We start from the raw sequence: 57,671 nt of genomic DNA, 5'->3' as shown, positions 1-57,671 counted from the left end.
CAGCGTGGGCTGGTACCAGTCCAGCGATGGCCAGCGCTTGCTGGGGGTGATTGCTGACGGTATGGGCGGCTATCAGGGCGGCGAGATCGCCAGCAGGATCGCGGTGGATACGCTCTTAACGGTGTTAAAACCCGCGGTCGAGCGAGGGGTCGCGGATGACGCCATCGCAGACCGGGTGCAGGCCGCGTTGAATCTGGCCAACGAGCGTATTGAACAGGCTCGATGCGATCGCCCCGAGCTCGACAAAATGGGCACCACGGTCGTATTGGCCTGGCTTCAGCGAGACCGGGCCTGGGTTGCGCATATTGGCGATTCCAGGTGCTACCTGCTGCGGGGTGAACGCCTGAGCCAACAGACCCGTGATGACACCGTGGCCCAGAACATGGTGGACGACGGCTCGATCACCCGGGAGGAAGTACCACGGGTGCCGTTTCGCAATGTCCTCACGCGTGCCCTTGGGGTTTCCCGTGATGCCGGGGCCAGCTATAGCGAGCTGACGCTGGCGCCCGGGGACCGGCTGATCCTGTGTTCTGACGGTCTGAGCGGCGCGGTGGCGGACAGCAACTGGCCGGCGTTGCTGGCCGGTGAGGAGGCGTTGGAGGGGCAGGCCCAGCGCCTGATCGACGCCAGCTTGGAGAACCAGGCCGGTGACAATGTTTCAGTCATGATGATCCAGTTTCGTTAACCTGATTTTGTTAACCCAAGGAGTAGCTGATGGCGGTTCTCACGCAGTTGGTTGATAACGTGGTGGTGAACACCTACGAACTGAGCAAGCCCCTGATCCATATCGGGCGGCACCCGGATTGCGAGCTTCGCATTGATGAGATGTCGGTCAGTGGCCACCATGCCATTGTGGAGCGGGAGCAGAATGCCTATCTCGATGGCGCGGTCGATTACTACATCACCGACAGTGCCAGCACCAATGGCACGTTCGTGAACGATCTCCGGCTGAATGGCCGTCAGCGTCTGAACAGCAACGACATGATCCGTATTGGCTGGACCCTGTTCCGGTTTGTGGACGAGAACGAAAACACCCTGGAAAAAACCGCGTTTATTCTGGAAGAGTGACGGATTGTTTTACTTGCTTCTAATTGCCTAAACAAATCAATGATCTAATATACCAACCCATAAAGCGTAAAGGACGGATGGGTGGTATGGGACGGAAGCAAACAATTCTAATAAGCAGTGTCCTTGTGATATTGGCGATCGTGGCGGCCCTGGCAGCAGGGGTGGGGCAGTCCAAACCGCAACCGGCGCCGGATACGGATTTCATTGAACTGACCCAGGGTTGGGATGACACGGTGCGGGAACAGATGCACCATCTCAGCTTTGGCTCGCAGATGCTGCCGTATGACTGGCTGCTCCATCTTGAGCGGGCGGACGGGGCGGGCCTGCTGCGGGACAACGATAACCTCGCCGCGCTCGGGTTTATTCCCGCACAGGCCAGCGAGTTGAACCCGGATGGCCTTCCAGTGGGGTTCAGCCGCACGGCAGGCTCTGACGGCAAAGCCTGGGTCGGTTTTACCTGCTCAGCCTGCCACACCGGCCTGGTGAGCTATCAGGGCGACACCCTGATTGTTGACGGGGCGCCGGCCCTGATGGATTTTTCCACCTTTGAACAGCAACTGATTGATGCCCTGGCGCTGACCCTGGCCGATGCCGAGCGTTTTGACCAGTTTGCCGATGCCGTTGGGGCAAGTAGTCCCGCTGACCTGCGGGTGCGGGTTCAGCAGCGTTTGGGGCACTTACGCCAGCGCCAAAGCATCAACCACTCCGACGTGCCTTATGGCCACGGCCGTCTCGACGCCTTTGGTCAGATTTTCAACACCGTTGCTGCGGAATTGCTGGCCAACCCGGCGAATGCCCGCCCGGCGGATGCCCCGGTGAGCTACCCGTTCCTTTGGGATGCGCCTTACCTTGATCTGGTGCAGTGGAATGGCTCGGCGCCGAATCTCGGTCCCGGCCCGCTGATCCAGAACGTCACCACAGCACTGGCGGTGTATGGCAGTGCCGACCTGAGTGGCCACAGTGCCCTGACGGGGTACCCCAGTTCTGCACTGATCACCAACCTGGGCATCCTGCAGAAACACTATGACCAGCTTCGTTCACCGCAATGGCCGGTGGAGCTGCTGGGCCTGCTTGATCAAGCCAAGGTGGAGCAGGGGCGCCAGCTTTACCAGGATAATTGCCTGGCCTGCCATACCATTGCTGACCGAAGCCAGCCGCCCGCAGCCCTCAAGGTCACCGTGGTGCCGCGGACTGAAATTGGCACCGACCCGCGGATGGCCACCAATTTTATCGCGGCACAGGCACAGACCGGTATGCTGGATGGGCGCCGACGATTTGTTCTGGCTGGGCCGACATTCGGTGCTGAGGCCCGCACCATCGACATGGTGATCCACGCCGCCCTGGGGGTCACGCTGCACCACCCGGTGGAAGCGACCGGGGCGGCACTGGAAGACCTGCACAAAGTATTCTCCAGCACCCCCAACAAGGTGCCTGACCAGTACAAGGCGCGACCGTTAAACGGTATCTGGGCAACGGCGCCTTACCTGCATAACGGTTCGGTTCCCACTTTGTACGACCTGTTGTTGCCTCCGGCGGAGCGGCCACAGAGCTTCCACGTCGGCAGTCACCAGCTGGACCCCGACAAGGTCGGCTTCGACATCACCGCCGGGCCCGAAACCTCCCTGTTCGACACCCGTCTGCCCGGTAACCGTAACCATGGCCATATCTATGGAACCGACCTGACGGACGCCGAACGCTGGGCACTGATCGAGTATCTGAAAAGCCTCTGACAAGGCTAACCAATAACAAGGAATGATCATGACAATGTCGACCTCACTCCGGCTTTGGGGGTGGTGCGGGAAAATCCTGAAGTGGCTGTGTATCGCCGTCCTGGCGATGCTGATACTGGCGGTTGCCGGTTTCGTCTGGTACGTGCTGTGGCCGGAGAAGTCGTTGCCGCCACTGGAAGTGGTGGACGAAGTGGTCTACCTGGAGCAGGGCTGGGGGGTGCAGCGGGAGGCGGCCCCTCGTCAGCTTTACTACTACACGCCCCAGGGCACCACGATGCCCCAGGGAGAAAGCCGGGGGGCCATCCGGTACGACTGGTTTGTCCATTTGCGACTGCCGTTCTCGGACCAACGCTTCGCCGACCCCGAGCACATGCGCCGGTACCGCTTCCTGGTTGATCCGGCGGCCACCGCAGCGAACCCGGACCAGTTACCGGTTGGCTTCACCCGGCATTTCGATCCGGTGACGGGCGACCAGCTACTGGATATCACCTGTGCTGCCTGTCATACCGGAGAGCTGCACTACACTCGCGACAACCGCCGCTACGCCGTGCGCATCGACGGTGGCCAGGCAATGCATGCCATCAGTGACACCACCCGCGGGTCCTTTGCGCCGATGCTGGTGGTCTCGCTGTTCTACACCGCCATCAACCCGTTCAAGTTTGATGAGTTTGCCCGCAACGTTCTGGGAAGCCGCTATCCCGAGGGTCGGGACGCCCTCAAGGACCGCCTGTGGGATTCCCTGAAGCGGTTTGCCAGCAGTCCCCAGAATAACCCGTTTGGCCACCTGTACCCCCTTGAAGAAGGGTTTGGTCGTACCGATGCCCTGGGGCGTATTGGCAACACCGTGTTTGGTGACCATCTGGTAGACGCCAACTACCAGACCTCGGCCGCACCGGTGAGCTATCCCTACCTGTGGGAGATCTGGAAATTCGACTGGGTACAGTACAACGGTTCGGTGTCCCAGCCCCTGGCCCGCAATATTGGCGAGGCCATGGGGGTGGGGGCGCGGATCCCCCTACTCAACGACACCGGGGGGCCGTTGCCGCCAGCAGAACGCTTCCGCAGTTCCGTCCGTATCGAAGACTTGCACGCCATTGAGCAGACCCTGCACTCCCTTCAGCCACCGACCTGGCCTGAGCCGATCTTCGGCGCGGTGGACAACGGCCTGGCGGACAAAGGCAAGGCGCTGTTTGCCCAGCACTGCCAGGGCTGCCATGGCCCCCACATCGCCAGTGAGGCACGTCAACAAGCCCAGGCGCCGCAGAAGCCTGGACCAGAGGATGAATGGCGGATTGAAGTCATTCCGGTCAGGCACATTGGGACCGACCCTGCCACCGCCCAGGGCTTTCTGGACCGTCGCTATGACCTGTCGCGGACCGGGCTAACCGACCATGACCTGGAACAGACCCTTACGCCCCTGTTCAATCGTCAGCTGACACGACAGGTGCGTTACCGTCTGCGTGAGGTGATTGATCTGCGCCGGTCTCAGGGGCTGCCATTGGGCAACCTGCCGCAATTGCTGGCCGAGTACCCGCACGCTTCGCCCGAGGCGATGGTGCCGGTGGATGCCTTTGCGGCCATTCGCCAGGAAATGGAAGCCGTTGCCAGCCCATTACCCACGGTACCGGACGTGCGCACCCCGGCGCCTGACCCGTTAACCTGCGACCTGAATTGCCAGACGGTTGCGCTGTTGTGGAATCTGGATCATGGCCAGGACTACGCCGCCATTGCGATGGATGCCCTGGACGTGACCCGCCTGACCGAAGGCGAGGCGCTGAACGTGGTGGGTTTGCTGGTGAAGAACCGTTATTTTCAGGACCACCAACTGACCTTCGAGCAGCAGCAATGCCTGGAAGGTTTCGGCACCCTCGACCTGCCACAACAGATTCTGGGGTACAAACCGCGGCCTTTGGCGGGGGTCTGGGCCACACCACCGTTCCTGCACAATGGTTCGGTGCCCTCGATTTACCAGCTGCTGTCGCCGCCGGAAACTCGCAGCGAGCGCTTCCTGGTCGGTTCCCGCGAATATGACCCGACACACCTCGGCTACCGTCTGGTCACAGAAGAAGACAGCGACACCAAGGGGTTCTGGCTTGATACCTCTCTGTCCGGCAACCATAACAGCGGTCACGCCTTTGCTGCAGACCCGGAGCTGTGGGCACGGCATCGGGCCGACCCGGCCTCGGAACCGCTCCCCGAGGGAGTGATTGGCCCGGTGCTGACCCATAACGAACGCATGGCGGTGCTGGAGTACCTGAAGGTTCACCGTGATACGCCGGATGAGAACTATGGTGGTCAGGCGGCACCCGCGTCCTGTACCGCAAGCGGGACCGCATCGTGAACGCCCGCACATCGCCTCCTCCTTGCAGCGGGCACCCGTTCACCGATGACTTCAGTGAAGTGCTGGAGGCTGAGAAGGGCTGGTTGAGGGCGCGTCGCCGGGCAACCGGAGAGATGCCAGATGACGCCCCGGTGGTGGGGCTGGCGCTGTCGGGTGGAGGAATCCGATCTGCCACCTTCAACCTCGGGGTGTTGCAGGCCTTGGCCCGCGGCAAGCTGCTGCACCAGGTGGATTATCTGTCCTCAGTTTCGGGCGGTGGTTACATCGCTTCGTGCCTGAGCTGGTTACGGGCCCATTTCCCGGTGCGGGAGCACCGCGATGTGGGTGGCGCTCCCCTGGCCAATGGCGAAGGCACCGTACTGGATTGGCTGCGAGCCCATGGCAACTACCTGATCAACGGCAAGGGCATATCGGGCTGGACCCTGGGGGCGTCGATCCTGAGCGGAACCCTGCTTAACCTGTTGGTGCTGTTGCCGATACTGCTCGGGGTGGTGGCGGTGGCCAGTACCGACTGGTGGGCCGTTGACTGGCCGGCCTGGCTGCACCTGCCAGGGGCCGGCGGGATTGTTGGTCACGATGGCTTCATGCTGCTGCTGATTCTGGGGGCGGCAGCGTTGGCCCTGTACCTGGCAAGCATGCTGCTGTTTGTGCTGGTGACATCCTCCAGCCGCGTGCTGGAGTGGATTCCTGAGCGCCGTATCCGCTCACTGATGGGGCAGTTTCTGGCGGTCGCCATTATGGCGTTGGGCGTGGGCCTGCTTCCGGTCTTCACCGAGCTTGAAGAGACGGTGCTGCACTACTTTGACCACCAGGGGCTGGCCGGGTTGACCCGCCATTTCACCTACCTCGTACCCATTGTCAGCGGGCTGCTGTCGTTGCGGGCCGCGAACAAGACCGGGGGTGCCCTCGCGGTCACAGGGCTGTCGTTGCTGGTGTTCGGTTTCCTGACCCTGCTTTACCACATCTGTGCCCACACCCAACTGGTGGGGTCGAGCCTGTTTTTTGGCTGGCTGGGCTTGTCGCTGACGCTGGCCCTGATCGGCAACGTCAATACCCTGTCCCTGCACAGCTTCTACCGGGGCCGGCTGGCCGACGCGTACCTGCCTGTTGTTGCCGAACCAGAGTCAGCGGAGCCCAGGTCCGACTGGCCGGTGGACCCGCTGCATTTCCGCCTGACTGAAATGCAGGCGGGCTCCGGCGGCCCTCTGCACCTGATCAACACCACCCTGAACACCACCAACTCCCACCGTGAGAAGTTACGCAGCCGGGAAGGGGAGTCGATGGTGCTGAGCCCGGTCTACTGCGGCTCAACGGCAACCGGCTATCGTCGCACGTCGGATTACCTGGACGGGGAGCTGACCCTTTCCACCGCCTTTTCAGTATCCGGGGCGGCGGTTGATCCCAATACCTACGTCACCCGTTCACGGGCACTCAGCTTCCTGATGACCCTGATCAATGCGCGGCTGGGTTTCTGGACCCGTAACCCCAGGATGGAGCGGCAGCGGCCCTGGCTCCCGGGTTGGTACCGGTACATGTTCCGGGAAATGTTCGGACTGGGGTTGTCGGAAACTCGGTCCGAAGTTCACCTGTCGGATGGCGGTCACTTCGAGAATCTGGGGCTGTATGAGCTGGTCCGGCGGCAGTGCCGTTACCTGGTGGTATGCGACGCCGGTGCTGACCCCAGTGACACCCTGTTTGATCTGGGCCGGGCGATCCAGCGGGTAAGGGCAGACTTTGGGGCAGAGGTGGAATTGTGTGCCGATGACCTGACCCGCAAGAACGGCGACGGCATGATGTCCCGGGCCTGGGCGACCGGCAAGGTGCGTTATGCCGATGGCTCGGAGGGCGACATCCTGTACCTGCGGGCCGCCCTGTGTACTGGCTTGAGTGCGGACATCTACGCCTACTGGCGCGCCAACCCCAGTTTCCCTGACCAGACTACGACCGATCAGTTCTTTGACGAGATGCAGTTTGACAGTTATCGCCAGCTGGGTCTGGAACTCATGTCCAAGTTGCTGGCTGCCCAGCCACGGGATTTTTCCGGGCTGTTCCAGTGGTTGTCCAGCAGCCGCGATGATGAGGCTGCGGTTGCTCCTGGCCGGGCTTAACGCCCTGCGGGGCAGGTTAACTCACCAGGAATGCCCAGACGTACAGCAGGGCCAGTGCGGTGAAGACCGTGGCAAGGTTGGCAAGGCCGTGGTTCTTGCGAAAGGCCTGGGGGTTCCAGTGCCAAAGTTGCTGGCGGCTGAGTTTGCCAAGACGGGGCAGGAAGCGGGGCACCCGGTTGCAATAGTCCCGGTAATCGTCCCCCAGGGCTTCGGGGAGTAGCGCTTCCTCCCGCTCGACGCGGGTGACCGCATAGAAGTAATAGAGCACGGCGGTTCCGGCCACCAGCCAGGGGTTGCCGGTCATCAGCACGATCCCGAGTATGAGGAAAAAGCGCGTGATGTACTGGGGATTGCGAACCAGGCTATAGGGGCCCCGGTCGGCTAGGGTGGTCTGGGTGTCGATGCAGGCAAAGCACCAGGCCTGGAGGAGAGCTCCAACGGTGGCGATCGCTGCGCCGGGCCAATACCACGCGGCCTTGATCTGGCTCATGACCAGAACCAGCAGCAGAATGCCAAGCAGAACCCTGGATTTCCGGAACCAGCGGCGAAACGACGGATTGTGAAAGCTCTGGCGAACGGCGGTCAGCATTTGGCTACCCCAGTGTTTCGGTTTGAAGTGGTGTTTATGGTAATGGTCGGCCAGGTAACGGGCTCGCACCGACCCCAGTGTCGTTGGTGAAAGCTGGGCCCAGCACTTGTAGAGCCGGGAGCGGTCGACCTGGCAGGCTCGCCGGCTCAGGGGGGCTGGCAGGTTGTCCAGAAACAGGCACGAGCCGAAGTCGATGAGGTGGGGCTGGCCCTGGACGCTCAGAATATTGCGCAGGTTACCCAGGTCCAGATGGGCGATGCCGGCTTGGTGCATCTGTTCAACGGTGGTTTCCAATTGTGGGAAAAAGTTGTCAGGCACCTTGGCTCGCCGAGTCCGCAGTGCCCGCAAGGTTTCTCCGGCGACATAGCGGTAGGCAATGGCATCACGGTCCAGCCGGAAGGCGTCCCGGGGCACACCAGGGACGGTTTCCAGCCGTTGCAGGGCCCTCAGTTCCCGAGCCAGTAACCAGCGTCCCCAGAGAAAACGGGCCACCGTGCTTTCGGCAAAATCCTTGACTACCCAATCCTGGCCGTTGATCTGGCAGCGCCGTACCCGGGCCTGCCCCCAGCGTTTGCGGTGAAGTTCCTGCAGGGCCTCGCCGTTGAGATGGGCCCGCTGGAAAGGTGGTGGTGCCAACGCGGAATCGACCCACTGGGTATGTTTGGCCATGTGACCCGCAATCTCCCTTACCCTGACGTGTATTGGAATGCATGCCAACTGAACACCAGCGTAGTCGATTTTCGCGAAAATGCCTGTTCATTCAGTGCAGGGGCGAGGGGCTGTCTGGCATCAGGGCGCTGAGGTGGAGCAATTTGGCGGGGTTGCGGGTGAGGTAAATGTGCCGGACCTGGCCGTTTCGAATGTCCACGGCAACGGTTTGCGGAAGTCCGTCCTGTTCAAGTGTCAGCAGGCCGGGTAGGCCGTTGATCATCAGGAAGCGTGCCCACAGTGGCTCGGGTGCGCCGGTTTTTCGCGACAGGGCTGCAAACAGGCGAGTCAGTTTGTCGGCTCCGGTAATGACCCGCAGAGCGGCATAGCGCACACCTCCGCCGTCGCTGTGTAGCATGGCGTGATCGGCCAGCAAGTCGCGCAGGACCGACTCATCCCCCTGTCGGGACGCCGTGAAGAAAGCCTCTGCGATCCGGCGATTGTCCGTCGAGGTTACCTCAAATCGGGGGCGTCCACGGCGTATATGGCTGCGAGCCCGTTTCGCCAGCTGGCGGCAGGCGGGCTCGCTTCGGGCCAGGGTTTCGGCGACTTCGGCAAATCCCACGCCGAACACGTCGTGCAGCAGAAAGGCCGCTCTTTCCAGGGGCGACAGGCGTTCCAGGGCGAGCATCAGGGCGTAGGAGACATCCCAGTCCAGGCTGTCTTCAGGGGAGGGTGTTTCGGCGGCAACGGCCAGCGGCTCCGGCAGCCAGGGGCCGACGTAGGTTTCCCGGCGTCGGCTGGCTTCGTTCCATCGGTCCAGGCACAGGCGGCTGACCACTTGCGCAAGGTAGGCCCGGGGGTTGCGCACGCCAGCGCAGTCGCTGTGATGCCAGCGCAACCAGGCGTCCTGCAGGATATCTTCCGCCTCGCTAACCGAGCCCAGCATGCGGTAGGCCAGTGCCATCAGGTAGTTCCGGTGGCTCTCGAACGCGCTCAGTGAGGTTTCTGTCATAACACCCGCTCCCTGGTTACCTGTCCGTCCCGGTTAAGTATACCGCGGCAACGGGCGCCTGCCTTCTGGTGTGATTGCATGGGGCTCCTCTCCTGTTTGATTGGTTTCAAAGACTAGACGGAGCAGGAGTGGCGGTTGTGACATGGTGGCGGGATTCCCGAAAGCAAAATCGGGTCTATGCTCTATCTATGGCGCCAATGTCTGGCGGGCAATCAATGGGGGAGGGCACCATGCTGCTGGCTGAACAATCTACTGGTCATATGATCGAGGTCCTGGACCTTGGCGCACTGTTCAATCCGTTTGAGAGTCGGGTGACCGGCTGCCTGCATTTCGGTGAAGAAGCCCAGGATCCGGAGCCTTACGACAAGAATACGTTGGTGTTTCCGTCCGGGGAGCCGCTGCCCCGCTGCTGGGTTGACGCCGATTACCGCAAGTCCTGACAGGCTGACCCCCTCGCTTTCGGTGAGGGGGCTGGGCGGATATCATCTTCTGCTGGTGACAGGTTCTTAACGGCTACTTACATGCCGACGGCCGCACCACTGGCATCGGTACTCTCAAAGATCTTGTCGGCGGAGGCGGCAACAAAACCGCTGTAAAGTTCACCGTCGGCTTTCGGATAGCGCTTGGCAAATTCATAGAAGCAGCTGGGAATGGCCACGGTACGGTCGCTGAATCGCACCTCGGCCTTGTCCGCCATGGTGGACGACTGCTCAAGCAGATCCTGCGGGGAGCCCTTGATCTCGCCGCCAGAGCTGTTCACCGCAAAGCCGTTGGCTTTCAAAACCTCATTGACCTCTGCCACGGAGTCGAACTTGGCCAGCAGGTTGATGTTCACCGTAAAGTGATTGGCGCGGTAGCCCCAGGCTGCGAGCCACGCGGCGTACTCGCTTTCTTCCAACAGACGCTGGTAGGTGGCGTAGTCCACGTTCCAGTGGGTACCCGAGTACAGGAAGTTGTCGGCGGTGACGGCGTCTTCCGGTACCTGGGCGACCAGTTCCCTGACGATGGCCTGCAACTCCGGTGAGAATGCCTCGACCAGCAGCTCTGAAATGAACACTTTCGGAGCCGTGGGATCCGGGTGTTCGTAATGTTTGGCGTAGAGCTTCTTGGCTTCAAAGTGGTACTCGCCACCCTCCCGGTAGCCCAGTGCCAGGAAGTGGGCCGCGAGTTTTTCGAGGCCGACCTTGCCCAGGTTGAAGGTGCGCAAGGCAATGTGGTCGTTAACGATATCGTCGCCCTGGGTATCCCCGAGCAGTTGGTGGATCCTGTCGGCCGAAGGGGTCACCGCCTTGTAGTTGTCCCACAGGTCGCGAAACAGGGTGTTGCGGTCAGAGTGCATAGCGGAACTCCTTCTGGGGCGGCAGTGCCAGCCCTTGTTGGTCGTGGGAAACGGGTTGGCTGGCGGTGTTGGCCGCCGCAAGCCGGATAAACCGGGCACTGGCGCCCTCGTCCAGCTCCAGGGTTTTGGCCAGTTCGGCGGGCACCTGCAGCACGTTATGTTCAGGCAGGTACACGGCCTGGTCGGTCACGGTGGCACGGAAGCCGGTGGTGCGGGTGTTGGCGATGGCCAGCACATCGCCCCGGCCACTGACCGGGCCCCGGTTGAGCACGGCGGTATCGTGGGCAATGGCCTGAATCCGACAGCTGACGGAACTGGCAACACTGAGGATCTGGTCTCGCTCCGCCTCTACGGTGGGGCCGCCATCGAACAAATCCACATAGCCTTTGTGGCGAAAACCTTCCTTCTCAAGCATAGCCAGGGCGGGCTTGGTGTGCTGGTGAACCTCGCCAATCACCGCACGGGCGTCGTGGCTCAGCAGGTTGGTATACAGTGGGTATTTGGGCATCAGTTCGGCGATGAAGCCTTTGTTGCCGGCGCCGGAGAGCTGGGTCACCGTGGCAAAATCGAGGTTGACGAAGTGCTCACGCAGCCAGTCCCAGAAGGGCGATTCATCGGCGTCGTTGGAGACGCCACGCATTTCCGCGATCACGGTGTCGGCGAAACGTTGCGGGTGCAGGGCCATGAACAGGAATCGTACCTTCGACAGCAGTTTGCCAGCGTAGGCGCGACGGAACTTGGGGCGCAGGTACAGGGTGCAGATTTCTGTGCAGCCGGTGTAGTGGTTGCACATGTTCAGCACCTCAACGCTGCTGAACAGGTTTAATTCGCGGGAATGATGCACCACCCGGCTCAGGTGATAGTGGTAGAGCGGGCTGCTGAGCCCAACCGATGCCTCAATGCCGGTTGTGCCCATGAAGTCCCCGGTGGCCTCGTCTTCCAGAACGAACAGGTAGCTTTCCTGGCCTGGGGTCGCCACGTCTCGGGCAAAGCTGTCGATGGAATGCTGGATCTTGTTGACGAGAAAATCGTGATCGTCGATCAACGAGGTAAACCCCGGACCGGATTCGACCGCAATCTGCTGCAAAGCAGGAAGGTCTCGATGGGCAATCGGGCGGATGATCATGGGCTTGGCTCCGTGTCTGGGACCGCTGGTCAGGCGATGGGACGACCGAAGTGTCGGCCTTGGCAATCACATAAGGTTATTATGAAGGGCGGGTTGCTCAGATTGCAGTTGCGAATTGATCGATATGTGGTATTGATAAGTCAAATTGACGACCTGGTTTATCAAAATGATCAACAAGCAGGATCAGCAGCTGATTGCCCTGCTGCGCCAGAATGCCCGGGCCAGTGTCTCCGACCTGGCCAGGGCGCTGCATCTTTCCCGCTCGACGGTGCAAAACCGTATTGCTCGGCTGGAAAGCGGCGGCATCATCAAGGGGTATTCCGTGGAAGTGGGCGGCGAGTACACCGCCAACCAGGTGGAAGCCCACGTCTCGATCAAGGTTCACCAGAAGCTCACCGCCCGTACCAACAGTGCGCTGGAACAGATTCCCAATGTGGCCCAGCTCTATGCGGTGAGTGGCGAATACGATCTGCTGGCCATAGTTCAGGCTCAGTCCTTGGAAGCGTTGAGTGCGGTGCTGGATGACATCGGCAACCTGGAGGGGGTGGAACGCACCAACTCGGCGGTAGTGCTGGAGACGAAGTTTCGGCGTTGAGTCTCCCGGAATGGGTGTAACATATTGTAAAATTTTGAAAGATTGTGATTTTTTGCTGGGCAGGTTTCTTGCCGATTTGTTAGTTTCGCGAAACGTTTGCAGTAGTGCATGAGTTTTGCACATATGAGTTGTGCATAGGTAGTGCACATAACCGACAGGGAAGTTGTGATTATGAAGTTCGCTTTAGGGCTGGCTTTTGCGTGGTTCGTTGTGTCTGCTGGGTCCGTTTCTGCGGGAACATTCCGGGAGACAGAAGACATCGTTATCAGCCCGGATTTCTGCTCTCTCTACCCTCTGACGGTTTCCAGCTCACTGCTGGATTCGGCGATTCCCGGACAAACCTTTCAGAATATCCCCCTCGGTACAGGCCCAGGCCAATACAATTGGCTGACGTGGCAGGGTGATAATGATGCGCCTTTGCTGGCGGCCGCCTTGGTTCCGCCTGGAACCAGTCGTACCTACATCAACCCGGGCCGTGCGTCCGATCACCAATTGAATATTGGTGACTTGGTCGAAGGTGCGCCAGGCGTAATGAATAGCCGCGGCATTCGATCCAATCTCGATGCCCTGCTGGGCGACAACATTATTATTCCGGTTTGGGGTGAATATTCCGGCCAGGGAGCCAACCTGGATTACGGAGTAGCCCAGTTTGCGGTAGTTCGGCTGACGGACTACAAGCTTAGTGGTCAGGGTTATATCAGCTTCACGTTTGAAAGGTTTACCCGCTGCTACAACGTAAGACCCGAAGCCTTGGACAGCCAGGTTACAACACCTGAAGATACCCCTCTCGACTTCTTGTTGCAGGCACAGGATGCTGATGGCGACGAGCTCAACTTTGAGGTCCTGAGTGCACCCCAGCATGGTGTCATTGAGCACAACAATGGCCAGGTGATCTACAGCCCCCACGCCAATTATTACGGCCCGGATAGCCTGACCTTCCAGGTGCACGATGATGAACAGCTGTCCGGAATGGCAACGGTGACCATCGATGTCACACCGGTCAACGATGCGCCTGTCGCCACCCCTGCTCATGCCAGTGGCCCTGAAGACACGCTAATCCCTCTGCAGTTTTCGGGGTCTGATATTGAGGAATCACCGCTCACCTTTACCGTAGTCGTTGCGCCAACCCATGGATCGGTCGTGGAAACTGCTACAGGTTATGCCTATCTGCCTGATGAGAACTACTTTGGCCCAGATCAACTGACCTACGTTGCCAACGATGGTGAGCTTGATTCAGCACCAGCAGTGCATGGTTTGACGATTATTCCTGTGAATGACCCTCCCGTGGCGGAAGATGTTTACGCTGAAACTGAGGGCGGTGATCCGGTGGCAATCATGCTGGTGGGCAGCGATATTGATAGCGATGAGCTGGTCTACAGTCTGCTGGATAGCCCTTCCCACGGGACGATGACCGGCGATGCCCCGGATCTGTTCTATACCCCGGCCCCGGATTTCGAAGGTGTGGAGACGCTCACTTATCAGGTGTCGGACGGTGAATTATCTGCAACGGCAACCATTACCATCAATGTGATTCAGCCGAATTTGCCTCCGGTTATAACCAGCCCCCCAATGGTGACAACACCAGAGCAGTCGCCTTATCAGTACCCGGTGCTGGCTGAGGACCCCAACAAGAATGATGTTCTGACGTATTCTCTACTGCGTGGACCGGCGGAGATGGGCATTGGCGCTGAGAGCGGCGTGATCCAATGGTTACCTTCACCAGAGTTCACGCAAACCGTGCCAACCTTTAACGACCAATGCTACGTGGTGCCCACCGGGTCGGTAAAAGAATACGAAGAGGGTGACGACGCCGCGGGTGTGGCCTATATCGCTCCGCTGTTTTTCAGGGTTCGGGAAGCCATTGCTGATGCCAGCGATTATGTGGCGCCGCAATCGGTGGCTTGGCACCGTCAGCACCAATGTTTGGGGTGTCACGTCCAGACCCAGAGCGTACTTGGACTGCAGGCATCCAGAGAAAAGGCAGATGTGGATGAAACCGCGGCGGAGTACCTGCTTTCAGAGATTCTCGCCAGTCAGCTTTCAGACGGCTCTATCCGTCGTTCACACCCAGGTTATGCCAAGAACCAGACTGCATTTGCCCTGTGGGCGCTCAATGCCGTGCCGGATCGGGCACGAACACTATCGGTCCGGCAACAGGGACTGAAATTCTTTACGAACCGGGTGAGCCTCAGTGGTCAGCGGGCCTACTGGACCAATGATCACGCCAGTGGTTGGCTGAGGAACCCGGTTGCAATTACGGCACTGGTGTCACAGGCCTCATCTGATTTGTTGCAGGATTTTGAGGAGCTGGACGTCCTGACTGCCGAGCAACAGGAGCTGGCCGATTTTTACCGTCAGCTGGCCCCAAACCTGGCCGACTATTTACTGGCAGGTGTTGAGGCCAATGAGTCGGATAACCTGAAGCAGGTGTTCCGGCTGATCGGATTGGCAGAGTTGGTGACGATGATCACCGATGAAAGCCTTTTAGCGCGTATCGATGAAGCTGTTGAGCTGATTGATGGTCGTTTGCGTGATCGCCAGTTGGAGGTGGGTGGCTGGGCGCCGAATGTCTCCGGTACCCAGGGTGATCCGTTGACGTCGGCGTGGGTTGGCTTGGCCCTGGATTATGGCAACCCTGCTATCACCGATCCGGTGGTACTGGCCAATATCGAATACTTGCTGGACACCCAACAGGCGAACGGTACCTGGAACACCAACAGCGGGCTCTTCAGTACCAAGCTGGCTACCACCAGCCTGGTGATGGCTTATCTGCCGGTTGCTTTGGACCACCTTGGAAATCCGGATGTTCGACTGGGGCATGTCCGCCTCGTTCAAGGCAGTGGTGAACAGCACGAACTGAGTGTTCAGCTGGGTAATCGGGGGCTGGCTGACATCAGTGTACCTCTCGCTATGGACTTCTATGCCGGTACCTCCGAGGAGGGTGTCCTGCTGGGGACAGCGCAAGTCGATGAGCTGGACAGTGGGGGCACGGCCTATCCCGCTATCACGGTTTTCGACAACCAGCTGACCGATGACCTGACTGTGGTGCTCCGTCCTGGTGTGGACATCGAGGAATGCCAAATCACCAATAACGCGACCCGAGCCGCCCTGGTGAGGGTAGAAGTGGCCGACCCGGACGGGCTGACGGATGACCAGCTCTTTGCCCTTAATGTGGAAGATGTGAACGAGGCTCCGGTTATCAACAGCGAGCCTGCCGCGGTACTTGAGGGTGGCCAGTCTTTCGAATACCAAATTGAGGTGACGGATGGTGATGTTGGTGATGCCCATCGCTACAGTCTGTTGTCGGGGCCGGAAGGGTTGTACCTGGATGAACGCACCGGGCGGTTTACCTCCGTGCCTGGCGGTATCGCACCTGGTGAATACAGCATTACTGTGCTGGTTACGGACCTCCGCGGAGCTACCACGCAGCAGACTTTCACTCTGGTGATCCACGAAAACCTGCCCCCACAGATTGTTACTCCGGCGGTGGTTGCCGGAGGGGAAGACTCAGGTTACCGCTATGACGTTGATGCGACCGACCCGAATGTCGGTGATGAATTGTCTTATGGTCTTGAGTTTGCCCCGGAAGGGATGGCTATTGTAGCGGACACTGGGTTGATTGAATGGTCTGCCGGTGGCGACTGGGTGGATAACCGAACAGATTCTCATGGGCTCTGTATTGCTGAGCCGGAAGAAGAACTGGGAACGTTGAGTCCGGTGGAGAAATGGCGCTGGGATGTGGCTGGCCAGCCTGCGGCCAACTACAACCAGGTCATGCACGCGCCGATTGCTGTGCCCCTGTACGACACCAACGGCGATGGCCGGGTTGATGTGAATGATGACATCGCGATCATCTTCCAGACTTTCCGTGGCGGGTACTACTATGGGCAAGGTTACCTGAGAGCGGTGTGGGCCAAGAATGGTCAGCCCGTCTGGACATCAGCCGGTGCATCAATCTTGCCTGAAGGATCTCCAGCTGCCGCCGATATCGATGGCGATGGCTTTGTTGAGATTGTCACACCCCGATACGGTGGCGGTATCATCGCATTTTCCCACGATGGCCAAGTGGAATGGGAATCCAGTAGCCGTATAACCATCCGCTGGGGAGGTGCAAGCTTTGCCGACCTCAACGGTGATGGCATCACTGAGATTGTTGTTGGCAATGCGGTCTTCGACAATACCGGCCAGTTGATCTGGCAGGGTTCCGGTCCCTCTGGCAACAATGGAGCAGGCCCGTTATCGTTTGCGGCAGATATTAATGGCGATGGCTATCAGGAAGTTATTGCCGGCGGTGCCGCCTACAGCTACGACGGGCAGCTCCTTTTCAATCACGGTGAAGGGTTTGCGGCTGTTGGTGATCTTGATGGCGATGCCATGCCCGAGATTGTTGTGGTCAGTAGCGGCCAAGTCAAACTCCTTAACCATGATGGTTCACTTGTCTGGAGCGGTAAGTCAATTCCCGGGGGTGGTAATGGCGGGGCTCCGACAATTGCGGATATGACTGGTGACGGCGTTCCAGACATCGGGGTGGCAGGCGCTAACCGTTATGTTGTCTTCAATGCTGATGGCGCCATTGTTTGGCAGTCGCCGACCCGTGACAACTCGTCCCACAAAACCGGCTCCTCGGTGTTCGATTTCAACGGCGACGGACGTGCCGAAGTCGTTTACGCTGATGAGTATTACCTACGGATATACGATGGCCCCACCGGTCAGGTTATCTATGAGATCGCCAACACCAGCGGTACGACCTACGAATTGCCCGTCGTTGCAGACGTGGACAATGACAATCATGCCGAGATTGTGGTTATTTCAAACAGCTATGGTCGTGGCAACTACGCTGGCGTAAGAGTTTTTGAAGACGAAGCTGACGCTTGGGCCCCCACTCGTTCCATCTGGAACCAGCACGCCTACAGCATCAATAACATCAATGATGACCTGACGATTCCAGCCCGTCCGATGCCGAGCTGGTTGAGCCACAATACGTTCCGGTTGAATACCTTCCCTGACCGGGATGCCCTGTCGCTTGCGGACATTTCAGTATCTGGCATCACCTATGACCAGGCCACCAGCACCGCAAGTGTCACTGTTTATAACCGCGGTCTGGCCCCGGTTGTCGGACCGTTGACGGTGTCCTTTGTTCACGACCATTTCTGGACTGGCGAAGAAGCCCTTGGCCAGGTCACCGTGGACGGGCTGCTGCCGGGAGAGACCACCCAGGCTTCGTTGGCTGTAGATGACAGTAAGATCATCCAGGCATTGATGGTGACGGTTTCCGGTCCCGCCGATCTTGTGGAATGTGATACTGACAACAACCACACCCGTGCAGCGATTGTGGATGTCCGTGTATTTGACGAGGCGGGGCTGTTCGATGCCCAGAAGTATGCAGTATCCATCGCCGACGCTAATGATGCACCGGTATTCGCCAGTCCCGCCTCAAGCACTGCGGTCGTGGGTGAGCGCTTCAGCTTCCAGCTTGAAGTGAGCGATCCCGACAGAGGCGATGCCCATCGGTTCGAGCTGGTGGATGGACTGGCTGGATTCGAACTCAATGAGCGTACCGGCGAATTGCAGGCCGAAGGGCTGGCCGAAGGTTTCTATACCCTGAACCTGAGGGCAACGGACCTGTCCGGGGCGGTTGCTGAGCAGACTCATGTGGTCACGGTAACGGCGTCCGATAACCTGCCGCCGGAATTTACGTCTGAAGCTCAGGGGGTGATTCAGCCGGGCGAGACCTTCAGCTATATCGCTCAGGCGACTGACCCGGATGGCGATGAGGTGGTGTACCTCCTCAGCCGTTCCCAGCCCGGTATGACCATTGACGGTGTCACCGGCCAGATACGATGGACGCCGGACGCTGGCATGACGGGCGTGTTCTCCGCCGAAGTTACGGCTTTGGATACCCGGGGTGCGTCCAGTCGGCAGTATTTCCTGATCGAAGTCGTGGACCCCAGCGCAGGCAACCAGCCACCGACTATCACCAGCTCGCCGAACGGCGCAGTGTATGCCGGTCAGCGCTTTGACTACCAGGTGACCGCGAATGATCCGGACGGTGACTCACTGACGTTCTCACTGACCCAATCCGAAGACGGCATGACCCTATCGGGCAGCGGTCTGTTCTCCTGGCTTGCGCCAGCGGACCGGATTGGTGATACGGCCATTGTTGAGATCCAGGTGGACGATGGTCGTGGCGGACAGGCCCGCCAGAAGCTCACTTTGCCGGTAAACGAAAGCGCTAATCATCCGCCGCTGGTGACCAGCACGCCGGGTACTCAGGCGTTGGCGGAAACCCTCTATCGCTATCCGCTGACAGCGACAGATAGTGATGGCGACAGTTACCGCTTCTCTTTGGACTTAGCACCCAACGGCATGACCCTGGACGGTAGTCTGGTCAGCTGGACGCCTTCTGCGGCGCAGGCTGGCAGGGTGCATGATGTAGTAGTGCGGGTCACCGATGCCCGCGGTGCGGCCTCAACCCAGAGCTACGGCATAGGCGTCAATGCGCCTGTGGAAGCCAACGAAACGCCTCAGATCAGCAGCTTGCCTACGTCGCCGGCCATGGTTGGCCACACCTATGGTTATGATGTCGTTGCTCGTGATGCCGATGGTGACCAGCTCAGCTATGCGCTGGAAACCGGCCCTGCCGGTATGACGCTGTCTGGAGACGGTGCCCTGCGCTGGACTCCAGTCAGTGACCAGGTGGGCGCTCACAACGTTCGCATCCGGGTGTCTGACGGTAAGTCCTATGTCACTCAGGGTTTTATCCTCGATGCGGTGGATGACAGCAATAATAGCTACCCGGAGATTACCAGCCGGCCGACGTTCCAGGCTGTAGTGGGCGAAACCTACCAGTACCAGCTGGTGGCCACCGACGCGGATGGTGATGCGCTGACCTATGGCGCCATGACCCAGCCGGCTGGGCTGTCTGTGGACAGTGCTGGCCTCGTGACCTGGACGCCTGCCACGGAACAGCTTGGACTGCACGACGTGGTGTATTTCGCCGATGATGGCAAGGGGCGCACCCTGCAAAGTACCAGCATTCGGGTGCAGGAAGAGCCCCTGCCGCTAGAGATCACTGTGCTGGTGAGTCCAGACAGTGTGAGTGCCGGTGACACCGTCACCATTGATGTATTTGCCGAGGGTGGGCGAGGCGAATTTGATATCCGGGTGGACGTGGATGGCGAGCAGCTGGCGGTGAGTCCCTACGGGCGGACCTATTGGACAGCTGTCGGTTCCGGTCGCCACACCGTGACTGCCATTGTCAGTGATGGCTCCACCACTGTCACTGAACAAGCCTACGTCACGATTCAGGATGACGGCGACACCGTTGCGCCGGTGGTCACCCTGGAGGGGCCGGCAACCGGATCCATCGTAACCGCGCCCACGGACATCATCGCCACCATCCAGGATGATAACCTGGTGGCCTACGAGGTGCTGATTGCTCCATCGGGCGATGATAACTGGCAGGTTATTGCTGAAGGCGGCACCAGCCAGGTGTCCGCGCCGGTCGCCGTGTTTGATCCTAGCCTGCTGATGAATGGCCAATGGGATGTGGCCGTCATTGCCTTGGATGTGAACGGCCAGTCTGCGTCTGACATGCTGTCGCTGCAGGTCGAGGGTGACCTCAAGGTGGGTAACTTCAGTATCACGCTGGAAGACCTGGCGATTCCCATGGCAGGTCTACCCATCCGGGTGACTCGTACCTACGACAGTCGCCGTCGATTCGAAGACCTCGATTTTGGCCATGGCTGGAGCGTTGGCTACCAAGACGTCAAGATAGAAGAGTCCCGACCACTGGGCAGTTACTGGGCCATCAACCAGTACAAACGCGGCCCGCTGAACATGATCACTGACTTCTGCATTGAGCCCCTGGGGGCGCCGGTGGTTACCGTAACGTTGCCTACTGGCGATGTAGAACGATTCGAGGTGGGCGTGTCGCCGCGGTGCAACACCTACCAGGTGATCAAAGACGTAGCGCTGGAGTTTACTCCGGTGGGTACTACCCAGTCCGAACTTGTGGCGCTGAACGACAGCACCGCCCGCTATGAGGGTGGCACCCTATTGGAGACCGGTTATTACTCGGGTCCGGTGGATCCGAGCCGCTACCAGCTCACCACCGAGGCAGGCTACGTCTACAACCTGAACCAGGATTTTGGCATCGACACGGTGGTGGACCCCAACGGTCACACCCTGCGCTACACCAACGATGGCATTTTCCATTCCAGTGGCAAGGCGGTGACCTTCAACCGTGACAGCGATGGTCGCATCCGGTCCATTACCACCCCCAACGGCGATGTTCTGAACTACAGCTACACAGCGAATGGAGACTTGGTGGCCAGCGCCGACGCCATGGCCAACACTACCGAGTACACCTACAACCGTAGTCATGGCCTGCTGGAGGTCATTGATCCGCTGGGGCGTCGCCTGGTTCGCAATATCTATGACGACGATGGTCGTTTGGTTGCCCAAGAGGACAACGAAGGCAATATCACGGAGTTCAACCATGACCTCGAAGGCCGCCAATCTGTGGTCACCGACCGTCGTGGTAACACGACGCTGTACTACTACGATGACCGTGGCAACATCACCACCAGGGTAGATGCTGCGGGTAAGACCTGGCAGTACACCTACGATGAGCGTGGTAACCAGCTAAGCCAGCTCGACCCGCTGGGGCACAGCGCCTCGGCCACCTTTGATGAACGCAACAACCAGTTGACCCAGACAGACGGGCTGGGCCACACGGTGGCGTACACCTATAACAGCCGCGGTCAGGAACTGACCATCACGGATGCCCGTGGCAACCTGTACAGGAATACCTACGACAGCGTAGGTAACCTTCTAAGCGTTACCGATCCTGAGGGCAACGTGGCCGGCAATAACATTAATGCCGACGGTCAGGTATCGAAGAGTGTAGACGCTGAGGGCAACGCCACCACCTACACCTACGACGGTGACGGCAACAAGCTGAGCGAGACCAATCCACTGGGTGCGACCACCCGGTTCACCTACGACGCCAACGGCAATGTGCTAAGCGAAACCCGTGAGCGCACCGTCAATGGTAGTACGGTAGCGGAGACCACCCGCTACGTTTACGACGCCAACAACCGGGTGATTGAGACCCACCATCCGGATGGCACCACGGTCCATGCTGAGTATGATGTCGCCGGCAATCAGACCGCTATGGTGGATGTTCTGGGCCGTCGCACCGAGTATGCCTATGATGCTTTCGGCCGGGTCACTGAGACCTATTACCCGGATGGCTCCGTGGCGACCAGGATCTACGATGCCGAAGGCAATGTAGATGCCGAAAACGACCGTCTGGGCCGCACGACCCGCTACACCTACGATGCCCTGAACCGGGTAATCCGTAGCGACTACGCCGACGGCAGTCACGCTGCCACGAGCTACGACGCCGCCGGCCGGGTGATCAGCGAATCCGACGGCAACGGAAGCGTGACGCACTATGAGTATGACGCTGCGGGTCGTCGCACTGCCGTGGTGGATGCTTTGGGCAACCGCCACAGCTTCAGCTACGATCCGGATGGCAACCTCACCAGCGAAACTGACGCTAACGGGCACACCACCCGATATACCTACAACGCGCTGGATCAGCGTACGGCAACGGTGTACCACGATGGCAGCAAGGTGACCGATGCATACGATGCTATGGGGCGCCGTACCTCTCACACGGACCAGAATGGCCGTATCACCACCTATGAATACGACACCTTAGGCCGTCTCATCAAGGTGATCGATGCCCTCGAAGGTGCCACCTCCTTCAGCTACGACGCTGTCGGTAATAAGCTGACCCAGGCCGATGCAGAAGGCCGTACCACCCGCTGGACCTACGACAGCCAAGGCAGGGTGCTGAGCCGGACCCTGCCGATGGGACAGACCGAGAGCTTCAGCTACGACGCCGCAGGCAACCGTTTGAGCCACACCGACTTTAACGGTCAGACCACCAGCTACCAGTACGACCTGAACGACCACCTGACCCGCGTCACCTACGGCGACGGCACGGTGGAAACCTTCAGTTACGACGCCGTGGGCAACCGCCTCACCGCCACCACGCCGGACGGCACCACCCGCTACCGTTACGATGCCATGAACCGGCTGTTGGAAGAGATCCAGCCCGACGGTTCGGTGTTGTCCTACGGCTACGACCAGGCCGGAAACCGGGTGCAGCTGGATGTTTCCACCGACGATCAGACCCGCAGCACCAGCTACAGCTTTGACAAGCTTAACCGGCTTGCGACGGTAAATGGCGGCCTGGGTGAAACCGTCTACAGCTACGACAAGGTAGGTAACCGAGCCAGTGTCAGCTACCCCAATGGCAACGTTACCAGCTACAGCTACGATGCACTCAACCGGCTGGTGGCCCTGACTTCCATAGACGTTTCCAATGCCGTAGTAGCAGACTACCGCTATGAGCTGGACCCCACCGGCCGCCGTACCGGTGTGCAGGAGCTGCACAATGGTCGCAGTACAGGTTACAGCTACGACGAGCTGTATCGATTGATTGGCGAGACCGTCACCGATCCGGTTAACGGTAGCTACAGCGCCGAGTATCAGTACGACAAGGTGGGCAACCGGACCTACAGCATCGTCGACGGCGTCCACACCGCCTACAGCTACGACGCCAACGATCGCCTGACGCAACAGGGCGGGGTGAGCTACAGCTACGACGCCAACGGCAACACCCTGACCGAGACCGAAGACGGCCAGGTGACCCGGTACACCTACGACGCCCGCAACATGTTGGTCGAAACCACCCGCCCGGGCTACAACGCAAGCTATGGTTACAACGCCGATGGCATCCGCACACGCCGCACCGAGAACGGCGCCAGCACCCAGTTCGTGGTGGATAGTAATAGGGACTACGCCCAGGTGCTGGCGGAAGTGAGCAACGGCACCACCGAGGTTAGCTACACCTACGGCGACGACCTGCTGGTGCAACAGCGCTCAGGCGCCACCTCCTACTACCTCTACGACGGCCACGGCTCAACCCGAGCCCTGGCAGACGAGGGTAGTACCGTCACCGACACCTACCACTACGACGCCTTCGGCGTTCTGCTGGCCCGTGCAGGTGATACCGAAAACGACTATCTGTACACCGGCGAACAGCGGGATGCGGGGCTGGAGCAGTACTACCTGCGGGCACGCTATTACGATCAGGGTGTGGGACGGTTTACGCAGATGGATACGTGGATGGGGGTGAATCATGATCCAGTTACGTTACATAAATACCTATATGCAAATGCAGACCCGGTCACGCATATCGACCCTACAGGGAACTTTAGCCTTGGATCAGTGATGTCTGGGATCAATGTGATGGGTAATTTGGCAATGAGGGCTTACAACGCTTACTCGTTGTTTGACTCCGTATTCCGGATTGCTTCTGGGGAAGAGTCTTTTGACGCAGTGAGTATGGGCACATCCATCATATTGAGCCGGTTGCCGACGAAGTTATCCTCAAAGCTGATTACACGAATATGTGGGAAGAATAGCTTTGATGGCGATACGTTAGTTGCCACTGAGAGCGGCCTGATACCCATATCGGATATTAAGGTTGGTGACCTTGTGTGGTCATACAATGAAGAGACCGGCCTACGATCCTTACAAGAAGTAGTGCACTTGATTGTCGGAGAGGGCGAAAAAGAGATTGTGGATATTTCTTTGCCAAATGGCGAAGTAATAGAAGCAACAGCTGGGCATCCATTTTTTGAGCCAAACCTGGGCGAATGGATTAGCGCTGGTGAGTTGACTCAGACTCAGTCTCTATTGAGTAGGGATGGCGAATTACTGAGCATCTTTGGGTTGACAAGTCGAACCCAAAATACGGTCGTATATAACCTTACCGTAGCGAATGATCATAACTACTATGTCGGTCGTTCCGGTGTGCTCAGCCACAATTCGTCGTGCCGAATGAAAGAAGTGCGTGTTCAAATGCATTCATATGAAGCGGCTAGAAATCGAGCTCTTCAATTGCTTGGGCCTATAGATCCGGCATCTCGTCGTAACATAGTAGGTCGACTATCTACCAGCAAAGGGTATGGTCAGGTTGTTGGCTTTGAGACAAAGGCTGATGGTGTATGGAAGCAGTACCGGATCGATTATGATCCTGAAAAAGGGCTGCATATCAACGTAAAAGTCGGGAAAGGGAACGATATGGTTGTAAATCATGCAATTGAGTTCCCCGGGACAGAAAGGGACTTTGAGAGGCTTCTCAGGTCGTTTAACTAATTCGGGAATGCAATACTGTGGATGAAGAGCGTCGAACCCTATTAGAACGAAAGCGCAAGCAACTGAAAGCTGCCACCGAGGCCCGTGCCCGCGCAGCGCTGATTGCCGATGTTATTGCGGAGTTGGACGCTCGGGGGATTAAGTACCAGTTAGAGTTTGTTGATACATCCTGGGAATGGGTTAGAGATCATTTCCCCGTAACCAGCTGGGGCGGCATAGATTGGACCTTGGCCACTCGAAAAATCCAGTTTAACTGGGAGTCGGAGGAGCAGCGCCCGCAGCTCCTGAAGGAAATAATCAAAATCGCCGGGCTGGACGATGAACCGGTCGTCGTGATTTGGAGCAACGCGGATCGCCCCGCAGTTTTGATGCCGCTGGCGGATGTGGAATCCGTTGCCTCCTCTTTGTTTGATCAGGACTTCGATACTTGGATTATCAGTAAGACGTCCCGGTGGTGCATCGAAAGCCATCACAACGGTACTTTTGGCATTGTATTGGACTAACACTCCAGCATTGTTTCGGCGTTAACCGTTCCGCGCTATCCTGAGGGCGGAGAGCAGGGTGTACGAACGGGGCATGGCCATGGCAGAGACAACAACACAGCTGAGGAACAGCCGTCGGACTGTGGCCGCGCTGGTGCTTGGCGCGCTCGTGCTTGCGGGCTGTGCCAGTCAGCCGCAAACGTTGCCGCCGGTATCGGTGGTTCCCGGTGTCGCAACGGGGCAGCCTCAAGAGGAGGCAGTGTTTGCCGAGCAGGATGCGTTGGCGAAGCTGGTCATGCTGCAAAAGGTCTTTAGCCGCTATCAGGGTGTGCCCTATCGCTATGGCGGTACCACCTCGTCCGGCTTTGACTGCTCCGGTTTTATCCGCGCGGCCTACCGCGAAGCCTTTGACCACCCGTTGCCCCGAACCACCGGTGAGATGGTGGGATTGGGGCAGGCTGTGGGGCGCAGCCAGCTGCAACCCGGCGACCTGGTGTTTTTCCACAGCAACGGCCGCAACGGCCATGCCGGTATCTTTATGGGCGATGACCGCTTCATCCATGCGTCTTCGTCGCAGGGGGTGACAGAGTCGTCGCTACAGAGCAGCTACTGGCGTACCCGCTACTCCCAGGCCCGGCGCCTGGTGGTGCCGTGAGCACTGGATGGACCAACAAAAAGAGCCCGCAATCGCGGGCTCTCGTTTTTCAGTGCTACTGCTGTTACATGGGGCCGAAGTTCAGGTTTGTAATGAACATCAGGTCCATGTCGGCCTGGTAGATCAGCGTGGTGTAGGGGCCATTGCCCTTGACCGGCAGATACGTCCATTCCACCCCGCCTTCGGTGTAACTGAGGGCGCCGGAAGTCCATACCGACCAGTTGTTGTCGATGACATTGGTCTCTCCCACGTGCTCGAAGTACATGTCGCCGGCACCGTCGACGTCCAGTGTGATGGTAATCTCCTCGCTCTCTGAGGCGGTCATGTCAAACGTGCCTGATACCGTAGGCGCACCACCGTCGATATCGGCAAAGCTGAACACCTGGACCACATCCATGAAATCATTCCCGCTGGCCTCGACATAGACCTGCTTGGTGTCGCCTTCAAAGTCCTTGAGGGTGACCGAGTAACGACCCAGGCGGCGGAGTGTGAAGTTACCGTCAGCACCGTTATCCGCCAGGGTCAGTTGCCCGGTCGGATGCAGGCGAGCCGGACCGTCTACCGCTCCGACCCCGCCCTCGGATGGGGCGTCATAGAGGCCGCCAGGGCCATCCAGTTCTGCTGAAACGGCGGTTACTTTAAAGGTGGAACCACTGAAGCTGTAGCTGCCCCATTCCGAGGATACTGCCTCTGGCTCTGCAGAACCGTAGGCTTCCTGATTGGCGCTGTGGGCGACCACATAGCTGGTGTCATCAAGAATAGTCAGTACGTTGTGTTGATCCGGGCCGTCGCTGATGTACCAGCTGCCCACCAGGCTGTCCTTGGCGTTACGGACGGGGGTAAACACCGCTTCTTCGCCATCCCTGGCAAGAACCATCGCGCCGTCTTGCAACTGCATGGTCCAGGAAGCCGTGTCGAAGTTATCGGCCAGGCCACCACTGCCGTCAGACTGATCGATGCGGGTCAGCGTCAGGGTTCCTGCGCTGCTGTCCCATTCGTAGGAGCCATACTCAGCGCTGGCAGCCCGCTGTTCCTCGCCGTCGTTGTGGGAATGGGCAATCAGGTATTCGCTGTCATTGATGAACGTCAGGACGTTGATACCGCCATTGGCTTCAACAAACTTCCAGCTGCCGATCAAGTCGCCGGACTGGGAGTCCTGGAAATGGTTGATCGCGTCGATTTCGTCAATCAGTATGAGGCCTGCACCGGTGGAGCCGAGGGCACTGTTGGCCTGGGTTTCAAAGTCGGACTTGCTGATGGCCGGGTCCAGGTCGATATCCTGGAGCGCGGTGTGGATTGCTTCGGTGATGGAGATGCCGTTGCTGGGGTCACCATCAGCGTCCAGGGTCTGCAGCAGGCGCAGAATGTTAATGACGGTGGGGTCGTTGCCCCAGTCGGTGCCACCGTTGCCCATATCCGCCGGAGTGATCCGGCCGGTGGCCTCTACCGCTGGCAGATCAATGCCGCCGATGCTGAAAATAACCGTATCGCCCGGGGCATAGTCGTATTCGCCCAGGTCGTTGGTTTTACCCGTCTGGCCGCTTGGTGAGGTGGTGTAATTGATCCCAATCACCGCGCTGTCGACAAACACGCCGGTTTCAGTGGCTGTACTGCCGCCGCCAGTGTCCCCTGTGCCTCCGGTATCGCTGGAAGAACCGCCGCTGCTGCCGCCACAGCCGGTGAGTGCAATTGATGAAGAGATCGCTGCTGCCAATGCCAGTTTCTTGAAGTTTTCCATGACAATCCTCGTTGTCCACAAATCAATGAGCTAACGCCAGAGAACGTAAGCCAGGGGAACATCGGGGCACATCCCTAAAATGGGGGGTGGAGTCGGAGGCGGGTGTATTTCTCTGTTCTAATTTGTCTGTAGCTTTATGAAAAATAATATATTTTGCTTAGTGTTCGCGTTTGTAAATATTAGTTAAATGAAGTGTTCGGAGCTTGATGGGGCGCAGGTTGTTGCGGGGGTGGGCTGAACGCGAAAAAAAGACCGCGGCCGAAGCCGCGGCAAGGGTGCGATTCTGAGATTAGTGTGGAACGACTCGGTCACGGGTCAGGAAATCGGCGACTGCGTCAACCACCTGCGGCGCTCGCAGCATCCGGTGGTGGCCCAGGCCGTCGGCTGACATCAGTTCTGAGTCGGGCCAGTTGTGGTAGACCCGTGCGCTCTGGTCTGCGCTGACATCCGCGTCGTCGCTGTCGATCACTACCAGTCCCTGTTGCCTCAGTTGAGGCGCCAGTTCTTCCAGAGATAGCTGCTGCCAGACATCACCCCCAAAGCGGGTTTCCATCCGCTTCCGGTGCTCCGCCAGGGCATCCGTACTCAGCCCCATCTGATGGCCCATTTCGTTGACCACCTCCGACAGGCTGGCGGGTGGCGCCAACAGCACCAGCCTGCTGGCGTCGAGGCCGTCCACCAGGGCGCGACCGGCGGCAATACTGCCCAGTGAATGGGCGATGATGGCATGCAGCGGGCCAACCTGATGGGCCACCTTGGCCAGTACCTCGGTCATTTCATACAGGTCTGTGCGTTCGCCCTGGGCGCGGCCGTGGGCGGGCGCGTCGTAAAGCACCACCCGGTAACCGGCGGCGACCAGAGGTTCGATGTAGGCGCCAAACTGGATACCGGCACCAGACCAGCCATGAACGCCAAGGATGGTCGGGCCATCGCCCCAGCTGTAAATGGGCAGGGTATGGGGGCCATGGTGGAGCTGGGTGTGGCTGTCGGCCAGATCCAGCAGGTACTCATAGCGTGACGGCATGGGCAACCGATCCGGGGTAAACGCCAGCCGCTCCACCAGCTTTGCTGCTCCCTCGGCAGACAGCCGGGTGTACAGCTGCAGGCCCAGGCGAAGCGCCTCATGCTGGAAATTGCGTGGCTGGGTCTGGGGTGCCGTGGCAGTACTCAGGTTTCTCATATGGATGGTCATGGCCTTAGCCTCCCTGATTCGGCCTTTCGGCCGTAATGGATGACAGCTTCAGGTTAGGGCTTGCCGGCATCCCAAAGGAGTGTCATATTTGACATTGTAGATGCGAAAAAGGACATGGTCATGATCAAGGTTGCTGTTGTTGCGCTTCCCAACTGCCATGCGTCCGGGGTTTACGGCGTGATGGATTTCCTCGCGACCGCCAACTACTGTGCCCACCTGCCCGGGCAAGCGGCCACCAGCACGTTCGACTGTCAGCTGGTGACTCTGGATGATCAACCGGTCCGGGGGTATAGCGGGGTTTTGGTGGTGCCGACCTGTGAACGGGCGTCGTTCCAGCCGGACGTGATTGTGTTGGGCTCGGGAGGTGAGGCAGTGGCTTCGCCGCAACGGCTGGATCAGAGCCTGCGGAGCCTGACGCCGCTGTTTCCGTGGCTGCAGGCGGCATACCAGCGTGGTGCTGTGATGGCCAGTGTGTGCACCGGCAGTTTTGTACTGGCGGAGGCCGGTTTGCTGGATGGCCAAGTGGCCACAACCCATTGGCGCGCGGCCTCATTATTCCGCAAACGTTACCCGACGCTGCGGCTGGATGAGGAGCAACTGCTCGTAGACAATGGCCAGGTAATCTGCGCCGGTGGTGCCAATGCCTTTGTTGACCTGTGCCTGTACCTCGTGGAGCGGCTGGCCTCACCAGCTCTCGCCCTGGCCTGCAGCAAGTTGTTGGTGATGGATAACCGCCGCTCGGAGCAGATGCCCTATATGAGCTTCTTTGGTCACAAGGCCCATAACGATACGGCGGTGAAGCGGGCCCAGGAGTGGCTGGAGCAGCATTATTCCGAACCGGTAGTGATTGATGAGGTTGCCGAAGTCGCCGGTCTCGGTCACCGTACGTTCAAGCGTCGCTTCAAAGAGGCCACGGGAGAAACCCCACTGTCGTACCTGCAGCAGTTGCGGGTGGAGGCGGCCAAGCACCTGCTGGAATCGAGCCGGGAGCAGACTGCCCAGATTATCTGGCAGGTGGGTTACGAAGACGCCAGTTCGTTTCGTCGCCTGTTCAAGCGCACGGTGGGCTGTACCATGGAACAGTACCGCCGCCGTTTCAGTTACGTGGCGTCCGCTGTTTCGCCTGTGCCCTCCGTGTTGTCACACTGACGAGTAGTCGCTAAATTCCTTTGTTTTGTATACCTTTGGGAGATACAAACAGAGTTCGTGGAGAGCCTCGTGAGAGCGGTTTTAGGGCTAGGGATCGGGTTATTGCTGGCTGGTTGTGTGCCCATGGTTACGGACATGTGGACGGTTCAGCCAGTGTCCGGAATGGTGTTCGATGCCGACAACGGCGCACCGGTGACCGGTGCGGTGGTCCGTAACCTTCACCAGAGTGAATTGGTTGCGGAGACCGGCGCTGTCGGTGAATTTTCCATCGAAGGACAATCGCACCTTGCGTTTCACATGGCGATGCCGGCCAGCTACCTGGACACCCAGTTCTGGGTGATCAGCCATGCTGGCTATGGGGATGCGGCGTTTACCACCAGCACCCTGGCGCCGCCACGCTCAGAGCAGCCGAGCCTGGTTGAGGTGCCGGTGTTTGCCAATGCCGAGCGCGACCCTGACAACTGCCGGTTTGGCCATTACCGGCTGCGCCTGGTGGATTACCTGACCCGAGAGGGAACCCTGGACTGGGGGGCTATGCAGCAGCTGGCGCCGCTGGACGGGTTGGACTGCGAGGATCCGGAGTTGCAGAGGCAATGGCAGGCAGCGCTTGAGCATGCCTACCGCCTGCCCCAGGCCGACGGGGAGGACTAGCCCGTGTTGTATCCATTATCGACGTTATTGTTGCTGCCGTTCCTGTTGATCCAGGGGCGCCGTGTCCGGCGGGATACCCCGCGGTTGCCAGAGCCCCCAGGGGAGCGCCATGGCCAGCAGGGGGAGGGCGCTCCGTTACGGGTGCTGATCCTGGGAGATTCTGCGGCGGCGGGTGTGGGTGCCCGGCACCAGGACGAGGCACTTTCGGGGCGCTTGGTCACTGCGTTGGCTGAACGCCACCGGGTCAGCTGGACACTGTTGGCACAGACCGGGCGAACCAGCAGTGATGTGCTAACGGCGCTGGCAGAACAGCCAACGGAGTCCTATGACGTTGCGCTGGTCTCGGTGGGGGTTAATGATGTCACCGGCCGCACCGGGACCCGGGACTGGCAAGCCAACCTGGGGGCGCTGGTGGCTGACCTTCGTACCCGGCTGAATGTCCGTTATATCCTGTTTACGGCCGTCCCGCCCATGGGGCGATTCCCGGCGCTACCACAGCCCCTGCGCTGGTATCTTGGGTTACGGGCCGATCAGCTGAACGGTCTGTTGCAGTCGGTATGCGCCGCTGAGGCGGGCTGTGATTACCTGGCCGTGCCGTTTCCCCTGGACGCTAACCTGATGGCCAGCGACGGTTTTCACCCCGGTCGTGACGCTTACACACTCTGGGGGCAATACGGCGCGCAGCGGATTACTGACTGGCACCTGAGCCGCCAAGCGTGACCCGCATTGATTGACAGGCATTGGAGGCCTATTCCTTGATCCCCACCATAACCAGCAAACTTGATTCCGTCAGCCGATACGGCTTGATCATCCTGGCCGTGATCCAGGGCTATGCCCTTTATTTCCTGCACCTTGCTGTGGATAACGAGCTGTGGCCAGCCACCGATCCACGCTGGATGTTCCTGTTCTACAGCATGGCGATCGGGGTCCCCCTGTTCTACTACCTGGGGCTGGAGCGGCTGACGGACCGTCGCAACGCCTGGGTACTGGGGCCGTTGCTGCTCCTGCTGGGTGGTTTGGGTTGGCACCTGGGGTGGCTGAACTGGGACGCCGCCTTACCTGGGCCCACCCGAGGTTACTTTGGCTTTGTCCTGACGGTCAGCACGGTTGTGACGCTGTTCATCCTGGCGCTGTTTTTCCGGGTATGGTGCATTAACCAGCAGGCGCGGTTTGACTATCGCCAGTTGCTGGAGCTGTCCTGGCAGAATGCCCTGACCCTGGTCCAGCTGTGGCTGTTTATTGCTGTGTTCTGGGGCCTGCTGCTGCTTTGGGCCGGGCTGTTCAAAGTCATCGACATTGATTTCTTCAGCGAACTGTTTGAGGAGCTGCTGTTTGTCTACCCGGTGACCGCCCTGGTCGGCGGCTGGGGGCTGGTGCTGATCCGCGAGCGGATTCGCCTGATTGCCACCGTACAGGCCATGTGCGAAGGGCTGACCAAGGCGCTGTTGCCACTGGCCGCACTGATCATGGTGCTGTTCCTGGCGGCCTTGCCATTCACCGGGCTTGAACGGATCTGGGAGACCGGCCACGCGGCCCTGTTGATGATGTGGCTGGCGCTGATCCTGCTGTTTTTCTTTAACTCGGCCTTGAGTGAGAACCCGGATAAAGCGCCTTACCCGGTCTGGTTACGGACCCTGGTGTACCTCGCGGTGGCCCTGCTGCCGTTCAACTCCCTGTTGGCGGCCTGGGCACTGGGGCTGCGAATCGAACAGTACGGTCTGACGGTTGATCGCTTGTGGGCCGCGACACTCCAGTTGCTGATCGCCGGCTTTACCGTCAGCTATGCCGTACTGGTGGTCTGGAAGCGCAGCCACGCACTGGCCTCAATCCAGCGCACCAACAAAGTCATGGCGCTGGTGATGGCCACGGTGCTGGTGCTGATCAATACACCGGTTGCGGATCTGCGGGCCTGGGCTGCGGCCAGCCAGGCCGGCCGACTGGAGGCCGGGAAGGTCAGCGTTGAGGACTTCGATTACGCCTACCTGCGATTCGATCTGGCGGCCTATGGGGTGAGGGAGCTGCGCCGCCTGCGTGACAGCGACTTTGCCGCAGCCAACCCGGCGGTGGTTGGCCGCATTGATGCGATCCTGCTCCAGGAGAGTCGCTGGCAGGATACCCCCGTGGTGGATGTGAACGACCCGGTGGCGGTGGCCGACATGTTTGCGGTGGTTCCGGCCGGGACCGAGTTACCACAGTCACTGCTGAGCCTGCTGGCCGACAATCAGGCGTCGTGCCTGACCATGCCGGAGGAATGCACGGTGATTCAGGTGCCGCTGGAGGCCGGGCGCACCTACTGGATGGTGGCTGAGGGCGGACTGAAGAGCTATGTCCATGGCACGGTTTACCTTCAGGCGGGAGAGCGCGTGTCTGATATGGGTGCGTTGCAAGGTGCGGGCTGCGTCGAATCCGGCACATGGGAGCTGACCGGCGACGAGCGATTGGTGCCGGTGGAGCCCCATAGCGATGTGTTTACTGACGGCGAATGCTTCTTCCTGGTTCGACCATCAACAGATTATCTCAAATCACTGTTGGTGCAGCCGGTTGGGGCTGCCCAAATGGAGGAAGGTGGACAATGAACGTTGCAGTATTCTGTGGTTCCGGGTTTGGACATGCCCCGGGTTATCAACAGATTGCCGAAGCCTTTGGTCGCCACCTTGCGAGTGAGGGCATCGACCTGGTGTTTGGGGGAGGCAAGGTCGGCTTGATGGGAGTCGTTGCCGATGCGGTGCTGGCTGGTGGTGGCCGGGCCTATGGAGTGATTCCAGAGTCGCTGCGTGAGCGTGAGCTTGCCCACCCGGGATTGACCCGCCTCGATGTGGTGGCCGACATGCATCAGCGCAAGGCGCGTATGAACGAGTTGGCGGATGCCTTTGTGGCCTTGCCCGGAGGACCGGGCACCATGGATGAGTTGTTTGAGGCCTGGACCTGGGCGCAGCTGGGTTATCACCAGAAACCCTGCGCTCTGCTCAATGCCTATGGCTACTACGACCACCTGCTGGGGTTCGTCGACCACATGGTCAACGAAGGCTTTCTGGCCCCGAGGTATGCCGAGATGCTGATTGTGGAGAAGGAGCCTGAGGCGGTTGTGAAGGCACTGCGGTCCTACCAGGCGCCAGCCAGCAAATGGTCATCCCAAGCCGAATAGGTCATGCGATCGGTCCGCTCATTCAATTTTGCGGCCAGACCAGCAAGGCCACGCCAGCGGTTATCGCTACGGTACCCAGGACCCTGGGTACCAGACGGCCCCACGGCAACACCTTTTCCAGCAGCACCAGAACGGCAATCAGCGCGATGACCATCAGGTTCATGACGCCGCCCACAAACAGCAACATCATCAGCAACAGACAGCACCCAACACAATAGGCGCCATGGTGCAGCCCCATGGCCAGAGCTCCCCGGAGCCCTGGCTTCCAGTGTTGCATGACAAAGGCAAAGGGACCGCGGCAATGGCGCAGGCAGGTGTCTTTCCAGGGCGACCACTGATAGAGCCCGGCCAGAATCAGGATGCCTGCACTGAGCGGAACGCTGCTGCTCTTCATCATCGGGGTGACCAGCGCCGCTTGTTCCAACTGCCACTGTGCAGTGGTTGCCGCCAGACTGAATAAGGTCCAGACAATCACATAGCCGGTGACAAACAGCGCGGTGCCTAGGCCCGGGTGAGACAAACGGTTATGGCGGGCTACCTGGCGGTACAGCAGAATCATCGGGGCCGCGCTGGGGAGCATCATGGCCACCATCATGATGGCCCACATCAGGAACATCATCAGGAAATAGCTGGCGGTCCAGGGCCGCAAAGTCATCATGTCCATCATGGGCATGGCGTCCATGCCGATGGCCATATCCACCAGGTACCACCAGCACAACGAAACAACCACCACCAACGCCAGCAGGGTGGTGATTGTGTCACGGGACAGCCTTACCGTCTGGGGGGCGGCATCGGTTGTCATCGGCTCTCCTTAGCGAAAGACGCCTTGCGGGCCAATGTCGAGATGCGTCATATGGCTGTGACTGCCGGCCAGCTCCAAGGGCATTGCGGCTCTTGCGCTGGTGCGCCCACTGGCCACTTCCGCCACGGCGTATTCAAACCCTTGGGGCAGGTCAATCCGCGCCCGGTGTTCCAGCCCGGAAACCGGGTTGATGATGGGCTCGCCCTTGGCCTCTATAAGATCGCCAACCTTGACCGACGCCTGGCGCGCGTCGACATCCCCAGTGATCGAAATCGGGCAGAACACGGGGTCGTTCATCTTGGTCATGGTGCTGGCAAACACGTTGAAAAACGTGGCGCCGGGCTCCGAGGTTTCACCGGACAAAATGGCCAGAATCGCCTCCCGCTGCGCTTCATTGGCATTTTCGTCGATAAAGGCCTGGGCCTCGCCATTTCCCTCGTGAATCGCCCCGGGCCACTTCAGGGTCATGGCAAACGCCAGGCCGTCCAGTCGGGTGTCTCCGAAGTACCCCTTGTCGATCCTGACAGCCCCGAGCGCTTGGCAATTACCTTTGGTCGGCAGGGCGTTGAATTGACAGGGACAACCGAAATCACAGTTACAGTTTACAAACTCAAAACCTTCGATACGCCAGTCCGGGTGATTCATGATTCACCTCCACCGGATAGAGTTAACAACTATTTAGTATAGAAGCCGGGGGTGAGGCAGGGATGCGGGTGGCGGTCTAATTTTAGACAGATACGCTTTAAAAAAATGGGCGCTATGCCGTAATGGTTTTTAGATCCTACCGTGAGGGTTCCGGGCAGCGAATCACCGGGCAGTGTGGATTGGGGGTACCGGTATTGATGGCCGGTGGTGGCGGAAATCGTTGTGGCTGCAGGTGTGTCGCGCATTGCCGGGCGGCGGTTGCTGCCACCGGGCAGTCGAGCTGGGTGAGGGCTTCGCCGAGGTTGTTCCACCCTGCTGCCAGCTGCGGGAAATCCTGGGTAAGGGTTCGGTAGTGCTCAGTGGCTTCCTGCCAGTGTTGTTGGGCATAGGCGACGTTACCGGCCCCTAGTCGAGCCGCGGGCTGGTCGGGCCAACGTTCATAGGCGGTGCGGTAGGCCCTGGCTGCAGCCTCCAGCTGACCCGTGGCTTCCAGGTCATGGGCGCTGCTCAGGAACGGTAGGGGGGTGGCGGTGGCCGGGAGTTCATCTGGCGGCAACATGGTCACTGCCCAGCGTTCGGCACGGTCCCAGGTGGTCATAAAGGCTGCTACCGGCTGCCGGTAGTGGGCACGGGTGCCGGAGTGGAGGATCAGTTCCTGCTGGCGGGCATCAAAGCCAATCATTACCGCGTAGTGCCACTGTGGCCACCAGTTGAAGCGGAGGTTCTGGAACACCAGCACGGGGTGCCCTGCCTGCAATTCCTTCAAGACTGCAGACAAGGCGGGGGCGAGGCGATAGACCAGCAACCCGGCCTGCCGTGCGGTGGCCACCATCTCGATTTGCAGGGTGCCCTGCCGGTCAGGCAGGTAGACCCGGTCCACCAGAGCCTGCGGCTGGGTGCCGATGCCCTGGCTGTTCAACATCATGGCCAGCGACGCTGGTCCGCACTGGTACTGCTCTTGAGGGTAGAATGGGACGTCAGACACCAGCACCGGGCGCCCGCTCGAAGGCACGTCAGCCGGCCAGGGTGGCTGGCTGGCACAACCGGATATCAGTACCACCGCCAGCAACAGCCACGTTACCGGCGGTACCCTGACACTAACCGCCATCAGCAATCAGCGGATACAGTTGACGAAGGGGAAGATGTCGGTGGCGCACAGCATGTCGGTTACGATGAACACCAGCAGGAACAACACGATGATACCCACCACGCCTTCACCGGCCGGGGCCTCAGCCAGTTGCGCTTGGAACGACGCCAGTTCGGTGGGGGTCAGGGAGTCGATGCGGTCACGGACCTGCTGTTCGGTAACGCCCATGTCCAACAGGGTCTGTTTGACGTCGTCCTGTTCAAGCATGGTGAGCAGTTCCTGCTTTTTCAGCTCTGAACTCTGCTCGGTTAGCAGCTCGTCGGTGCCAACAATGGCCGCCGCTGCGGGCGCTGTCCACAGGGTGCAGAGTGTCATGACCATCACCATCATTGCAGCAACCGGGCGAATCATCAATCTGGAACCAACCATAACGTTACTCCTGAATCGGGTTCGGCCACCTTCGTTCATCGTGGAAAAGGCAGCGGGCCACATTAGTGTAGCCCTTTGAGGGTGTTGATCTCTCTATTTGGGCGGTTACGGGCGTGTAATGTCTGGTCGGTACCCGCTAATACCCGAGTTGGGATTGCCTTGGACAAGACGACGTTTTGACGCCACAGTGGTCGTAGAGGCGAGAACCCCCGCCGCTTGAAATTGACAAGGAAGGTAGCTAAGCGATGACACGTGAATACCGTTACGCCCTTGGCAGCCGGACCTGGCGGTTTGGCAACCTGGCTGAGCTGATGGCCAAGGCCACCCCGGCCCGTTCCGGTGATCGTCTGGCAGGGGTGATGGCGGCGTCGGCGGAGGAACGGGTGGTGGCGCAGATGGCCTTGGCGGAGGTACCGCTGAAGACCTTCCTCAACGAGGCATTGGTGCCCTATGAGGACGATGAGGTGACCCGGCTGATCATTGACGACCACGATGCCGGGGCCTTTGCTCCCATTTCCCATCTGACCGTGGGGGACTTTCGTAACTGGCTGCTGAACGATGCCACCACGCCGCAGGTGCTGCGGTCGGTCAGGGCCGGGATAACGCCGGAGATGGCCGCGGCGGTCAGCAAGCTGATGCGGAACCAGGACCTGATCCTGGTGGCGAAGAAATGCCACGTCACCACGGCGTTCCGCAATACCATCGGCCTACCGGGGCACCTATCCACCCGGCTGCAGCCCAACCACCCCACCGATGACATTTCCGGTATTGCTGCCAGCATCCTCGACGGTCTGTTGTACGGTAATGGCGATGCGGTGATCGGCATCAACCCGGCCACTGACAACGTGGCCCAGGCCATCAAGTTGATGACACTGATGGATGAGGTGATCCGCAAGTACGACATTCCCACCCAGTCCTGCGTGCTCACCCACGTGACCAACACCCTGGAGGCCATCGAACAGGGCGCACCGGTGGATCTGGTGTTCCAGTCCATCGGCGGCACCGAGGCCACCAACCGGAGTTTCGGGTTCAGCCTGGCCAACCTTGCGGAAGCCCAGGCGGCGGCGTTATCCCTCAACCGGGGGACGGTGGGCAATAACGTCATGTATTTCGAAACCGGCCAGGGCAGTGCGCTGTCTGCCAATGCCCATCATGGTCTTGACCAGCAAACCTGCGAAGCGCGGGCCTACGCGGTAGCGCGAAAGTTCAGCCCGTTGCTGGTCAACACCGTGGTCGGGTTTATTGGTCCGGAATACCTGTTTGACGGCAAGGAGATCCTCCGCGCCGGCCTGGAAGATCATTTCTGCGGCAAGCTGCTGGGGCTGCCGATGGGGTGCGACGTTTGCTACACCAACCACGCCGAAGCTGATCAGAATGATATGGACAACCTGCTGACGTTATTGGGGGTGGCGGGTTGCAGCTTCATCATGGGCATTCCCGGTTCCGACGACATCATGCTCAACTACCAGACCACCTCCTTCCACGACGCCCTGTACCTGCGCCGAGTGTTGGGCGTGGGGGCGGCTCCAGAGTTTGAACGCTGGCTGGCGCAGATGGAGATCATCCGTGACGGCAGCGGCTACCAGCTTCATGACACGGTGCCTGGTCCGTTTGCCGGCACCCTGAAAAACCTGTCGGGAGGCGTGTGCCATGGTGAGTAAGAAACCGTTGGGTCAGGCTCCGTCGGCAAAGGATCATGGCGGGGTGGTGGACAACCCCTGGCGCCCGTTGCGGGCCTTCACCGATGCCCGGATTGGCCTTGGCCGGGCCGGGGTCAGCATACCAACCGCGGAACTGCTGGCGTTCCAGCTGGCCCACGCCCAGGCCCAGGATGCCGTTCACCTGCCGCTGGATGTGCCAACACTGTGTCACCAGCTGGCCGAAGGCACCCTGTCCGAGCCCTTTCGACGGCCCCTCGTGCTGCACAGCCAGGCGGCGGACCGGATGACTTACCTGCAGCGACCGGACCTGGGGCGGCGACTGGACGATGACTCCCGTCAGCACCTGCAGGAGTCGTTGCTTGGCAACCAGGTAGACTGCCCATATGACCTTGCCGTAGTCATTGTCGATGGCCTGTCTTCCCGGGCAATTCAGGACAACGCCCTGCCGTTCCTGCAGGCCTTTTCCCAAGCGCTGACCAGCGATTCACAGCACTGGCGACTGGCCCCGCTGACGGTCGTGGAGCAGGGGCGGGTGGCCATTGGGGATGAAGTGGGGGAGCGGCTAAATGCCAATGCGGTTCTGGTGATGGTGGGGGAGCGGCCAGGATTGAGCTCGCCCGACAGCCTGGGGCTCTACCTGACCTGGGGGCCCCGTGAGGGTCTCACCGATGCCCATAGGAACTGTATTTCCAACGTGCGACCGGCCGGGCTGAAGCCGACCGAGGCCAGTCTGCGATTGTTGTACCTGTTGACCGAATCCCGCCAGCGCAAGTTGTCTGGAGTGCAGCTTAAAGACCGAACTGAAGATAAGACCCTTGCGCACTCACAGGTATCGAGCCCGTTCCGCCTGACCTGATGGCGTTGCTGTTTCTGTTTGCACTTCCGGGGCGGAATCTGAATCTCCGGCGGGGTGAATATGCTACCCTGACGCCAATGTAACCCCACCAGCCCAGGCCTGTAAGACGACACGCTATGTTTAACGCCTCATCAACCCGTTTGAACAAATACATCAGCGACAGCGGCATCTGCTCCCGGCGCGAAGCCGACCGCTACATTGAACAGGGCAATGTGTATATCAACGGCAAGCGCGCGACCATTGGTGACCGGGTTAACGCGGGGGATACGGTCAGGGTCAATGGCCAGTTGATCGAGCCGCAGGACGAAGCGCATTTTGTGTTTATAGCGCTGAACAAGCCCGTAGGCATTGTGAGTACGACCGAGAGCAGCGAGAGGGACAACATTGTCGATTTCGTGAAGCACAGCGCCCGGATCTTTCCGATTGGCCGGCTGGACAAGGACTCCCAGGGACTGATTTTTCTGACCAACAACGGTGACCTGGTGAATAAGGTGCTGCGGGCGGGCAACAACCATGAGAAGGAATACCTGGTTACCGTCAACAAGCCGATAACCGATGCGTTTATCGAGGGCATGAGCCAAGGGGTGCCGATCCTTGGAACCGTCACCAAGAAGTGCAAGGTGACCCGGGAATCGGCCAATGTCTTGCGGATCATTCTGGTTCAGGGCCTGAACCGGCAGATTCGCCGGATGTGCGAACACTTTGACTATGAGGTCACCAGGCTCGAACGCATCCGGATCATGAATGTCGGGTTGAAAGGCTTGCCTGTCGGTGAGTGGCGAGACCTGACCGAAAAAGAACTGTCGGTGCTGCTGAAAGCGGTTGAGCACTCCTCGTCGGAAGCGCCTGCGACTCCGACGGCGACGGCCAGGAAGCCAAAGAAACCGAACGCCAGATCCGGGGCGAAAACGCCGGGCAAAGCCGCGCCGAAAACCAAAGGCGGGCCGGCGGGCAAGAACCACCCGCTCCGGAAATCGTCCGGTCCCGGTGGGGCGAACAAGTCCCGGAAGCCGACGGCGTCTGCAAGACCAAAGAAGGCGCGTAAACCCTCCATCAAGCGCAGCCGGTCCGCGTAACGGGCTCGCTGCCACCAAAGTCGTTTTGCCTGTTGGGGGCGGTCGTGGTTTGATGTCGGGCTTATATTCCAATTGCTAAAGACACAGCAGGACCCTGCCATCATGTTCCAATGCCAGATTGACCCCCGTTTTAACGATACCGATGCCCTGGGGCACATCAGTAACACGTCCTATCCGGTGTGGTTCGAACAGGCCCGCTCGCCGGTGTTCGAGTTGTTCCACCCCTCCCTCGACCTCAAGACCTGGCCGCTGATCCTGGCCCGTATCGAGGTTGATCTCAAAGCCCAGAGCTACTGGGGCAAGACCATCGAGGTTCGCACCCACATTGGCAAGGTTGGCAACTCATCGTGCCAGGTCGTCCAGGAGGCCTGGCAGGATGGCAAGCTGGTTGCGACCGGCGTGGCGGTGCTGATTTACTTTGATTACAAAACCGAGAAATCCATGCCCATTCCCGAAGACATTCGGGCGCGCCTGGCAGAGCATCAGCTGGCGGAGTAACCGCACGGCCCTAGCAGCAAAAACGGGAAGTCCTCAGGGACTTCCCGTTTTTTTTAGGGTTGGGCCTGAATCTCAAAGCCTGGGGTCTGCCAGGAGCGGGCTGGATAAGCGCCGTTGTCGTCGGGAATACCGTCCCGAACAGGACTACAATGGGCGTATCGAGGCCGGACTGACTGCGTGAGGTGGCCATGGCTCAATCCTCCCCCATACCGACAAAGCCCCAACCCCGGCAGCCCTTGACGGTGTTCTACGATGGCGCCTGTCCGGCGTGTATCCGGGACCGACACTGGTATCAGGCATGGGCCGGTAAGGCGGGTGAGTCGGTGCGCTGGCTGGACATTACCGGTCGCGATGACGAGCTCCGGGCCTTGGGCATCGATCCCGATGCCGCGCTGCGGGAGCTGCATGTGCAGGATGCCGGTGGGCGTATCCACCGCGAGCTGGATGCTTACATCCTGCTAATGTCCCGGGTCCCGCGGCTGAAGCCTCTGGCCTGGCTGATCGGTTTGCCGGGGCTGCGCCAGTGTTTGTCCTGGCTTTACCATACCTGGGTCGAGCGCCGGTTGCGGCGTCAGGGACGAGGGTCGTCCGCGGGGCGGTGATGTGATTCCTGTCCATGGCTCGCGTATGATGCCTGTCAGTTTCAAGGTGATGAATTGAATTTTCAGGAGAGAACCGATGATCTGGACCGTATACCTTTCTGGCGAAATCCATACTGACTGGCGAGAGCAGATTCAGGCTGGCGCCGAGGCGGCCGGCCTGCCCGTGGAGTTCACGGCGCCGGTGACCAACCATGAAGCCAGCGATGCCGCCGGTGATGTGCTTGGTGTTCCGGAGAACTCGTTCTGGCGTGACCACCAATCATCCAAGGTCAACGGCATCCGCACCAAGACCCTGATTGAATCCTGCGACATCGCGGTTATCCGTTTCGGCGACAAGTACAAGCAGTGGAATGCGGCGTTTGATGCTGGTTACTGCGCTGCCTTGGGTACGCCGTACATCACTCTGCACGGGGATGATATCGTCCACCCGTTGAAGGAAGTGGATGCCTCCGCCATGGCCTGGGCCCAGTCCCCGGAACAGGTGGTCGAGATTCTGAAATACGTAACTACAGCACAATAAATCCAATGAAGGCGAGAACCATGAAAAAACTGACTGCACTGATGTTTGCTGGCCTGTTTACTGCACTTTTGACGGGCTGTTCGCCGGAAGTTGGCAGTGAAGCCTGGTGTGAAAATATGGACGAAACCCCCAAGGGTGAGTGGAGCGCTAACGATGCCGGGGATTACGCCAAGCATTGTGTGTTCCGTTAAGCAGTAGGGCAAACCATGGAGAACCGGAAGTTTACCGACGCTGATCAGGACCTGCTGGTGGACATCATGCTGCACCGGCGGGATGTGAGAGGTAACAACTTCCTTGCCGACGAGGTGCCGGATGAGGTGGTGTCGCAGATTCTGCGGGCGGCTACCCTGGCCCCATCCGTCGGCTACTCCCAACCCTGGGAGTTCGTGATGGTTCGTGACCCAGCCATCCGCCGTCAGGTGGTGGCGGACTTTGAGGTTGAGAACCAGAAAGCCGAGGCCCGCTTTTCCGGCGATCGGCGTAACCTTTATACCCGCCTGAAACTGGAAGGTATCCTGGAAGCGCCGGTGAACATTGCCGTGTTCTACAAACCCTCGGCAGGCCCCGTGCTGGGCCAGACGTCCATGGCTGAGGTGGGCGAGTACAGTGTGGTCTGTGCCATTCAGAACATGTGGTTGATGGCCCGGGCACTCAATGTGGGGATGGGCTGGGTGAGTATCCTCAACCCGGATACGGTCAAGCAGCTGTTGAATGCCCCGCCAGAGAACAAGCTGGTTGGGTACCTTTGCCTGGGCTATGTCCGTCAGTTCTTCGATACCCCGGAACTGGAACGCCTGGCCTGGGACCGGCGTAAACCGCTGGAGACGGTTGTTCACGTTGACCGTTACGAATGAGGCAACGGAGTGGACATGCTGAAGATTTCCAACGCCGTTACCCTGGCTGACTGGGAAATCGAGATCAACCCGATCCGTGCCCAGGGGGCGGGCGGTCAGAACGTCAACAAGGTCTCATCAGCGATCCACCTGCGTTTCGACATTCGTCGCTCCAGCCTGCCGGCGTTCTACAAAGAGCGGCTGCTGGCCCTGTCGGATCAGCGCATCAGCAAGGACGGGGTCATTGTGATCAAGGCCCAGAGTTATCGGACCCAGGATCAGAACCGGGACGATGCCCTGGCGCGTTTGCGGGATCTGATCCTGGCCGCGGTGAAGGTGGACAAGGCCCGGCGTCCGACCAAACCCAGCCGGGCGGCCCGCCAGCGTCGCATGGACAGCAAGAGCCACCGCGGCAAAACCAAGTCCCTGCGCGGCCGGGTGCTGTAACCGATGGCGCTGGCTATTTGTTGACCGCTCTGGTACTGTGCCCGCCATCCTGCCTCGAAGGACTCCGCAGTTACCGGCTCAAACACCGGCTTGCGACCCATCCGATACGACCTGTCAGAGGACGGCACCCCCTTTATTGCGGCGAGTGACCGTAGTCGTCCAGTACACCCGGATCTGTTTCCCCGGGTGTCCCCGGCTATGCCCGGGCTTTTATTCAAGAGTTTAAATCTATGAGTTTTTCTTCCCTCGGCCTGTCTGAGGCGCTGGTTCGTGCAACTTCAGACCAGGGCTACGATCGTCCATCCCCCATTCAGTCCCAGGCCATTCCGGCGGTCCTTTCCGGTCGTGATGTCATGGCTGCCGCCCAGACCGGCACCGGCAAGACCGCAGGTTTTACCCTGCCGCTGCTTCAGCGCCTGTCCCAGAGTGAGCCCAAAGGCAAGGGTGTTCGTGCCCTGATCCTGGCACCAACCCGTGAGTTGGCGGCCCAGGTGGGTGACAGTGTTGCCCTGTACAGCAAGTATCTGCCTACGTCTTCGGCGGTGGTGTTTGGTGGCGTCAAGATCAACCCCCAGATTCGCCGTCTGCGCCAGGGCGTGGAAGTGCTGATTGCAACGCCGGGCCGGTTGCTGGATTTGCACCAGCAGGGTGTGGTGAGTTTTAACGATCTCGACATCCTGGTACTGGATGAAGCGGATCGCATGCTCGACATGGGTTTTATCCGTGATATTCGCAAGATTCTGGCGTTGTTGCCGGAACAGCGCCAGAACCTGTTGTTCTCCGCGACGTTCTCCGGTGAGATCCGCAAGCTGGCCCAGGGGCTGCTCGATAATCCGGTCCAGGTAGAGGTTTCTCCGCGCAACACTACCGCCAAGACCATCAAGCAGACGGTGTACCCGGTGGATCCGAGCCGCAAGTCAGCGCTGCTGAGCCGCCTGGTTCATGACAACAACTGGCAGCAGGTGCTGGTCTTTACCCGTACCAAGCATGGCGCCAATCGCCTGACCCAGAAGCTGGAAAAAGACGGCATCAGTGCCGCGGCCATTCACGGCAACAAGTCCCAGGGCGCTCGCACCCGGGCTTTGAGCAACTTCAAGGATGGTGAAATTCGCGTTCTGGTGGCCACCGATATCGCTGCCCGTGGGCTGGATATCAAGCAGTTGCCCCAGGTGGTGAACTTCGAGCTGCCTAATGTGCCGGAGGACTATGTCCACCGCATCGGTCGTACCGGTCGTGCCGGTGAACGAGGCCATGCCGTGTCGCTGGTCTGTGCCGACGAAGGTAAGTTGCTGGCGGGTATCGAGCGGCTGATCAGCCAGCAGATCCCCCGGGAAATGGTGGACGGGTTTGAGCCGATCAACAACCTGCCGTTGAAGCCCAAGGCAAAGGCCGATCCGTCAAAAGCACGTAACCGCTCCGGCGGCGGTCAGTCCCGAAATGGTGGTGGCGCCAGAAACGGGGCTGGTGCGAGTGCTAAAAATGGCGGTGGTGCCAGAAATGGTGGCGATGGCCTGCGCAAAACGTTGGCTGGGGGTCGAGGCAATGGTGGTCGATCAAACAGCGGCGGGGCAAAAAAGGGGCCCGCTTCCAGCGGGCCCAAACCACAGCGTACACGATAAGTGACGGACTGGTATTCCTAGAAGGTGTAGCTCAGGCCAACCATGTAAGCCATCGGGTCGATGTCCACATCAACCTCGGCGGTGCCGATGGTCTGGCCATTCTGGATGGCATCAATCTTGGCGGTGGTGTCGATGTCGATCCACCACATGGAGGCATTAAGACCGATACGGTCGGTCAGCTTCACATCCAGTCCCAGCTCGGCAGCAATGCCGAAACTGTCGTCCAGACGCAGGGCGGTGCCGTCAATCACGCCGCCGCCCAGCGCTGAGTCCACTGCGCCAGTCAGGGTTGCAGTGGTCTTTTCCTCGAAGAAATTGGTGTAGTTGATGCCGATACCAACGTACGGCTGGAACTGTGACGTGCTGTCCAGCGGATAGAACTGTGCAGTCAGGGTCGGCGGCAGGTGCTTGGTTTCACCCAGCTTGCCGGCACCGTCGATGGAGCCCGCGGCGTTGATGTCGTGGCTGAACGGGGTTGCGCCGAGCAGGCCAACACCAATATGGTCGGTCAGCATGTACGTAGCCGTAATACCGAGCTGAGTGTCGGAGTCGACGTCCACCTGCCAGTTGCCATCACCCACACCGTTGCCGCCAAGCATCACATTGCCGCTTGAGGTGTCCGGATCGACAAGGGCGGCGCCAACCCGCAGCAGGAAATCACCGGCTTCGTGGGCCTGGGCCACGCCGGTCATCAGCAGGCAGCCTGCAAGGGTACTGGTTTTCATGAATTTGGACATGGCAAACTCCTTGGTCAACATGCAATGAAATATTGGATGACTCGAAGCTTACCCGGCTGAGGCAGAGTTAAATTGATCTAAGACAAGTGCGATGTTGTCAGGGTTGGTCGGCGGGGGTGAAATTGACCTGGCTCAAAGGTTTGCACACCTGGCCCATAGGGGAATGCCGAAGCGTCTAGTCAGCGGGGCCGCTGTCCAGGTTTGGCAGGAAGACATCACGCAGAGACAGCGGTTTGCCGTCAGCATCCTGAACCTGTATCTGTTTGATGGGGCGGCCACTGTCGCGGTCTCTCAGATCCAGGGGCGGTCGGTCCGGGGCCGGATTCCACTTATCTCCCCACTGGCGCAGTGCGATCACCACCGGGAACAGGTCGCGGCCCTTGTCGGTCAGCCGATATTCGAAGCGTGAGCCGTGCTCACCGACATCCACCTTGGTCAGCACCTCGTTCTCAACCAACCGGCTGAGGCGGTCACAAAGAATATTCTTGGCAATACCGAGCTGTTGCTGGAAATCCACGTAACGGCGGGTGCCGTACATGGCTTGCAGCACAATCAGCAGCGACCACCAGTCCCCCACTTCATTGAGGGCGCGGGCGACGGAACAACTGGAATCATCAAAACGTTTTCTGGCCATGTCGGTAAGTCTACCTAAAAGGGTTGCAAACTAAAACCAGATTCAATAGGGTTGCATTATGAAACCTAATTGACGGTGCCTGGCCATGCGCCGGGTGATCCAATCCTTGCCACTGTAAAGCGTGGAGATAGTGAACATGACCATGAACCTGGGCCCTTTGTTTGAGCCGTTTGAGTTGAAATCCCTGACCCTGGCCAACCGTGTGGCCATGGCGCCGATGACCCGTAATTTCTCGCCCAACAATGTGCCCGGTGACGATGTGGTGGATTACTATCGCCGTCGTGCCGAGGGCGGTGTGGGTCTGCTGATTACAGAGGGCACCACCGTGAACCATGCCGCTGCCAATGGTTACCCCAACGTGCCGGCATTTCATGGCACCGAGGCGCTGGCGGGCTGGAAGAAAGTGGTGGATGCGGTTCATGAAGCGGGTGGCAAAATTTTCCCCCAGCTGTGGCACGTGGGCGCGGTCCGTAAGGAAGGCGTTGAGCCGGAGCCGAATGTACCGGGATACAGCCCCTCCGGACTGTTTGCGCCAGGTAAACCGAATGGCCGGGCGATGAGCAAGGGCGACATTGATGATGTGGTCAAAGCCTTCGCCGATGCTGCCCAGGATGCCAAAGCCATTGGTTTCGACGGTGTTGAGATTCACGGTGCACACGGCTACCTTATCGACCAGTTCTTCTGGGAAGGCACCAACCAGCGGGAAGACGAGTACGGCGGTTCAATGGCCAATCGTCAGCGTTTCGCCATTGAAATCATTGAGGCCGTGCGTGAGCGCGTAGGGCCGGACTTCCCGATCATGCTGCGCTTCTCCCAGTGGAAACAGCAGGACTACGATGCTCGCCTGGTGGATTCTCCAGAGCAGCTGGAAGCGTTCCTGAAGCCGTTGGCGGAAGCGGGTGTGGATATCTTCCACGCCTCCACCCGGCGCTTCTGGGAACCGGAATTTGAGGGCTCCAACCTCAACTTGGCCGGCTGGACCCAGAAACTGACCGGCATCCCGACCATGTCTGTGGGCAGTGTGGGCCTGACTGATGACTTTATCAGCGGCACTTTTGCCAGCAAGCAGGAGTCGGTGGAGCAGTCCGGCATCGACGAGCTGGTGGAGCGCATGAACAACCGTGAATTTGAACTGATCGCTGTGGGTCGTGCCCTGCTGCAGGACCCGGAATGGTTGGTCAAGGTGAAGGATGGCCGGCTCGACGACGTTAAGCCGTTTGCCCGCAAATCCCTGACCAAGCTGTACTGATCACACGGTCTGACTCCTTCGTAGAGTAGACGCCTCTTGCCCCGCCATTTGGCGGGGCTTTTTTGGGGGATGTTATTAGCCAGCGAGTATAGAGGTGAGTGGCCGATGGCGGGTCTTCCTCTGCTGCCCTCTAAGGTACGTCCATGTACCTGTCGGGCACCGCGGCATCCATGCCGCTGCTACGGAAGACCCGCCATCGGCCACTATCGAGCTCAAGTGATAGGCCTGCAGGTAAAAAACTTAACATTGACAGTCTTTATAAATCCCCGGCATGCTGCGGGTTCGTCAGTTGTTTTCTATCCCGATACTGGAAATCCAATGTTCGCCCCGATCCTTGCCTGTAAGCACGCAAAACGACCGATGGCCCTGGTGGCCAAGTGGCGCCGTGTGGCTGTGGCTGCGGACTGGGGAACTGTGATCTGACGAATTAACCGTATTTCCCCAAAGGCCGCAGCGCTTTCGCCCTGCGGCCTTTTTTGTGCCCGGGGTTGATGGTTGTGGAATCCTCAATGTAGGAGAAGGAGTCTCATGTCCGTTCCGGCAGCTTATCTGACGGTGGTCCTGGTTTGGGCCACTACCCCCATTGGTATCGCATTCAGTGGCGCTACCTTGCACCCCATGCTGGCTGCAGGCCTGCGCATGCTCATCGCGGCGGTGCTGGGTGCGGTACTGGTGAAGCTCCTGCGCATTCCCATGTGCTGGCGCGCCAGGGAACTGAAAAGCCATGGCTGGGCGTTGGTCGGAATTTTTGGTGCACTGGGGCTCAGCTACATGGCCGCACAGCGAGTGCCATCCGGGCTGATTTCGGTGTTCTTTGGCCTGTCGCCCATGCTGTCGGCGATACTGGCGCAATGGCTGCTCGATGAGCCGGCGATGCCTCTGTACAAATGGGCTGCCTGCCTGTTGGCGCTGTTTGGGCTGGCGGTTCTGTTCCTGGACGATGTGCTGTTGACGGCGGATATGCTGGGGGGCTTCGTGATGCTGTTAGTGGCAGTGCTGCTGTTCAGCGTCAGTGCCGTCATGGTGAAGCGGACCGATGCCCAGATGCACCCGCTGGCCCAGACCGTCGGTTCGCTGATCCTCAGTGTGCCGTTGTTTGCGGTGGCCTGGTGGTTGATGGACGGTCAGATGCCGGTCATTGACTGGGCGAGCCCATCGCCCTGGGCGGTGCTGTACCTGGCGTTGTTCGGATCGTTGCTGGGATTCGTCAGCTACTATCACATTCTTCGTTATCTGGCCCCGACCACCGTGGCGCTGATCACCCTGGTGACGCCGGTGTTTGCGTTGTACCTGGGGTTCTGGTTCAACGACGAGGAGCTATCGCCGGCGATGTTGCAGGGCACTGGCCTGATCATGGCGGGGCTGGTGGTGTTCTTTTTTGGAGGACTGTTGCGAAAGCGCCTCCGGGCTACGGCCTGAGCCTGTGATGACGACGCTGTGTCATGGCAGCCGGCTAAGCGGGCTGCCTGACCGCGGCGACCAGGGCGTCGAACTCTTCGTTGCTGAGCTGGTCGAGGGTGGCGCCGCGGAACTGGCGGTTGATGAAGCGTTCGGTCTCCTGCTGGATTGCTTCCCGCTGGTGGGGCTTCTCAATGTAGTCCATGGCTCGGAACAGGATGTAACGGATGGTCATGTGAGAAATTTCCACCACCGTCTGCTCCGTCAGATGGCGGGGTATCAAGCCCCTTTGCATCAGATCCTCAGCCATTTCCCGGGCACTGGCATCCAGCTGGGTTTCCAGGGCCCGGCGTAGCAACGGCGATGATCCGTACAGCTCCCGCACCGCCACTGTAGTGGCGGCCTTGTTCTCGAGAAAATACTGGTAAACGAAGGCAACGGTGGTGTTGGCGGCCTGCTCGGACGACTCCGCCACCAGTCGCAGTTGCCGTACTCCGGCCTTCATTTCTGCAGCGATGTACCCCAGTACCTGTAATCCCAGGTCATCCAGGTTCTCGAAGTGACGATAGAAGGTGTTGGGGTTCAGGCCCGCTTCCCGGGCGAGTTCCCGCAGTTTCAGGGAGGTCAGGCTGCGGGTTTCTGTGGCCAGTTTCAGGGCAGCCTGCACCAGCTTGAGTTTGCCGCCAGTCATGACGTTCATTGGGACACCTTGTTGTCAGTTCGGGTCATTCAGCCATTGATTGCAGTTCCGAAGTATACATCCGTCTACTTCTGGGTGTATACAGTTGTCTACGTGCCGAGTATACGGCTGTATACCGGTCGGGGCTGAGCCTCATCCACCAGAACAAGAGGTCGGCGGAGTTACACAGCCGCCAATGCAGACAACGAGGATGGATTATGAACAAGCGAGTGCAGATTGCCATTGTCGGAACCGGCTTTTCCGGTCTGGGCATGGGTATCAAGTTGAAACAGGCAGGTTATGACAACTTCGTCATTCTGGAGCAGAGTGATGATATTGGTGGGACCTGGCACGAGAACCATTACCCGGGCTGCGCTTGTGACGTTCAGTCGGCACTGTATTCATTTTCGTTCGAGCAGAATCCCAATTGGACGCGGATGTACGCGCCTCAGCCGGAGATCAAGGCGTACCTCAAACACTGTGCTGAAAAGTATGGTCTGACCAGCCACATTCGCCTGAACACCCACGTCGCCGGTGCCCATTTTGACGAGCAGCGTCAGAACTGGACTGTAGAAACCTGCGACAGCCCGTCTCTGTGGCAATACATGCAGAAGAAAGGCCTGAAGCCCGGCGATGCCCTGAACCGCAAGGACAAGGCCCTGCCGGCGTTTGAGACCCTGGAGGCGCAGGTGGTGGTTTCCGGCATGGGCGGCCTGAGTACGCCGTCCTATCCGGAGATCAAGGGTATCGACAGCTTCACCGGCAAGAGCTTCCATTCCCAGGACTGGGACCACGATTACGACTTCAAGGGCAAGCGCGTCGCGGTGATTGGGACCGGTGCCAGCGCCATTCAGTTCGTCCCGGAAGTGGCCAAGGAAGCGGCTCAGCTGGACCTTTACCAGCGCACGCCACCGTGGATCATGCCAAAGCCGGATCGGGAAATCACTGCCCTGGAGCGGTTGGCATTCCGCAAGGTTCCGCAGACACTCAATGCGTTGCGCAACTCCATCTACTGGTACCTGGAAGCCCGTGTACTGGGCTTTGTCGGTAACCCGCGTATCCTGAAAATCGGTGAATTGCAGGCCCGTCGCTATATCCGCAGCCAGATCAAAGACCCAGAACTGCGCCGCAAGGTCACCCCGGATTTCCATTTCGGCTGCAAACGGGTGTTGATCTCCAACAACTATTATCCAGCCCTGGCCCAGGATAACGTTGATGTCCTTACCGGCGGTATCCGCGAAGTTCGTGGCAACGTGGTGGTCGATAACAACGGCGTCGAGCGGGAAGTGGATTGCATCATTTATGGCACCGGTTTCAAGGCGCAGGATCCGGTGCCCGGCGGCATGATCTTCGGTCGCGATGGGCAGGACCTGCTGGCGGCATGGCAGGGTGGCGCGGAGGCTTACAAAGGCACCACCATTGCGGGCTTCCCTAACCTGTTCATGCTGATGGGGCCGAACACCGGGCTTGGCCACAGCTCCATGGTGTACATGATCGAGTCGCAGATTCAGTACGTCCTTGACGCACTCAAGCAGATGGAGCACAAGGGCTGGCAGAGCGTGGAGGTCAAGGCCGAAGCCCAGGGCCGGTACAATGCGTCATTGCAGTCCAAGCTGGGCGATTCGGTGTGGCAGACCGGCTGCCAGAGCTGGTATGTCAATGAGAATGGCAAGAACACTACCCTGTGGCCGGGTTTTACCTGGCAGTTCCGTCAGCAGACCCGGCGTTTCGATGCCGGCCAGTACCAGTGCCGACCGGTTGCGGCTGTTGCCGAAGTCCCGGACGCGGTTACAGCACCCGCCTGATCAGCGGGTAGCGGTCACGGCGATGCAGACAAATGCCGGGGAATCCCCGGCATTTGTGGTTTTTGGCAGGGCGGAATGACGGCTTGGCAGCCGGTTGGGAGGGTGTTTATGATGCAGACATTATTGCTGCTGCCCCGGGGTTACCGATGTCCTTTGACACCACCGAACACAATCGTCACCGCCACTGTTTCGACGGTGTTTCGTCGGTGTGGCTGTTTGGCTATGGATCGCTGATCTACAAAGTGGATTTCCCGTTCCTGGAACAGTGCCCTGCGATGATTGAGGGCTGGGCCCGGCGGTTCTGGCAGGGCTCCCATGATCACCGTGGGACTCCGGACTCACCGGGCCGGGTGGTGACCCTGATCGAGCAACCGGGTGCCTGCTGCAAAGGCATGGCTTACCGGGTGGCACCGGATGTCTTCGAACACCTCGACGTGCGGGAGAAGAACGGCTACCTGCGCTTCACTACGACGATGACGTTCAATGATGGCCGCCAGGCCGAAGGGCTGGTGTATATCGCGGATGCGCACAATGCGGCGTTTCTGGGCCCGGCCGACGAGGCCGATATCGCTCGCCAAATTGCCGTTTCCCAAGGCCCCAGTGGCCGTAATGATGAGTATCTGCTGAAGCTGGCAGAGGCCCTTCGCCAGCTTGGGGATGACGACCCTCACGTTTTTGCCATCGAAGGCTACCTTCGATAGCTACCTTCGCTAGCTCATATCTGCTTTTTCGCACCTCGGGCGCCAGCCAGTATAGACACCGGTAACGGCTAATCCACCAGGCCGGATGTCGCGCGGAAGCCGGACGGCGTGACGCCATAACGCTTGCGGAAGGCACGGCTGAACTGGCTGTGGTCATTGAACCCGCAGGCCAGTGCCACGGCGGTAATCTTGCTGGTCGGCTGTCGTAGCAGCTGCCGTGCCCGTATCAACCGCTGCTCAAGCACATACTGGTAGGGCGCGCAGCCAAAGCTGGCACGGAACAGGCGGGCAAAGTGATAGGGGCTGAGGTTGACCCAGCTGGCCATGTCCGCGAGGGTCAGGGGCTGATCCAGCTCGGCATCAATGCGTTCCTGCAGCAATCGCTGGTAGCGTTGGGAGAGCTGGCCGGTCAGCTCCGGTGTGGCTTTCTGCACAGTGGAGTGGCGGCTGACGATCTGCAGCAGCAGCCACTGGGCAAGATGGTCCATGGCCATGGTTTGTCCGGCCGCCTGCCAGTCACTCAGACTCAGCAACTGCCCAGCCTGAGCCAGTAGCGGGTCGTTGCCGTGGTAGAGCTCACTAAGCCGGACCCGGTCTGGCTCGCAATCCCAGGTTTCAGCCGCGCAACGGGCGATGTCGCGGTCGCTGAAGTACAGGTGGAAAAATTCAAATGGCCCGTCGATCAGCCAGGTAGACTGGCTGCCAGCCGGAAACAGGCAGGCTGCTCCGGGGAAGCCATGGCTTACCGCCTGCCCATCGACCACCCTGGCGGCCTTGTCGCCCCGCTGGGTGTAAATACTCAAGGCATGGTGATTTGGTTTTTCGTAGTGGATCAGGCCCTTGCGGTTCTGCCAGTGAGCAAGCGTCCGGCCCTGGCCCAGTTCCAACACGCGCTTGGGGGCAACACCGGCAGCTTGCAGGGTTTCTGCAATGTCGTGGCGTTGTGGCGTGGTCTGGGCAGTGCCCAATTGGCTGGCGGGGGTATCGGTGTTCATAGGGGGCCTCCGCAAGAATCATCCACCCTTACGCAGGATCTGACAAGCCCCGCGCTTGATCCCGCGCTAGGGTAGACGTTTCGATAGCTCCGAGCGTTGGGAGAGGATTGTCATGCCCGTTGCACTTCATTATGGAACCACTGTGCTGATCTGGGGGCTGACCTGGACAGCGATCCGCTTGCAGGTGGAAAGTGCGGCGGTGGATCTGGCCGTGTTCTATCGGTTTGTCATGGCCGCTGTGGTGGCGCTGGGTGTTTTGGCGTTGCTGCGCCGACTGCCCCGGCTGAGCCTTCGCCAGCATGGCTGGCTGGTGCTGCAGGGGTTGACCCTGTACAGCATTAATTTCCTGCTGATCTACCGGGCTGCGGAGTCCATGACCAGTGGCCTGCTGGCGGTGGTGTTCTCTCTGGCGGCGCTGTTCAATGCCTTCAATGGCTGGCTGTGGTTGCGGCAACGGCCCACGGCCCGACTGTACCCGGCGGTGGCGCTGGGGGTGACCGGTGTGGCTTTGCTGTTCTGGCATGACCTGAGCCTGGGCAATGCGACCCTGGCGTCCATCCTGTTTGCCGCGGCGGGTACTTTCTGGTTTTCCATGGGCAACCTCATCAGCATCAAGGTACGGCAGGCCGATGTCCCACTGGTGGTAGCCAACGCCTGGGCCATGGTGTACGGCGCGGTGGTTCTTGGCGTCTGGTGCCTGATCCAGGGCGTTCGCTGGACGCTGCCGGATAGCACCACGTTTTGGGGGGCGACCCTGTTCCTGGCGATACCCGGGTCCATCATTGCGTTCTATTGCTACATCACCGTGATCCAGCGGTTGGGCGCGGACCGGGCGGGCTATGCCACGGTGCTGTTTCCTGTCGTGGCGCTGTCGGTATCGACCTGGCTGGAGGGCTTTGACTGGACAGCCACAGCGGTGGCGGGGGCAGGTCTTGCCCTGCTGGGCAACCTGGTGTTGTTCGGGCGCTGGCCGGCCCGTTGGGCCCGCAAGGTAGAGGCATAGGTTAAGGTGCGTACGGACAGCGGGTCCGGCTCGGAGTAGCATCGCGTTTTAGCATTTGAGATGGCCCAATCCGACCCATGTTATCCGAGTTTCTCTCCACCTACCTGAGCAGTTCCGTCCGCTTTGTTTTCCTGCTGGCGCCGTTCTTTGTGGTCACCATGTTCCTGGCGTTGACCCGGGGCCAGCCCGCTGCCGAAAAGCATTCGATCATCCGCCGGGCCAGCTTTTCAGCGCTGGTGCTGGGATTGGTGCTGTTCTTTGCCGGTCCAGTGCTGTTCGAGGCCATTGGCATCACTCTGAACTCGTTCCGGATTGGTGCCGGTTCGTTGCTGTTCCTGACCGCCATCAGCCTGGTCAACAGCGGTACCCGTAACCATGCCACCGGGCTGCCCCAGGAAGACCGGGACGACATCGCCGTGGTTCCCATGGCGATTCCGGTGATGATTGGCCCGGCTACCATCGGGGCCATCCTGGTGTACGGTGCGGAGCTGAAGACGGTTCCGGAAATGGCCGGTGGCGTACTGGGCCTGGTGACGGGTTTGTTGTTCCTGGCGGTATTGCTGTTTCTGTCCGGTTATCTGGAGCGGGTGCTGGGCAAGACCGGGCTGAACATCCTGTCGAAGGTCAGCGGGTTGATCCTCTCCGCCATGGCGGCGGAAATTGTGCTGACCGGCATTACCGGGTTTATCAAGGCATCAGGCCTGGCCTGATGCCTCGCAGCCTGCGCTCTCAGGGCGCTTGCCATCATTCGCTAACACGGCGGGCTTGAGCGGCGACTTCTGCCGCTGTTGCAGGCCAATCAAAATCAGCGGCACCACGATCATGGCGGTGCCAACGAAGAACCACAGGTCCGGGGCTTCGCCGAAGAACATCCAACCGATAACCACTGCCCAGACCAGCCCGGTGTATTCGGCGCTGGTGACCTGGTTGGCCTCCACCTGGCGATAGGCCAGCAACACGGTGATGTTGTAACCGAGGATAAACAGCGAAGAGCCGAGTGCACTGGCCAGGATAGCCGGGTCTAGTGGTGCCCCTTCCACCACCATCAGGATGGCGCTCGCGGGCAGAATCATCACATAGGTCAAGGCCAGTTTATGCACCGTTGATTGCCGCTTGGGCAGTTTCCGCACCATGACGGCATTGATGGCCAGGGCTGCCGCCGAGCCCAAGGCGGCAACCGCCCCCCAGTTGAAATCAGCGGGTCTAAGAATCACCAGGATTCCGGCAAAGCCACTGACCACGGCCAGCACACTCAACGGCCTCAGCCGCTCGCCAAACACCAGCACAGACAGCACCATGACCATGATCGGGGCCGCGTAGAATATGGCGTTGGCGGTGGCCAACGGCAGTGCGCCGAGGGCAATCACCATGCAGAACATGCCGCCAAGATGAACGTGGGCACGAATAAAGTGAACCTTGCCGCCCTGAAACAGCCGACGTGGATTGACCTGTTTCCAGAGAGGCAGCAACAGCAGCAGGGTGATCAGGCAGCGCAGGAACGCAAATTGAAACACTGGTGCGCCCGGCTCCAGCAGTTTGACGAAGACATCGGAGACCAGTGCCAGGGCATTGCCGATGACCAGGAGAAGAATGGCGCTGCTGACGGTTTTGCCGGACATGGTTTAGCTCCCTTCGCGGGCGGTGACTGGGAGGCAAGTGTAGGTCTTGGCTGCTATCGTATAAAATGATGTTTCGTTGGTATCTATTAGAAAATTAGATATGAAGTTGCCTCCACTGAAGTCATTGCCGGTGTTCGAAGCCGTCGCCCGTCTCAACAGTTTTTCGCTCGCGGCCGAGGAGCTGGCGGTGACCCAGAGTGCGGTCAGCCACCAGATCAAGCAGCTGGAAAGTTACCTCGGGGAGCAGTTGTTTCTGCGTACCGGGCGCAGCCTGTCGCTGACGGACGAAGGCCGCCAGTACCTGGAAGCGGTGACCACGGCGCTGATCCAGATTGAGCGTGCCAGTGAGCAGTTGTTGGGGGAGGAAACCTCCAGGCTTCGGCTGGCCTGTTTCAGCTCCTTTGCCGTGCGCTGGCTGGTGCCGCGCTTGCCGGAGTTGCAACGCAGTCATCCGCAACTGGATCTGTCGCTGGAGATGACCACCGAGAACCCGGTGCTCTCGGACCGGGTCGCCGATGCGTTTATCTGTATCAACCGTCCACACCAGGCCTTCAGCTACGAACTGCTGTACCAGGAGCGGATGTTTCCAGTGTGCAGCACCGAATATTGGGAGCGGATCTGCCGGGAGCTGAACCTGGACCGCCAGGAAGGCGACGATCGGATCAACCTGGAGCCGGCCCAGCTGGCCCGCTTCCCCCTGTTATCCACCTACAGTATCTACGACCGCGCCGTGGGTGACTGGAATCACTGGTTTTCCGCCGCCGGACAGGTACTGCCAAAGGACGCCCGGGTTCAGCACTTCAGCCATATGCTGCTGGCGCTGGAAGCCGCTCGTTACCACCAGGGCATTGTCCTGACCAATGACTATATGATCGGCAATCGTGGCGATGCCGACGAGTTTGTACGGTTACCCTGCCTCCCCCTGGCCACCGGCTACCAGTTCTATTTCGCCTGGAAGACCTCCCGCCGGCGCGAGCGGGGCATCCAGTTGCTGCGACGTTGGCTGGTGCAGGAGGCGATTGCGGATGGGCTGCGCGGGGACGCCGACCCGGGGTAAGCGGTTAGCGGCTTACCGTTGCGGGCTGGGAGCGAATCAGCAACAACAACGGGATTGTCGCCAGGGTGATCCAGGCCATCAGTCGAAAGTCGTTCAGGTAGGCGATGGTCGCGGCCTGTTGGGTCAGGGCGTTGTTTAGCATGGCTAAGCCGCTGTCAGTGTTCAGAATTTCCGGGTGTGCCTGGGTCAGGGCCTGGAACGCCGGCCGGAAAGGGGTCAGTGACTCGCCCAGGACCGCGTGGTTGGTTTGGGTAAGGCGGGCGACCAGCGTCACCATGATGGAGATCCCGATCGAGCTTCCAATGTTGCGCACCAGACTGAACAGGGCGGTCCCCTCATTACGGTAGCGGGCAGCGAGGGTGGCGAAGGTGACGGTGCTCAGGGGGACAAAGGTAAAACCGAGGCCAAAACCCTGGATCATCCCGCTGATGATCAGCGTTGTTTCGCTGACATCTGTGGTGAACGCTGCCATCTGGTAGAGGCTGAACGTCGTCGTCAGCAGGCCGATGAGGATCAGCAGGCGCGGGTCAAACCGGTTGACCAGTCGTCCGATGATCACCATCCCGATCATGCTGCCCAGCCCCCGGGGCGCGAGCACCAATCCCGTGGTCACCACCGGGTACCCCATCAGGCCCTGGAGGAAGGGCGGCAGCAAGGCTGCGGTGGCCAGCAGGATAATGCCAACTACGAACATCAGCACCAGCCCTAGGGAGAAATTGCGGTCGCGGAACAGCTCCGGCTCCATGAAGGGGGTGCGGGTGGTCGTGATGTGTACCAGGAACATGGTAAAGGCTGTCGCGGCCAGAACCGCTTCCACCAGGATTTCCCAAGAGGCAAACCAGTCAAGGCTTTGGCCACGGTCGAGCATCAGTTGCAGGGCACCGATGGCAATGGCCAACAGGGCGAAC

Annotated in this window: 48 protein-coding genes (2 of these 48 running past the window's edge); 32 read left to right on the top strand and 16 right to left on the bottom strand. The window is 59.6% G+C overall.

Annotated elements, in window-relative coordinates; translation table 11 throughout:
* From BMZ67_RS02510 to BMZ67_RS02490, 5 genes are all read left to right on the top strand, one after another.
* Positions 1-685: the 3' portion of a PP2C family protein-serine/threonine phosphatase gene (locus tag BMZ67_RS02510; protein ID WP_092020326.1), read on the top strand. It extends 59 nt beyond the left edge of the window; the window shows 685 of its 744 coding nt (coding positions 60-744); its start codon lies beyond the left edge, outside the window; the stop codon is at positions 683-685.
* 29 nt (positions 686-714) lie between these two features.
* Positions 715-1,068 carry an FHA domain-containing protein gene (locus BMZ67_RS02505; RefSeq protein ID WP_092020325.1) on the top strand — a complete coding sequence of 118 codons (354 nt, stop codon included), beginning with the start codon at positions 715-717 and terminating at the stop codon, positions 1,066-1,068.
* A 125-nt stretch (positions 1,069-1,193) separates the two neighbouring features.
* Positions 1,194-2,798: a di-heme-cytochrome C peroxidase gene (locus tag BMZ67_RS02500; protein WP_217642444.1), complete on the top strand. Its 1,605-nt coding sequence runs from the start codon at positions 1,194-1,196 to the stop codon at positions 2,796-2,798.
* A 28-nt stretch (positions 2,799-2,826) separates the two neighbouring features.
* A complete protein-coding gene (locus tag BMZ67_RS02495; RefSeq protein ID WP_217642443.1) occupies positions 2,827-5,139 on the top strand; it encodes a di-heme-cytochrome C peroxidase in 2,313 nt (770 codons plus the stop codon).
* Positions 5,136-7,247 (top strand): patatin-like phospholipase family protein, encoded by a 2,112-nt coding sequence (locus BMZ67_RS02490; protein ID WP_217642442.1) that lies wholly within the window; start codon positions 5,136-5,138, stop codon positions 7,245-7,247. Before BMZ67_RS02495 ends, BMZ67_RS02490 begins: the two co-directional genes overlap by 4 nt.
* A 16-nt stretch (positions 7,248-7,263) precedes the next feature.
* Here the strand turns inward: BMZ67_RS02490 and BMZ67_RS02485 are convergent, their stop codons facing one another.
* Both BMZ67_RS02485 and BMZ67_RS02480 read right to left on the bottom strand, forming a co-directional pair.
* Complete coding sequence (locus BMZ67_RS02485; protein ID WP_092020323.1) at positions 7,264-8,505, bottom strand: methyltransferase; 1,242 nt, start codon at positions 8,503-8,505, stop codon at positions 7,264-7,266.
* A 91-nt stretch (positions 8,506-8,596) separates the two neighbouring features.
* Entirely contained in the window at positions 8,597-9,499 is a 903-nt protein-coding gene (locus BMZ67_RS02480; RefSeq protein WP_092020322.1) for a sigma-70 family RNA polymerase sigma factor, read from the bottom strand.
* Positions 9,500-9,729: 230 nt separating this feature from the next.
* Between BMZ67_RS02480 and BMZ67_RS02475 the strand changes: the two genes are divergently transcribed.
* Positions 9,730-9,939, top strand: a complete 210-nt coding sequence (locus BMZ67_RS02475; RefSeq protein ID WP_092020903.1) for an acetyltransferase — start codon at positions 9,730-9,732, stop codon at positions 9,937-9,939.
* A 77-nt stretch (positions 9,940-10,016) separates the two neighbouring features.
* Here the strand turns inward: BMZ67_RS02475 and BMZ67_RS02470 are convergent, their stop codons facing one another.
* Positions 10,017-10,838, bottom strand: a complete 822-nt coding sequence (locus BMZ67_RS02470; protein WP_092020321.1) for a DUF1338 domain-containing protein — start codon at positions 10,836-10,838, stop codon at positions 10,017-10,019.
* Positions 10,828-11,964, bottom strand: a complete 1,137-nt coding sequence (gene astA, locus BMZ67_RS02465; RefSeq protein ID WP_092020320.1) for an arginine N-succinyltransferase — start codon at positions 11,962-11,964, stop codon at positions 10,828-10,830. Before astA ends, BMZ67_RS02470 begins: the two co-directional genes overlap by 11 nt.
* 166 nt (positions 11,965-12,130) lie before the next feature.
* Between astA and BMZ67_RS02460 the strand changes: the two genes are divergently transcribed.
* The 4 genes from BMZ67_RS02460 (at position 12,131) to BMZ67_RS02445 (ending at position 25,936) form a co-directional block, all read left to right on the top strand.
* Complete coding sequence (locus BMZ67_RS02460) at positions 12,131-12,559, top strand: Lrp/AsnC family transcriptional regulator (RefSeq protein ID WP_092020319.1); 429 nt, start codon at positions 12,131-12,133, stop codon at positions 12,557-12,559.
* A 171-nt stretch (positions 12,560-12,730) separates the two neighbouring features.
* The gene (locus tag BMZ67_RS02455; protein WP_092020318.1) at positions 12,731-24,799 is read left to right on the top strand and encodes an Ig-like domain-containing protein; all 12,069 of its coding nucleotides are present in this window, start codon (positions 12,731-12,733) and stop codon (positions 24,797-24,799) included.
* Between the two features lie 17 nt (positions 24,800-24,816).
* Entirely contained in the window at positions 24,817-25,302 is a 486-nt protein-coding gene (locus BMZ67_RS02450) for a CDI toxin immunity protein (protein WP_092020317.1), read from the top strand.
* A 79-nt stretch (positions 25,303-25,381) separates the two neighbouring features.
* Positions 25,382-25,936 carry a C40 family peptidase gene (locus tag BMZ67_RS02445; RefSeq protein ID WP_092020902.1) on the top strand — a complete coding sequence of 185 codons (555 nt, stop codon included), beginning with the start codon at positions 25,382-25,384 and terminating at the stop codon, positions 25,934-25,936.
* Positions 25,937-26,000: 64 nt separating this feature from the next.
* Here BMZ67_RS02445 and BMZ67_RS02440 read toward each other — a convergent pair whose 3' ends face one another.
* Positions 26,001-27,674 (bottom strand): hypothetical protein, encoded by a 1,674-nt coding sequence (locus tag BMZ67_RS02440; protein WP_092020316.1) that lies wholly within the window; start codon positions 27,672-27,674, stop codon positions 26,001-26,003.
* Positions 27,675-27,963: 289 nt separating this feature from the next.
* On the bottom strand, positions 27,964-28,866 hold the full coding sequence (locus BMZ67_RS02435) for an alpha/beta fold hydrolase (RefSeq protein ID WP_092020315.1): 903 nt from the start codon (positions 28,864-28,866) through the stop codon (positions 27,964-27,966).
* A gap of 120 nt (positions 28,867-28,986) precedes the next feature.
* Here BMZ67_RS02435 and BMZ67_RS02430 point away from each other — a divergent pair, with 120 nt between their 5' ends.
* The 5 genes from BMZ67_RS02430 (at position 28,987) to BMZ67_RS02410 (ending at position 33,811) form a co-directional block, all read left to right on the top strand.
* The gene (locus BMZ67_RS02430) at positions 28,987-30,015 is read left to right on the top strand and encodes a GlxA family transcriptional regulator (RefSeq protein WP_092020901.1); all 1,029 of its coding nucleotides are present in this window, start codon (positions 28,987-28,989) and stop codon (positions 30,013-30,015) included.
* A gap of 69 nt (positions 30,016-30,084) precedes the next feature.
* Positions 30,085-30,666 (top strand): carboxypeptidase-like regulatory domain-containing protein, encoded by a 582-nt coding sequence (locus tag BMZ67_RS02425; RefSeq protein ID WP_139214319.1) that lies wholly within the window; start codon positions 30,085-30,087, stop codon positions 30,664-30,666.
* Positions 30,667-30,669: 3 nt separating this feature from the next.
* On the top strand, positions 30,670-31,386 hold the full coding sequence (locus BMZ67_RS02420; RefSeq protein ID WP_092020313.1) for an SGNH/GDSL hydrolase family protein: 717 nt from the start codon (positions 30,670-30,672) through the stop codon (positions 31,384-31,386).
* 35 nt (positions 31,387-31,421) lie between these two features.
* Positions 31,422-33,242, top strand: a complete 1,821-nt coding sequence (locus BMZ67_RS02415) for a DUF4153 domain-containing protein (RefSeq protein ID WP_139214318.1) — start codon at positions 31,422-31,424, stop codon at positions 33,240-33,242.
* A complete protein-coding gene (locus tag BMZ67_RS02410; protein WP_092020311.1) occupies positions 33,239-33,811 on the top strand; it encodes an LOG family protein in 573 nt (190 codons plus the stop codon). The genes BMZ67_RS02415 and BMZ67_RS02410 overlap by 4 nt, the downstream gene beginning before the upstream one ends.
* A 22-nt stretch (positions 33,812-33,833) precedes the next feature.
* On the opposite strand, the gene BMZ67_RS02405 is transcribed toward BMZ67_RS02410, so the two are convergent.
* The 4 genes from BMZ67_RS02405 to BMZ67_RS02390 all read right to left on the bottom strand — a co-directional run bounded on the left by BMZ67_RS02405 (position 33,834) and on the right by BMZ67_RS02390 (position 36,774).
* Positions 33,834-34,613 carry a DUF2182 domain-containing protein gene (locus BMZ67_RS02405; protein WP_092020310.1) on the bottom strand — a complete coding sequence of 260 codons (780 nt, stop codon included), beginning with the start codon at positions 34,611-34,613 and terminating at the stop codon, positions 33,834-33,836.
* A 9-nt stretch (positions 34,614-34,622) separates the two neighbouring features.
* A complete protein-coding gene (locus BMZ67_RS02400) occupies positions 34,623-35,258 on the bottom strand; it encodes a DUF1326 domain-containing protein (RefSeq protein WP_092020309.1) in 636 nt (211 codons plus the stop codon).
* A gap of 136 nt (positions 35,259-35,394) precedes the next feature.
* Entirely contained in the window at positions 35,395-36,366 is a 972-nt protein-coding gene (locus tag BMZ67_RS02395) for a PA2778 family cysteine peptidase (RefSeq protein ID WP_092020900.1), read from the bottom strand.
* Between the two features lie 6 nt (positions 36,367-36,372).
* Positions 36,373-36,774: a PA2779 family protein gene (locus tag BMZ67_RS02390; RefSeq protein ID WP_092020308.1), complete on the bottom strand. Its 402-nt coding sequence runs from the start codon at positions 36,772-36,774 to the stop codon at positions 36,373-36,375.
* A 245-nt stretch (positions 36,775-37,019) separates the two neighbouring features.
* Here BMZ67_RS02390 and BMZ67_RS02385 point away from each other — a divergent pair, with 245 nt between their 5' ends.
* The 10 genes from BMZ67_RS02385 to BMZ67_RS02340 all read left to right on the top strand — a co-directional run bounded on the left by BMZ67_RS02385 (position 37,020) and on the right by BMZ67_RS02340 (position 44,886).
* Complete coding sequence (locus tag BMZ67_RS02385; RefSeq protein WP_092020307.1) at positions 37,020-38,435, top strand: ethanolamine ammonia-lyase subunit EutB; 1,416 nt, start codon at positions 37,020-37,022, stop codon at positions 38,433-38,435.
* Positions 38,425-39,291, top strand: coding sequence for an ethanolamine ammonia-lyase subunit EutC (gene eutC, locus BMZ67_RS02380; RefSeq protein WP_092020306.1), 867 nt, complete (start codon positions 38,425-38,427; stop codon positions 39,289-39,291). Before BMZ67_RS02385 ends, eutC begins: the two co-directional genes overlap by 11 nt.
* A gap of 116 nt (positions 39,292-39,407) precedes the next feature.
* On the top strand, positions 39,408-40,367 hold the full coding sequence (gene rluF / locus BMZ67_RS02375; RefSeq protein ID WP_092020305.1) for a 23S rRNA pseudouridine(2604) synthase RluF: 960 nt from the start codon (positions 39,408-39,410) through the stop codon (positions 40,365-40,367).
* A gap of 102 nt (positions 40,368-40,469) precedes the next feature.
* Positions 40,470-40,865: an acyl-CoA thioesterase gene (locus tag BMZ67_RS02370; protein WP_092020304.1), complete on the top strand. Its 396-nt coding sequence runs from the start codon at positions 40,470-40,472 to the stop codon at positions 40,863-40,865.
* A 188-nt stretch (positions 40,866-41,053) separates the two neighbouring features.
* Complete coding sequence (locus BMZ67_RS02365) at positions 41,054-41,467, top strand: thiol-disulfide oxidoreductase DCC family protein (RefSeq protein ID WP_092020303.1); 414 nt, start codon at positions 41,054-41,056, stop codon at positions 41,465-41,467.
* A gap of 76 nt (positions 41,468-41,543) precedes the next feature.
* Entirely contained in the window at positions 41,544-41,987 is a 444-nt protein-coding gene (locus tag BMZ67_RS02360) for a YtoQ family protein (RefSeq protein ID WP_092020302.1), read from the top strand.
* A gap of 20 nt (positions 41,988-42,007) precedes the next feature.
* Positions 42,008-42,178, top strand: coding sequence for a DUF3012 domain-containing protein (locus BMZ67_RS02355; protein WP_092020301.1), 171 nt, complete (start codon positions 42,008-42,010; stop codon positions 42,176-42,178).
* A gap of 15 nt (positions 42,179-42,193) precedes the next feature.
* On the top strand, positions 42,194-42,841 hold the full coding sequence (bluB, locus tag BMZ67_RS02350; protein WP_092020300.1) for a 5,6-dimethylbenzimidazole synthase: 648 nt from the start codon (positions 42,194-42,196) through the stop codon (positions 42,839-42,841).
* A 15-nt stretch (positions 42,842-42,856) separates the two neighbouring features.
* Entirely contained in the window at positions 42,857-43,267 is a 411-nt protein-coding gene (gene arfB, locus BMZ67_RS02345) for an alternative ribosome rescue aminoacyl-tRNA hydrolase ArfB (protein WP_092020299.1), read from the top strand.
* Between the two features lie 230 nt (positions 43,268-43,497).
* On the top strand, positions 43,498-44,886 hold the full coding sequence (locus tag BMZ67_RS02340) for a DEAD/DEAH box helicase (RefSeq protein WP_092020298.1): 1,389 nt from the start codon (positions 43,498-43,500) through the stop codon (positions 44,884-44,886).
* 17 nt (positions 44,887-44,903) lie between these two features.
* Here BMZ67_RS02340 and BMZ67_RS02335 read toward each other — a convergent pair whose 3' ends face one another.
* Positions 44,904-45,623, bottom strand: a complete 720-nt coding sequence (locus tag BMZ67_RS02335) for an OmpW/AlkL family protein (RefSeq protein ID WP_092020297.1) — start codon at positions 45,621-45,623, stop codon at positions 44,904-44,906.
* 175 nt (positions 45,624-45,798) lie between these two features.
* Positions 45,799-46,257, bottom strand: a complete 459-nt coding sequence (locus tag BMZ67_RS02330; protein ID WP_092020296.1) for a winged helix-turn-helix transcriptional regulator — start codon at positions 46,255-46,257, stop codon at positions 45,799-45,801.
* A 136-nt stretch (positions 46,258-46,393) separates the two neighbouring features.
* Between BMZ67_RS02330 and BMZ67_RS02325 the strand changes: the two genes are divergently transcribed.
* On the top strand, positions 46,394-47,506 hold the full coding sequence (locus tag BMZ67_RS02325; RefSeq protein ID WP_092020295.1) for an NADH:flavin oxidoreductase: 1,113 nt from the start codon (positions 46,394-46,396) through the stop codon (positions 47,504-47,506).
* Between the two features lie 528 nt (positions 47,507-48,034).
* Entirely contained in the window at positions 48,035-48,925 is an 891-nt protein-coding gene (locus BMZ67_RS02320; RefSeq protein ID WP_092020294.1) for a DMT family transporter, read from the top strand.
* Between the two features lie 34 nt (positions 48,926-48,959).
* On the opposite strand, the gene BMZ67_RS02315 is transcribed toward BMZ67_RS02320, so the two are convergent.
* Positions 48,960-49,604 (bottom strand): TetR family transcriptional regulator, encoded by a 645-nt coding sequence (locus BMZ67_RS02315; RefSeq protein WP_092020293.1) that lies wholly within the window; start codon positions 49,602-49,604, stop codon positions 48,960-48,962.
* Between the two features lie 197 nt (positions 49,605-49,801).
* On the opposite strand from BMZ67_RS02315, the gene BMZ67_RS02310 reads away from it, so the two are divergent.
* Positions 49,802-51,388 carry a flavin-containing monooxygenase gene (locus BMZ67_RS02310; protein ID WP_092020292.1) on the top strand — a complete coding sequence of 529 codons (1,587 nt, stop codon included), beginning with the start codon at positions 49,802-49,804 and terminating at the stop codon, positions 51,386-51,388.
* A gap of 146 nt (positions 51,389-51,534) precedes the next feature.
* Positions 51,535-52,089 carry a gamma-glutamylcyclotransferase gene (locus BMZ67_RS02305; protein ID WP_092020899.1) on the top strand — a complete coding sequence of 185 codons (555 nt, stop codon included), beginning with the start codon at positions 51,535-51,537 and terminating at the stop codon, positions 52,087-52,089.
* Positions 52,090-52,157: 68 nt separating this feature from the next.
* On the opposite strand, the gene BMZ67_RS02300 is transcribed toward BMZ67_RS02305, so the two are convergent.
* Positions 52,158-53,084, bottom strand: a complete 927-nt coding sequence (locus tag BMZ67_RS02300) for a helix-turn-helix domain-containing protein (protein WP_092020291.1) — start codon at positions 53,082-53,084, stop codon at positions 52,158-52,160.
* A gap of 112 nt (positions 53,085-53,196) precedes the next feature.
* Here BMZ67_RS02300 and BMZ67_RS02295 point away from each other — a divergent pair, with 112 nt between their 5' ends.
* Positions 53,197-54,087, top strand: a complete 891-nt coding sequence (locus BMZ67_RS02295; RefSeq protein WP_092020290.1) for a DMT family transporter — start codon at positions 53,197-53,199, stop codon at positions 54,085-54,087.
* Positions 54,088-54,164: 77 nt separating this feature from the next.
* Positions 54,165-54,797, top strand: coding sequence for a MarC family protein (locus BMZ67_RS02290; RefSeq protein WP_092020289.1), 633 nt, complete (start codon positions 54,165-54,167; stop codon positions 54,795-54,797).
* Here the strand turns inward: BMZ67_RS02290 and BMZ67_RS02285 are convergent.
* Positions 54,783-55,706, bottom strand: a complete 924-nt coding sequence (locus tag BMZ67_RS02285) for a DMT family transporter (protein WP_092020288.1) — start codon at positions 55,704-55,706, stop codon at positions 54,783-54,785. The genes BMZ67_RS02290 and BMZ67_RS02285 overlap by 15 nt on opposite strands.
* A 100-nt stretch (positions 55,707-55,806) precedes the next feature.
* On the opposite strand from BMZ67_RS02285, the gene BMZ67_RS02280 reads away from it, so the two are divergent.
* A complete protein-coding gene (locus BMZ67_RS02280) occupies positions 55,807-56,763 on the top strand; it encodes a LysR substrate-binding domain-containing protein (RefSeq protein ID WP_092020287.1) in 957 nt (318 codons plus the stop codon).
* Positions 56,764-56,767: 4 nt separating this feature from the next.
* Here BMZ67_RS02280 and BMZ67_RS02275 read toward each other — a convergent pair whose 3' ends face one another.
* Positions 56,768-57,671 carry the 3' portion of a DHA2 family efflux MFS transporter permease subunit gene (locus tag BMZ67_RS02275; RefSeq protein ID WP_245749843.1) on the bottom strand. It continues 620 nt past the right edge of the window, so only the last 904 of its 1,524 coding nucleotides appear in the window; its start codon lies off the right edge, out of view; the stop codon is at positions 56,768-56,770.

This window comes from Marinobacter zhejiangensis, from assembly GCF_900114775.1.
Lineage (GTDB): Bacteria > Pseudomonadota > Gammaproteobacteria > Pseudomonadales > Oleiphilaceae > Marinobacter > Marinobacter zhejiangensis.
This window is presented reverse-complemented; position numbering and strand designations above follow the sequence as displayed.

Excerpts from the sequence above, each read along its gene's own strand:
- BMZ67_RS02505 (WP_092020325.1), top strand. The coding sequence starts at position 715 with ATGGCGGTTCTCACGCAGTTGGTTGATAACGTGGTGGTGAACACCTAC.
- BMZ67_RS02495 (WP_217642443.1), top strand. The coding sequence starts at position 2,827 with ATGACAATGTCGACCTCACTCCGGCTTTGGGGGTGGTGCGGGAAAATC.
- BMZ67_RS02485 (WP_092020323.1), bottom strand. The coding sequence starts at position 8,505 with ATGGCCAAACATACCCAGTGGGTCGATTCCGCGTTGGCACCACCACCT.
- BMZ67_RS02480 (WP_092020322.1), bottom strand. The coding sequence starts at position 9,499 with ATGACAGAAACCTCACTGAGCGCGTTCGAGAGCCACCGGAACTACCTG.
- BMZ67_RS02475 (WP_092020903.1), top strand. The coding sequence starts at position 9,730 with ATGCTGCTGGCTGAACAATCTACTGGTCATATGATCGAGGTCCTGGAC.
- BMZ67_RS02470 (WP_092020321.1), bottom strand. The coding sequence starts at position 10,838 with ATGCACTCTGACCGCAACACCCTGTTTCGCGACCTGTGGGACAACTAC.
- astA (WP_092020320.1), bottom strand. The coding sequence starts at position 11,964 with ATGATCATCCGCCCGATTGCCCATCGAGACCTTCCTGCTTTGCAGCAG.
- BMZ67_RS02460 (WP_092020319.1), top strand. The coding sequence starts at position 12,131 with ATGATCAACAAGCAGGATCAGCAGCTGATTGCCCTGCTGCGCCAGAAT.
- BMZ67_RS02455 (WP_092020318.1), top strand. The coding sequence starts at position 12,731 with ATGAAGTTCGCTTTAGGGCTGGCTTTTGCGTGGTTCGTTGTGTCTGCT.
- BMZ67_RS02445 (WP_092020902.1), top strand. The coding sequence starts at position 25,382 with ATGGCAGAGACAACAACACAGCTGAGGAACAGCCGTCGGACTGTGGCC.
- BMZ67_RS02440 (WP_092020316.1), bottom strand. The coding sequence starts at position 27,674 with ATGGAAAACTTCAAGAAACTGGCATTGGCAGCAGCGATCTCTTCATCA.
- BMZ67_RS02435 (WP_092020315.1), bottom strand. The coding sequence starts at position 28,866 with ATGACCATCCATATGAGAAACCTGAGTACTGCCACGGCACCCCAGACC.
- BMZ67_RS02430 (WP_092020901.1), top strand. The coding sequence starts at position 28,987 with ATGATCAAGGTTGCTGTTGTTGCGCTTCCCAACTGCCATGCGTCCGGG.
- BMZ67_RS02410 (WP_092020311.1), top strand. The coding sequence starts at position 33,239 with ATGAACGTTGCAGTATTCTGTGGTTCCGGGTTTGGACATGCCCCGGGT.
- BMZ67_RS02405 (WP_092020310.1), bottom strand. The coding sequence starts at position 34,613 with ATGACAACCGATGCCGCCCCCCAGACGGTAAGGCTGTCCCGTGACACA.
- BMZ67_RS02400 (WP_092020309.1), bottom strand. The coding sequence starts at position 35,258 with ATGAATCACCCGGACTGGCGTATCGAAGGTTTTGAGTTTGTAAACTGT.
- BMZ67_RS02395 (WP_092020900.1), bottom strand. The coding sequence starts at position 36,366 with ATGGCGGTTAGTGTCAGGGTACCGCCGGTAACGTGGCTGTTGCTGGCG.
- BMZ67_RS02390 (WP_092020308.1), bottom strand. The coding sequence starts at position 36,774 with ATGGTTGGTTCCAGATTGATGATTCGCCCGGTTGCTGCAATGATGGTG.
- BMZ67_RS02385 (WP_092020307.1), top strand. The coding sequence starts at position 37,020 with ATGACACGTGAATACCGTTACGCCCTTGGCAGCCGGACCTGGCGGTTT.
- eutC (WP_092020306.1), top strand. The coding sequence starts at position 38,425 with ATGGTGAGTAAGAAACCGTTGGGTCAGGCTCCGTCGGCAAAGGATCAT.
- rluF (WP_092020305.1), top strand. The coding sequence starts at position 39,408 with ATGTTTAACGCCTCATCAACCCGTTTGAACAAATACATCAGCGACAGC.
- BMZ67_RS02370 (WP_092020304.1), top strand. The coding sequence starts at position 40,470 with ATGTTCCAATGCCAGATTGACCCCCGTTTTAACGATACCGATGCCCTG.
- BMZ67_RS02365 (WP_092020303.1), top strand. The coding sequence starts at position 41,054 with ATGGCTCAATCCTCCCCCATACCGACAAAGCCCCAACCCCGGCAGCCC.
- BMZ67_RS02360 (WP_092020302.1), top strand. The coding sequence starts at position 41,544 with ATGATCTGGACCGTATACCTTTCTGGCGAAATCCATACTGACTGGCGA.
- BMZ67_RS02355 (WP_092020301.1), top strand. The coding sequence starts at position 42,008 with ATGAAAAAACTGACTGCACTGATGTTTGCTGGCCTGTTTACTGCACTT.
- bluB (WP_092020300.1), top strand. The coding sequence starts at position 42,194 with ATGGAGAACCGGAAGTTTACCGACGCTGATCAGGACCTGCTGGTGGAC.
- arfB (WP_092020299.1), top strand. The coding sequence starts at position 42,857 with ATGCTGAAGATTTCCAACGCCGTTACCCTGGCTGACTGGGAAATCGAG.
- BMZ67_RS02340 (WP_092020298.1), top strand. The coding sequence starts at position 43,498 with ATGAGTTTTTCTTCCCTCGGCCTGTCTGAGGCGCTGGTTCGTGCAACT.
- BMZ67_RS02335 (WP_092020297.1), bottom strand. The coding sequence starts at position 45,623 with ATGTCCAAATTCATGAAAACCAGTACCCTTGCAGGCTGCCTGCTGATG.
- BMZ67_RS02330 (WP_092020296.1), bottom strand. The coding sequence starts at position 46,257 with ATGGCCAGAAAACGTTTTGATGATTCCAGTTGTTCCGTCGCCCGCGCC.
- BMZ67_RS02325 (WP_092020295.1), top strand. The coding sequence starts at position 46,394 with ATGACCATGAACCTGGGCCCTTTGTTTGAGCCGTTTGAGTTGAAATCC.
- BMZ67_RS02320 (WP_092020294.1), top strand. The coding sequence starts at position 48,035 with ATGTCCGTTCCGGCAGCTTATCTGACGGTGGTCCTGGTTTGGGCCACT.
- BMZ67_RS02315 (WP_092020293.1), bottom strand. The coding sequence starts at position 49,604 with ATGAACGTCATGACTGGCGGCAAACTCAAGCTGGTGCAGGCTGCCCTG.
- BMZ67_RS02310 (WP_092020292.1), top strand. The coding sequence starts at position 49,802 with ATGAACAAGCGAGTGCAGATTGCCATTGTCGGAACCGGCTTTTCCGGT.
- BMZ67_RS02305 (WP_092020899.1), top strand. The coding sequence starts at position 51,535 with ATGTCCTTTGACACCACCGAACACAATCGTCACCGCCACTGTTTCGAC.
- BMZ67_RS02300 (WP_092020291.1), bottom strand. The coding sequence starts at position 53,084 with ATGAACACCGATACCCCCGCCAGCCAATTGGGCACTGCCCAGACCACG.
- BMZ67_RS02295 (WP_092020290.1), top strand. The coding sequence starts at position 53,197 with ATGCCCGTTGCACTTCATTATGGAACCACTGTGCTGATCTGGGGGCTG.
- BMZ67_RS02290 (WP_092020289.1), top strand. The coding sequence starts at position 54,165 with ATGTTATCCGAGTTTCTCTCCACCTACCTGAGCAGTTCCGTCCGCTTT.
- BMZ67_RS02285 (WP_092020288.1), bottom strand. The coding sequence starts at position 55,706 with ATGTCCGGCAAAACCGTCAGCAGCGCCATTCTTCTCCTGGTCATCGGC.
- BMZ67_RS02280 (WP_092020287.1), top strand. The coding sequence starts at position 55,807 with ATGAAGTTGCCTCCACTGAAGTCATTGCCGGTGTTCGAAGCCGTCGCC.